Source organism: Acetobacteroides hydrogenigenes, assembly GCF_004340205.1.
Classification (GTDB): domain Bacteria; phylum Bacteroidota; class Bacteroidia; order Bacteroidales; family ZOR0009; genus Acetobacteroides; species Acetobacteroides hydrogenigenes.
Genome location: NZ_SLWB01000021.1, coordinates 1 through 42,849 on the forward strand (window position 1 = coordinate 1; position 42,849 = coordinate 42,849).

The window sequence follows — 42,849 nt, forward strand, 5'->3', positions numbered from 1 at the left end:
TGCTTCGCCGTGAGCCTTCTTTTGGGTTGTTACAAAAGTAGAATAAACAAAAAAAACAGCAAAATAGACTTGGAATTTATCACAGAACCTCTGTGTTTAAGCAAAGCCACATCGGATTCACGTCCACGCTTTGGGCTACCGCAAATGCGTAGCGCATCTTTTATTCCTGCCAGATTTTCACTTTTTTTGGGTAAAAATGAGTACAATCTTGCCTCCTGATGCTCTATGTAGAGGCGGGGTTGCACGATATGGCCGCCTTTAGTAGCTAAAACAAAATATTAAAGAATGATAATCGTAAAGCGCTTACTTGTAGTTTTTCTGATTGCCTTACTAGGTAGGGCTAACGCTCAAGAGGTTGGAGGTCATCCTTGGGGAGTAAGGTGGCAGTGCATAAGCACCGATACGCTCCGGTTGATCTACCCGGTGGGGATGGACTCCCAAGCCTTTAAGGTATCCGATTTGATCCACTACGAGGCAAAACGGAACAGCCGCACCATAGGCGGAAAGGTTCCTCGGCTAAGCCTGATCTTTCAAAATCAGACGGTGGAGCCCAACGGATTTGTAACCCTTATGCCCTTTCGATCGGAGTTTTTTACGACACCACCACAGGATATGCAAATGCTCGGATCGATGGATTGGCTCACCTCTCTGGGTATTCACGAGTATCGGCATTCGCTTCAGTTCTACAACCAGCGCCGAGGTGTTGTACGGCTGCTGTACTGGCTCAACGGCGATGCGGGCTGGGCGGTGGGGGCAAATCTGCTATTCCCGCCTTGGTACTACGAGGGCGATGCCGTATTCACCGAAACAAAGCTGAGCAACGGAGGGCGGGGGCGCATGCCATCCTTTATGGCCCCATTCTGGTCGATGGCCGAGGAGGGCAAGCGGTATCCCTATGTCAAGCTACGCAATGGCTCGTATAAAGATCCGCTACCCAACCACTACGCATACGGCTACCTGATGTGCTCGTACATCAACGATAGGTATGGCGAGGAATCGTTCGTTAACGTTACCAAGCATACAGCCCGTCTTAGAGGGGTGTTCTTCCCATTCTCGGCATCGCTAAAGAAGGTTGTTGGAGCACGGCCAAGCGCTATTTACAATGATGCTTTTGGCGATATGGTCTACGCGTGGAAGCTGCAAAATGCTCAGCGAACAACGGTCGAAGGGGACGCTATCACCAAATCAAAAAAGAAGGAGTTTCGGAGTTACGAATCGCCTTCGCTTGTTGATTCGAACCGGGTGGTCGCCATTCTTTCCCGTTTAAACGAGATAAAAACCGTGGTTGAAGTAAGCACCCAAACCGGTGAAGAAAAGGAGCTCTTTAAGCTGGGGGCAACCTACAACGATCGGCTACATGCCGCCGCCGGTAAAGTCGTTTGGTCGGAGGTGGTGCCCGATATCCGTTGGCAGAATAGGAGCTACTCCGTAATCAAGCTATACCAGCTTAGCAATGGCAAGACAAGGACAATTGGTGGAAGAAGTAGGCTGTTTTCGCCCTCTCTCTCTCCCGACGGATCACGAATTGCAGCGGTGCGCATTTCTACCAACCAGCGGTACGATGTGGTTATCCTTTCGGCTGCCGACGGCAAGGAGCTTGCTGCCCTACCCAATGGTGAAGGGCTAGCCATATTTACTCCGACATGGAGTAGGGGTGGCGATCGTATCGTTTTTGTAGGAAAGAAGGACGGTAAGCTCTCTCTGTTCGATCAGCCTATTGCAGCGGGCGCGCCTCGTCGGTTGATGCCCTATACCTCTCATGTTATTGCCAACCCTACCTGCAGCAACGGCAAGGTTTACTTCGAGGCCAGCTTCGGTGGACAGGATAATATTTACGCCATTGATGCAACGGGTGGAATGCCCGAAAAGCTTACTCAAGCCACTATTGGCGGCTACCAGCCTACAATTTTCGGAAATAAGCTGGTGTATTCGAGCTATAGCATAAACGGAAGTAGGCTTTGCCTGCTCGATAATCCCGCTTCATTGGAAGTTTTGGGAAAGATTGATGAGCCTCGATCGCTTAACATGCCAGGGGCAGGAACCTCCATTAATGCTAGCCCTGTTGCATTAACCGATTCAGTTCCTTCGCGTGATTGGAAAACTAGCCGCTACAGTCCTACTAGGCATCTGATTAATATTCATAGCTGGGGACTAGAGGCAAACGGCAGCTACGTTGGAGCAAAGGTGCTTTCGCAGGATGTACTCTCAAAGCTATCGATTGAGGCATCGTGGATGTATAGCGGTAAAGATCGTAGCAACTATTTTTCCGGCACATTTCTTTGGGGAGGATGGTACCCATATGTAGGTGCTTCATTTTCCAAAATTCTAGATAGAAACCCATTTGGAGGCTTTTTCGACTACTACAAGTACGACGAGCAGGTGGTTAACTCGCTCGTAGCGGTTCCATTTAACCTTTCGAGGGGATGCTACAGCACAAACTTGTTGCTATCGGGTAGCTACAGCTATCACAACATCCAATGGAAGGAGCCTGTTGTCGAAACCCGAGAGCTGCATAGCTATACGGTAGGAGGAAAGTTCAGCAATCTTCGCTACACAGCTCTTCAGCAGATTAACCCCCGTTTTGGGCAGGTAGTTAAGGCAGAGTATAAGAATGCTTTTGCCGGCAGCTTTAGTAAGGAATCGTTTAGGGGTAATGCTAAGCTATTTTTCCCCGGCTTTCGTAAAACACATAGCTTAGAGGTTAGCTCCGGCCTAGGCTGGGAAACGAACACGGCATCCTACTACTTTTACGACACTACGAACCTATCGCGTGGGTACTCGCTTTTCCCTGTTAGCCGTTATTCTAAGGCCTCGCTGGACTACAGCTTGCCAGTCAGCTATCCTGATTGGGGTGTAAATGGTGGGTTCTTCCTTAAAAGAATTAGGCTAACTGGGTTCTACGATTATGCCCGTGCTAAAAATGACTTTGGAACGAAAGGCTGGAGCGATTACGCATCTTTTGGCATCGAAGCAATCTTCGATACTAGGGTCTTTAATCTTGTAGAGATGCCATTGGGCATTCGTCAGTCGATTCTGCTAAATACCGATCCAGGAGATACGAGACGGGCTGTAAACACCGAAATTTTTGTAAAGATAGTATCCTTCTAAAAGTGTCGTATAGGGCATTAGCGTTTTCTCAATAAGCAAAAGCAGCACTCTGTACAAGGTGCTGCTTTTGCTTATAAGGGAATTGTCTGATTGATGCTCTTCAACGCGTGGAGCTAAATCGCTTCTACCTTGATGTCTATTGCTCCTCTAAGAACTGCTAGACCGTTTGGGGTGCAGCATCCCTTTATTAGGTAGTAGAGCATTTTGTTATGCTGCTGGTTGTTTATCGGAGGTAGCTGAAGGTAGCGCTGGTCTTGGAAGGCTGCTTCCATCATGGTAATGTACATTTGACTGGAGGTATCCGTATCAAGGTCATTCTCGAACAGGTCGCTGGCGATGCCCTTCTTAAAAGTAAACTGTATTAGCTCTATGAAGTTGGTGCGATGCTTAAGAACGATCTGCTGCATGGGGGGCACTAGCGCAAGTTCGGTTCGCGAGGTGATGAGTTGGCTACAATCGCGGTGAGTGGCTGCAAAGAGGCCGCCTATTTGCATGAGCACCTCAATGGGGTTGGTGCTTTCGCGTAGGATTTTTCGGATCTCGAGTTCCTTGCTCTTGAGGTATTCGTCAATAATACATTCTATCAGCTGCTGCTTGCTCTCGAAGTGGTTGTAAAGCGTTTTCTTGGTGATACCAATAGATGCGGCTATCTCTTCAACTTTTAAGCGGTTGCCTCCCGATCTCAAAAATAGAGGGGTAAATCGGCTGATATAGTAAAGCTTTCTTGATTTCATTTCATCCTTGTTTTAGTGGTGATAATTTTGGGCAGATGCATCAGCATTTTACATTGCTACAGGAGTCACATCTTCGATGGCCTGTTCCTCTTTCTTTTTTCTTCCGTTTGTTTGATAGCCCCTAATGCTATACCCCTTTACGCGCTTGCGCATAATGACGATTCGGCGATATCGGGTAGAGCCAAAGCGGTGAAGGGCGATGTAAATCAGGATAACGAATCCGGCAATGATGGTGTACCCCAGCAGCTGCTTTACGGCAAGCATGATGGCTTGGAGCTGCGTCGACTTGTAGAGCATGAGGCCACCTCCACGCAGCTGTCCCATAAAATCGGCAGCATCCATGTGAGAGGCTAGGTTGGTAAGGTTCTGAAGCTGCAGCTTGTAGAAAGCCCATGCGAGTATGGAGCCGAACAGCGCCTGTCCCACAAAGGAGCGAACCATCACCAGAATGGCCATTGCCGAGAGCATCTGGTTGTTGGTTAGCCGTTGCGAGCAGTAAATGGCCAGCGAGATGTAGAGCACGCAGAGGCCTATCCCCTTAAGGATGGTAGGTAGTATAAAGAAGCTTACCTGTACCACGGGGGCAATGGTAAAGTATAGGATGATGTGCGCTACCAAGTACGCTCCAAAGCCTATCATAACGAGCTCCTTTAAGTCTAGGTTGCGCCTTAGCCAAAAAAAGCAGATTATGCCTCCAATGATGGCCCCGGGAAACATCGCCAGGTTTATCTGGTTTGTCAGAAGAGAGCTGTAGCCCAGTACGCCCATCATGTAGGTGTTCTGCATGCTTCCGCTGCTTACAAATAGCCCCATCAGCGCGATCATTACTAGCGAATGGATCACGTTTTTTTTGGAAAATCCTCCCATATCCATAAAAGGACGCTTGATGGACAGTTGAAAGGCAACAAAAATTACCAGCATGACAAAGAAGGCGACTGTCCCCCACCAGATAACCTCAGACTGGAACCATCCGTGAAACTTGGTGAAGGTGAGCACGTAGTTAAGCACCATCATCATGGCAAAGAAAAGCAGTAGGCTGGTCCAGTGAAACTGGTAAAAAGGCATTTTCTTCATGCCTCGGCTGTTGTGCATAAACACCAGCGATAGCAAGGCACATGATAGGCAGTAGATGATGGCTACAAGGTTGGTATGCTCCCAAAACATGCGGTAGGCCAACGAACCCATGTAAAACCCTGCGTACTGACCAATGATTATGGCTAGGGGGTAGAAGATGGGGTAGAAGCGTTTCCTGTCCATCTTTGGCGTTATGATAAAGTAGATGGGCAGGATAAACTCAATGGTGCCGAACATCTTAAAAAAGCCCATCAGCAGTGAGGCAAACGCTATTACGTATACATTGTCGGTTGTGGAGGTAACGTAGCAGAGCAGGCTCATAATAACCAACCCTCCAACCACGATCTCTTTGGATCGGAAGTAGGGTTTGGTACGAATAAGCAGCGGCATAGCACCTGCCATACCTATAAACATGGCGTTGCTGGCAAACGAAAAGGCTTCGGAGATTTCCCCCATTCCCGAACTCATGTCGATGATGTTGGATGAATACACGCACGACACAGCCATGAAGGGTAGGAAGGTAACGATGATGAGCAGCAGCTGCAGGAGCTTGGGCACCCAATCGTGGTAAAGACCTTGCTTGTACATTGGTCTACTTGTTGATTCGTATCTCGACATTCATACCGGCACGTAGCAGCTCGGCATCCTCCTTCTTGTTGGCGTTGGTTAGCTCGATGCGTACAGGAAAGCGCTGTTGTACCTTTACAAAGTTTCCGGTTGAGTTATCGACCGGAATGGCCGAGAACTTAGAGCCTGTGGCTCCCGAAATGGCGGTAATAACCCCTTCGTACTCCTTGTCGTCGAGGGCGTCAACCTTGATGGATACCTTTTTTCCTATGGTAACGGCTTTCATTTGCTTTTCGCGGAAGTTGGCAACCACCCACTTCTCGTTGCTCTTTACGATGGTTAGCAGCTGCTGTCCGGGTTGGATGAGCTGTCCCTCTTGGATAAGTCGGCGGCCAGCGATGCAGCTGTAGGGGGCAACAATCTTGGCGTACGAAACGTTAAGTTTGGCCATGTCCAGCGCCGCTTTTGTTCGCATAACTTCGGCATCGTTTTGTCCGATTCTTTTGGTCACCTCTACCACCGAAAGCTGAGCCGATTTTCGCTGGCTGAGGAGCGCCTGATACTGAGCCTTCGAGGCGTCGTACTCGGCTTTTACCTGATCGAACTGCGCCTTGGTTACCGCATCGTCTTTTAGCAGGTTGGCGTAGCGGGTGTAGGTTTGCTCGGTGTTGCTAAGACGTGCCTTAGCAGCGGCAATGTTGGCATCGTTTACGTTGAGGTTGTTGCTAGCCGTGTTAACCGACGATTCGGTGAGCTCCCTTGCGGCAAGGGCATTCTTGTAGGCCGCTTCGGCTTGCGCTTGGGCTATCTTCAGCTCCCTATCGTCGAGTACAACTATTGTGTCTCCCTTGTTGATCTGCTGGTGCTCCACAAAGCGTATCTCCTTAATGTACCCCTGAACCTTGCTGTTTATGGGGTTGATGTACTCTTCCACCTGTGCATCGTTGGTGTAGCAGTCCTCGCCGATGTGGAAGTAGGCTCTTATGGCCCATACTAGGGCTACTGCAACAGCCCCAAGGGCTATCGTATTAATCATGTAAACTCGGTACTTGTTGAGTCCTGCTTTGGGGGCTTTATTTTTCTTATGCGACATATCTCGTTTTTATTTGATGGGGTGTTTGCTATTGTGTACTTCTTTGCTGTTTCTGGCTACAGCTTTCCGGCTGCATTCAGCAGCTTGTAGTAGGTGAATACAATGCCTATTTGGGCGTTGGTTTGCTGCAGCTCGGCATCGAGTTTGGTATTGGTGGCATCGAGCATATCAAGGAGCAGCGCCAGCTGGTTGAGGTACTTCTTTTCCATCGTTTTGTAGTTCTCTTGTGCCAGTTGCATGTTTACCGTAGCTGTTTCCTGCTGCTTTAGCGCATCCAGGTGCTTGAGGTAGGCGGAGTGTACGGCCAGCTCGGTATTTTGCTGCTGCATAACCACGTTTTGCTGTGCCTGTATCAGCTGCAGGCTGCTTAGCTTGATGCTGCGCGGCGCGTTGTAGAGCGAGGCAATGTTGAACGAAAGCGTAGCACCCACCTGCCAGCCGTTGGTGTACATGTCAACAGCAGGAGTCCTCGACGTAATGGGGCGCTGCAGGCTGTTGGCGGCGTAAAGGCTTAGGGTTGGCATCCTATCGGCCTTGGCAATGGCCATACTTTTCTCCGCTATTTGAACGCTCTTCTCCGATAGCTTAATGTCGAATCCTCCAGTTACAGCCTCGCTTTGGTACTTCTCTAAACTTTCCAGATTAGGCTTGTTGGCTAAGATGGTGGTGTCGGGTAGAATAACCGCATCGGCTGGAAGTCCCGTAGCCATGGTTAGCTGGCGGTTGAGGATGTCGATGTTGTTCTGAAGTTGCGAGCAGGCCTGGTTAAGGTTCGAGATGAGCAGTCTGGTTCGGATAACGTCGTTTTGCGTTACCAGCCCCTGCTGGTGCATTTTGTTGATGTTCTTTAAACGAACCTCCGAAAGCTCGATATTCTTTTGGTAGATCAGGTGCTGGTTGCGGAGGCGGAACAGCTCCAGGTAGTAGCTCGCTACCAGCAGCTTTATGTCCTGCTTGTTTTTTTCGAGGCTCAGCGCAGCCAGCTGCTGCTGCAGGTCGGCAACGCCTATGGCGTTTCTAACCGCATTGCCCTTAAAGATGAGCTGGCTGGTCTGCAGCGTAAGGCTGTTGCCAAAGTGGGGCATCGCTACGGTCGTCTTCTTGGAGAGATCGGTATCGTAAATAGTTGCATCGCCTAGGTAGAAAGCGCTGGCCGATGCTGCGAGGCTGGGAAACTGCTGCGTCTTGGCCACCTGCACCCGCTGCTGGCTTACCTCTACCGAAGCTGCCGAAACTTTTAATGCCTGATTATTGCTAATGGCCAATTCCACCAACTCGTCAATGGAGTAGGTGCGCTGTTGGGGTGTTTGGCCCCATGCTCCTATTGCTGCTGTGCTTATGAGCGCAGCAAGCCACATTGTTTTTATGTTCATTTGCGTCTTCTTGTCTATCACTTTCAATTTTGTGATGTTTGAGACAGCAAAGATTGAACAAAGGCAGGGGGCTAAAAATGGGCAAATTTCGGGTGATGATGTTCGAAATTCGGATTAATCTTTTTTTAACGCTCTAATAATGAAATTGAGAGTGGAATCCTTATTGCGCTACATCTTTTCGCGGAAGGCCGATGGCGAGAGGTTGGTTAGCCGCTTGAAGAACTTGCTGAAGGCGTACTGGTCGCTAAAGTTGAGCTCGCGGGCAATGTGGTTAATGGTTAGCTCGGGGGTTGATAGCAGCACCTTGGCCTCGGTGGCTATGGCTTGGTTGATGATTTCTCCTGCCGTAACCCCTGTCGTTTGCTTGATGGTTTCAGAGAGGTGCTTGGGCGATATACCCAGCTTCTGCGCGTAAAAGCTGAGGCTGCGCTCCTTTCGGAAGTTGGCGGTAACTAGCTGGATGTACTCTAGCGTAATCTTGTCGGCCCGGTTGAGCTCGGTGAGGGTTACCTGGTTGTACCGGTTGGTGATATCTGCCAAAATGTAAATGGCCGAAAGAAAGAGATGGTGGACAATCTCCTTCCTCATCCTATCCTTATTGGGTAAAAAGAGCCTGTTCCTAAGTAGCTCCAGCACCTCCCATAGCTCCTGAAACTCTGCATCGGTAAGCTGGTAGTGGCTCTGAAGGGATGAGGAGAAGAAAGATCGGGCATCGAACCGCCGAATCTTAATGGCCGCGATAGATTCAAATCCCGAGTTGATGGCTAAAATGCGTAGCTCGATGTTGGGGTCGAATTCGACGAACTCGTAGATATTATTCGATTGTATTCTAAGAACCGTATTCTGCAGCAGCGTGTAGGCTTTCAGGTTGTAGTTCACCTTTATCCATCCTTTCCGCACAAATATGAGGGCGTTTTGAACTGGATGATAGGGTCTGCCCACCACGATATGCTGGGTCATTACCTCCTCGGTGTAGATCTCTAGGTTGTTTTTGAGCTGCCAAGTCATGGGGTCGATGGTTATAGGTTGCTTACATCGGATCCACATCCACGCTTACCATCATGCCCTTGTACTTAGGCTGGCCCTGCACCTCGTAAATGGCGTTCCACAGCAGCTCTTTTACCTTGGTAACGGGCTTGGTGCGCTCCATCTTAAGGACGAAGCCCAGCAGGTAGCGGTTCTGTATGCGGTTGATGGCTGGCTCCTCGGGTCCAAGAATCCTATCGCCGAAGATGGCGCGGAGGCGGTAGCCCAGCACCTCGGCAATTTCGTGCAGCAGCTTGCGGTCTACGTGCTTTATGGTGATTTTGGTTAGCCGGTAGAAGGGCGGGTAGAGGAACTGGTGGCGCTCCACCAGCTGCCACTCGTAAAGGGCGTTGTAGTCGTTCTGCCTTACCATGCGCAGCACGTCGCTGTCGGGTTGCGAGGTTTGCACGATTACCGAACCCTTCTTCTCCTTACGTCCTGCGCGGCCGCTTACCTGCGATATAAGCTGGTAGCTGCGCTCGTAGGCCCTGAAGTCGGGGAAGCGGAGCATGGTATCGGCATCCAACACACCAACGAGCGACACGTTGTCGAAGTCGAGCCCCTTGGTTACCATCTGGGTTCCCACAAGAATATCGATACGTCGTTCCTCGAAGTCGCCAATGATGCGCTCGTATGCGCTACGGCTGCGGGCGGTATCGAGGTCGAGGCGCTCGATGGAGGCCTCGGGGAAGAAGATCTGCAGCTCCTCCTCAATCTTTTCGGTACCAAATCCCTTGGTGGTCATCGATGGCGATCCGCAGGCCAGGCAGGTGGTGGGCAGGCTCATGGAGTAGCCGCAGTAGTGGCACACCAGCTGGTTGCTGCGCTTGTGGTAGGTGAGGCTCACGTTGCAGTGCTCGCACTCGGGCACCCAGCCGCACTCCTCGCACTCGAGGAAGGGCGCAAAGCCGCGGCGGTTCTGGAAGAGGATGACCTGCTCGTTCCGCTTCAGCGCGGCGCCAACGGCATCGAGCAGGTGCGAGGTGAAGTGCGAGTGCAGCTGCTTCTGCTTGCGGGCGCGGCGCACATCCACGATGGCGATGTCGGGCATGGCCGCATCGTTGTAGCGGTTGGCCAGCTCCACCAAACCGTACTTGCCCGTTTTAGCGTTGAAGTAGGTCTCGATGGCGGGCGTAGCCGTACCCATCAGCACCTTGGCGCTGTGGTGGGCCGCCATTACCACCGATACGTCGCGGGCGTTATAGCGGGGCGCAGGGTCGTACTGCTTGTAGGTGTTCTCGTGCTCCTCATCTACTATAATCAACCCCAAATTTTTAAAGGGTAAGAAGATGGACGAGCGCACGCCGAGTATAATCTGATACTGGTTTTCGTTGGTGTCGTCGAGCAGGTTGAGGTAGGTCTCTACGCGGTGCTCGTTGCTGAACTTGGAGTGGAAGATGCCGATCTTCGAACCGAAGACGCGCTTCAGGCGGTTGATGATTTGCGCCGTAAGGGCGATCTCGGGCAGTAGGTAGAGCACTTGCTTTCCCTCATCGAGCATTTTATTTATTAGATGGATGTACACCTCCGTTTTGCCCGATCCGGTAACACCGTGCAGTAGCACCACATCCTTTGTCTCAAACTCGCTGATGATGGTGTCCATTGCCACCTGCTGCCCTTCGGATAGCGGGTTGATGGCCTTCGAGGGGTCGTCGTCGAAGCCTAAGCGGGTAACCACGCGCTCGTACACATCCAGAATGTTCTTCTCCTTAAGCCCCTTGATGGCCTGCGCGCTCACCTCAGCCTTGTCGATGATGAGCTTGCGCTCCACTTCCTTGGGCTTGGCAAAGTCGATGGGAGTGGCCATCGACAAGTAGGCCAGGAACGCCTTCTGCTGAACCGCCGCACGGTCGAGCTTCGTAAAGGCGGTGTTCACATCATCCTCCGAAATAATGGAGGGGTGAAGCCGTACATAGTACTCGCGCTTGGGCTTGAAGCCTCCGCTTAGCACCTCGTCGAGCGCCACCAGCTTATCGTCGAGTAGCGTTCGGATGGTGGGCAGGATGCGCGAGGCGGGGAGGATCTCCGACAGGTCGGCCAGTGTGGTGCTCTTGCGTGCCGAGATGAAGCCGATGACCGACTTTTCCATCTCGCCGAGCGTCTCCACCTCCAGCTCCTCGTTGGAGGTTAGGGTGATCTTGGTCTCGCTCTCGAGCTTTAACCCAGAGGGTAGCGCCGCTTTCATCACTTCGCCAAGGGTACACATGTAGTAGGTGGATATCCAGCTCCACAGCTCCATCTGCTGCGGCAGGATGATGGGGAACTTGTCGAGCACCATCAGGATATCCTTGGTGTCGTAGCCCTCGGGCTTGTTGGCGTGGAGGCTATGGATGACGGCCGAGTAGATCTTCTTCTTGCCCAGCTGCACGCCTACGCGGGCGCCAACGGCTACCTCGTCGGCCAGCTCGGCTGGAACGGAGTAGGTGAGCAGCCTAGGCAGCGCTAGCGGTAGTACGACATCGGCAAAAAGTTGACCTTCCATGGCGGTACGTTGGTTTGTGTAGCAAAGTTAACCTTTTCGGGGGAAGTTGGGCGGGTGCTGCTGCCTCAAACGTTGCTCCGCAATGAGCTTTCACTGGTGCAGGGTCCTCGCGTATTGCTACGGGATGAACTTTCACGTTTGCGACAGCCCCGCGTATTGCTACGGGAAGAACTTTCACAAGTGCGCGGGCTTCGCGTAGTGCGCAGGAATGAGCTTTCATAAGTGCGAGGACCTCGCGACGAGCGTGGTGATGAACTTTCACGAGTGCGGCAGCCTCACGACGGTGGTGGTGATGAACTTTCATGGTTGCGCGGGCTTCACTACCGGTAGAGGATAAAAAAAAAGGCCGAGAACAATTGCCCCGGCCTTGATATCTTCTAAAAATGAAATTCGATTACTTCGTTCCGTTTCCGTTGTTGAAAACCACCTCGGCAGGGGCGCTGGTGCGGCCATCCTTTAGGAATGTAACTGCGCGGAAGGTGATCTTCTCGCCATTAGGAGCCTTTAGGCTGATAGGACCGGTGTAGGCGTCCGAGTTGGCTGTAGGCATGCTGCCATCGGTGGTGTAACGGATGGTTGCACCCTCGAATGGAGTCGAAAGGGTGATGGTGAACTCGGTTCCCTTCTTATCCATCTGCTCCAAACCGAATGGTTCGGGGATGCGGTAGCTCAGCTTCATGGCTTCAAACTTTTGGAAGTGCTTAGGCATGCGTGCGGTGAAGTCGCTCCAGTTCTTAGCCTCGGCTGGCTCCCATAAAGATTCCGAAAGGGCAAGGATGCGAGGGTAAACCACGTAGTTTACGGCATCGGGGTTGGTGATGTACTCCGTCCAGATGTTGGCCTGTGCGCCTAGGATGTGCTGACGCTTATCGGCAGCAATCTCTTTAGGTATGGGGTTGTAGCTGTACACGCGGTATAGGGTTGCATTACCTTCGCGGCGGCCGATTCCTTTTGGCTCGTATTCTACCTTACCTTGGGCATGGTCGAAGTACATGGCACCGCTTGCTGGCGACATCACTACGTCGTTGCCATGGTTGGCTGCCTCGATGCCTCCCTTTTCGCCGCGCCACGACATAACTGTAGCATTCTCCGAGATGCCTCCTTCGAGGATTTCATCCCAACCAATTAGCTTGCGGTTATGCTGCTTCAGGAAGTCCTCGATGCGGCGGTTAAACCATCCTTGAACCTTTTCAACATCGGTGATGCCTTCGCGCTTCATCAGGTCTTGCACGTATTGGCTTTCCTTCCAAACGGTCTTTGGTGCTTCGTCGCCCCCTATGTGGATGTAGGTGCTGGGGAAGAGCTCGATTACCTCCGATAGCACATCCTCGAAGAACTTAATGGTTTGCTCGGTTGGGCAAACGATATCGTCGAATACGCCCCAGTAGGTGGCAACCTCGTACTTGCCGGGCTTACAGGCCAGCTCGGGGTAGGCTGCTAGTACGCTCACCGAGTGACCGGGCATCTCGATCTCGGGAACAACCGTAATGTATCGCTTAGCGGCGTAAGCTACAACCTCTTTAATCTGCTTTTGGGTGTAGTATCCGCCGTGCTCTAATCCATCAAATTTAAATTCCTTCATGCTGGGGTAGTCGCCGTACCATCCAACCAAGGTTCCCTTTCTTTTAGATGATATTTCGGCCAGCTTGGGGTACTTCTTAATTTCGATGCGCCATCCCTGGTCGTCGGTAAGGTGCCAGTGGAAGGTGTTGATCTTGTACTGCGCAAGCATGTCGATGTAATGCTTCACGAACTCAACGGGCATCATGTGGCGCGATACGTCGAGCATCATACCCCTCCACTTAAAGGCGGGATTGTCTACTATTTGTACGTATGGAACGGATAGCGCTGCCGATTTATCGGCAGGGAATAGCTGCATCAGCGTTTGAGCTCCGTAGAAGAGTCCGGCACCGGCGTTGGCCGTAATGGTAACGCCCGATTGGTTAACAGTAAGGACGTAGCCTTCGTCGCCAAAGCGGCTATCTGCAGTCTTGTTAATGCTAAGGGTGATGGTTGCTCCCTTTTTTGATATTTCTTTGGCCTTTACGCCTTTTCCTTTAAGGATGCTTGCGATAAACGAGCCAACGTTTTTTTCATCTTTAGATGAAGCCGCGATCGTAGCCTTGCCGCCAAGGGCGAAGCTGCCGTCGAGGACCTCGACCTGTGCTGGCATGGGGATCAGGCCCAGCAGCTGGGAGGAAGCCTCCTTCTGAGCCAAGGCCGAGCCGCAGCCTATTGCTCCGAGTAGTGCTGCTACCATAAGTGTTCTCTTCATTGCTTGAGGTTTGAATTTGTAATTAAGCCCCTAAAATAGGCAAAAGATGGGAGATGGGAAACCGTACTGCCATTCGGCATAAGCTTTTGTTGGAGGCGGGGTGCTGATAGGGGAAAATGACAAATCAGTGGGGAAACTTAATGATCGGTCGGGGAAAGTTACATGTCAACGGGGAAAAGCCATTGTTTGGTTAAGACAGATGCTCCTTAGGACTAGTAAACGCAAAAAGCCGGTATCACCGGCTTTTTTATGGTAGTACGATAGAGTATGCGCTAGATCGAAAGAATCTCAGCCAGCTTAAGCAGGTCGAGGTTTACGTTCTTCTTGTTCTTTATGGCCTGGTTAAAGGGCACATGCGATATCTTGTTGTTTTGAATACCAACCATAACCGACTGCTGATCGTCCATAAGCGCTACTACAGCAGCTTCGCCCAGCTGGCTGGCCAGCACGCGGTCGAATGCAGATGGAGCACCACCACGCTGCATATGTCCAAGAACCGATACGCGGATATCGAGTTCGGGGTAGTCTTCGTTAACCCTTTCGGCAAGCTTAAATACGCCACCTTCCTTCATGCCTTCGGCGCCTTCGGCAACGATAACGATAGAGCTGCTCTTGTGGCCCTTGGTCTTATCGTTGAGGAATTGCTTTAGCTTGTCGTATGGGGTTTGAACCTCTGGGATCAGGATTGCCTCGGCACCCGATCCAATTCCGCTGCGGAGTGCAAGGAAACCGGCATCGCGGCCCATCACCTCAACGAAGAATACGCGCTTGTGCGAGGTTGCAGTATCGCGAATCTTGTCAACTGCGCTAACAACGGTATTGAGCGCGGTGTCGTATCCAATGGTCGAGTCGGTTCCAAAAAGGTCGTTGTCGATGGTTCCGGGGATACCCACGGTTGGAATATCGAACTCTTCCGAGAAGAGCTTTGCTCCTTGGAAGCTACCATCGCCACCTATTACCACTAGGGCATCGATGCCTTGTGCTTTTGCGTTTTCGTAAGCTATTGCTCTACCTTCTTTGGTACGGAACTCTTCGCAACGGGCGGTTTTTAGAATGGTACCTCCTTTAGAGATGATGTCGCTCACATCTCTCGATTTCATTGGACGGAAGTCGTTTCTGATCATGCCGGCGTAGCCTTCCATTACTCCAACAACCTCAATCCCGTGATAAATGGCAGTACGAACTACCGCACGGATAGCTACGTTCATCCCTGGGGCATCGCCTCCAGAGGTTAGAACTGCAAGTTTTTTAATTTTTGCCATATCGATAATTTATGCTCTTATGATGTCTCTGATGTACTGGGCAACCCTTTCCATTAGCCATCGGGGGGTGGATGTTGCTCCACAAACGCCCACGCTGTTGACTCCTTCGAACCAGGAGGTTTCGATCTCGCCCTCGTCTTCTACCATAAAGGTACGCTTGTTTTGCGACAAGCAGGTTTCGAATAGTACCTTTCCATTGGAACTCTTCTTACCACTAACAAAGATGATTACATCGTTGTTTCGTGCAAACTCCATTAGTTGAGGCTGGCGGTTGGCTACCTGTCGGCAAATGGTGTCGTAGGCCTCAAACGGTTCAACCTCCCCAACCTTGGCGTTGATGCGCTTTTCGATTTCGGACTTAAGCGCCTTAAACCCTTCGATGCTTTTGGTGGTTTGCGAGTAGAGGCGTATAGGGCGCGAAAAGTCTATTGCATCAAGGTCGTTTATACCTTCCACCACAATTGCGGTGTTGTCGGTTTGGCCCACAAGGCCGTTCACCTCCGCGTGTCCTTTTTTGCCGAAGATTACGATCTGTCCGTTTACGGGCAGCAGCTCCATGTAGCTCTTCTTGATGCGCTGCTGGAGCTTAAGCACCACGGGGCACGAGGCGTCGATAACCTCTAGTCCGTTAGCCTTGGCTATTTCGTAGGTCGATGGGGGCTCGCCGTGGGCGCGGAAGAGCACCTTTCGGTTGCTCAAACCCTTTAAATCTTCGTGGTTGATGGTGGTAAGCCCCTTTGTGGTAAGGCGATTTACCTCCACATCGTTGTGGACAATCTCGCCAAGGCACAGAAGCTGATTTTCGGTGTCTAGAATTTCTTCGGCTTTCCCAATGGCGTTGGTTACCCCGAAGCAAAATCCCGATCTATCGTCTACTGTTACCACCATTTGGTATATTTTTTAGTTGCTCAGAATTCTATTTAAATGTTCCTCCACCCAAATCATCTGCTCTTCTACGGTCATATGGCTGTTGTCGAGGATGAAGGCATCGCTGGCTTTTCGTAGGGGGCTCACCTCACGGTTTTCGTCGATGTGGTCGCGCTGGCGGATATTGGCCTCTACCTCGTTGATGTCAACCTCTTCGCCTTTGGCCTTCAGCTCGTCGTACCGGCGCTGGGCGCGAATGAGCGGGTCGGCAGTCATAAAGATTTTGAACTCGGCATCGGGGAAAACTACCGTTCCTATGTCGCGGCCATCCATCACTATGCCTTTTTCTTTGCCCATTTGCTGTTGTAGGCGTACCATTTGCTCGCGAACTTCGCCGATTTCGGCCACGCGGCTTACCTTATCGGCAACCGCAATGGTGCGGATCTCGTCTTCCACGCACGCTTCGTTGAGGAAGGTTTCGTTGCGCTGCTTTTCGCCGTTAAAGCGGAAGGTAATGCTGATGTGCGGTAGGGCGGCTATCAGCTTTGGCGCATTTAGAACGCCATTGGCATCGAACATGCCGTTCTGTAGTCCGTATAGTGTAGTTGCCCTATACATTGCACCGCTATCGATGTAGGCGTAGCCCAACTTTTTGGCAATTGCCTTTGCAAACGTGCTCTTTCCGCACGATGAGTAACCGTCGACAGCGATTACAACTTTTCTATTGCTCATTTACCCTAAGATTTCAAACAGCAAAATTATAAATAAAATAGGGAAAACCGATTTTGAAGATTTAACGTATGTAAAAGGGAGATGTGGGACACAAGGATCAAGACGCAAGATTTTAGGCGTAGGGCTCCGTAAGGTTCTGCCGAGGAGTTAGAGAAGGGTTTTTATGTGGGAATGATTGTTTATTAATGGTCGCATGTAGTTCGCATGGCGGATTTCCATCTGCTTTCTTTGGTGAAACCTGGATTCAAACTCGTTTCGCTTTGAAATTACTTTGAGTAGAGAGTATCCCCCGCTGGCGGGGGTAGGGGGTGGATAATGCTTCGTTGATGATAAAAGAACTTATCCTAAGATAATTATACGTCTAAATACTTTTGGCAATATGAATACCTCGCCGAAAAATCCACCCCCTTGCCCCCGCCAGCGGGGGACAACCTTCGATATAGGGTTGTAGCATATTTCGGCGTGTTCTCCTTTATTAGATTCAAGACACAAGTATCAAGACTCAAGATTTATGTCATGCAAAATCTTGAGTCTTGTGTCGTGCATCTTGATACTATCCTAAAACTCGTAGCCGGTTTTGTTGCTGGGATAGTCGAGCGAGTAGTGCAGCCCGACGCTTTCGCGCATAGCTTTTGCGTGCTTAATGATAAGGTAGCCAACGGCAACCAGGTTGCGCAGCTCGCAAAGGTTCTGTGTAAGCGTAGATTTCTTGTAGAGCTCCTCGGTTTCCTGATATATAATTCCTAAACGTTTTAGAGCACGCTCCAGGCGCAGGTTCGAGCGTACAATACCCACGTAGTTGCTCATTATCTGCTGCATTTCCTTGTAGCTTTGGGTGATGAGCACCATCTCTTCGGGGTGGGTTGTGCCACCGTGATCCCAGTTGGGGATGTCGCTATTCAGCTGTATGTTGTTAATCTTGCTAAGAGCATTGCGGTAAGCCTTCTCGGCATAAACAATCGCCTCAATTAGCGAGTTAGATGCCAGACGGTTTGCTCCATGAAGTCCCGTGCAGGAGCATTCGCCAACAGCATACAGGTTGTTGATGGTTGTTTCACCGTTCATATCAACCTTAATACCGCCGCAGAGGTAGTGCGCTGCCGGTACTACCGGTATGTAATCCTTTGTGATGTCGATATCTATGGATAAGCACTTCTTGTAGATGTTGGGGAAGTGGTACTTGGTGAGCTCGGAATCTTTATGGGTTACGTCGAGGTAAACAAATTCGTCGCCGCGCTGCTTCATCTCGTTGTCGATGGCGCGCGCAACGATGTCGCGGGGTGCTAGGCTGCCGCGCTTGTCGTACTTCAGCATAAACTCTTTGCCATCGATGGTGCGGAGAATGGCTCCGTAGCCGCGCATCGCCTCGGTGATGAGGTACGAAGGGCGTTCGCCGGGGTTGTAGAGCGAGGTTGGATGGAACTGGATGAACTCCATATTCTCGATTATCCCCTTTGCTCGATGCACCATTGCTATGCCATCGCCGGTTGCAATGGGTGGATTGGTGGTGGTGTGGTAGGCGTTGCCCGTTCCTCCGGTTGCCAGCACGGTAACCTTAGCCAAAAAGGTGTGAACGAGCTGCGTTTTTAGGTCGAGCACGTAGGCGCCGTAGCACTTGGTGCCGTTCATGTTGCGCTTAACCAGCTGTCCGAGGTGGTGCTGGGTGAGGATTTCCACGGCAAAGTGGTTCTCTAGCACCGTGATATTCTTGTGGGCACGAACGGCCGCCGATAGCTTGCGCTGGATTTCAAATCCGGTATTGTCCTTATGGTGAAGAATGCGGTGCTCCGAGTGGCCACCCTCGCGGTTAAGGTCGTATTTCCCCGTATCGTCCTTGTCGAACTTTACGCCCCAGTTGATGAGCTGCCTGATTTGGTTGGGGGCTTCCGCAACAACCATCTCTACCACCTCGCGGTTGCAAATTCCTGCTCCTGCAACCAGCGTATCCTGAATGTGCTTTTCGAAATTATCGGGTTCGTACATTACCGAAGCAATGCCGCCTTGGGCGTAGGTGGTGTTGGTTTCGTCTATAGCTGTTTTGGATATGATTATTACCTTTCCGTGTTCGGCAGCTTTTAGGGCAAAGCTTAATCCTCCTATTCCGGTGCCTATCACGAGAAAGTCCGCTTCTCTATTCATCTTGCGCGAATTTATGGTTAGGCAAATATAGGAAATAGCCCTAATTGCAGAATGTGTCGAATAACAGGGTATTTCGATAGCATCTAGTAAAGAATGCTAAATGTCAGGAGCGCTATGCGGGGAGTGCGTGCCTGACTTACCGAAAAAAGGGAGTAGGAGGGGCTCTCTAAAAAGGGTATAACGTATCACGATATGCGTATCACAACAAGTGTGGTACGTAATACCCTTTATTCGGTCGGTATTCTTCGATTTTATACCTTCAGGAATTCGGCGAAGCTGTGCAGCGCAACCGCTTGCTTGGTTTGGGTTTGAATGGATGAGAGCGCGTTTAGAAACTCGGTCTTGCTGCTCCATATGGTACCAAGGTCGCCGATGTTTAGCCCAACCTCTATCTTGCCCGGAAAGTTGGTGCGCTCCCAGCTGGTACGGTCAACTATGGTGTCAACCGACTTAACCTCGTAGGCCATTAGCGTAAATCCGTTTACGTACCTGCCGGCATCGGTAAACCAGGCGTTGCGATCGGTTTCGGAGGTCCAGCCTATTGCCGTTATGCTGTCGAACCATACGGGAATATCGGCGGTTAGCTGGTTTTCCTTGATGTCGTTGCTCAGCAAATGGTTTTTTATATCGCGATAGGTGTCCTTAAGCAGCATCAGCAGCTCGCGCTTGCGCTGCGCCGTGGCCGTACTCCACTCGTCGAGCTGGTGCGGCTCAATGTCAACGTGCAGCCCTTGCATTTTCGACGAGTCGTCGACCGATTTGTTGAAGGATATGTAGTAGTCGGTGATCTCCTTGAGCATGGCGGCGCGATTTTCGGGGTATATCCACTGCGCATCGCCAATTAGGTAGATGGAAGTGATGCCCTCCTTCTTCATTCGCTTGTTCCAGCTGGCGATTGTGGACTTTAGGTAGCCGGGCATTTTGGCGTAGCCGCCGTAAAGGCGCCTTACGTTGTACTTTTTGTACTGCTCTACCATGCTATTCGTCTTTGCCGGATCGGCAACCACGTTGTTGATGCCGTAGGCGTTGCTCTCGCTTCCCCAGTGCCATACGCTGATTCCTGTTCCCGCGTCTATTCCAGCTGTGCTTTCGTTCCCATTAATGCTCCCGCTGCTTGCAGAATTGCTGCCTGTAGAATTCCCCTCTGGAGCACCAGCCAGCTGCTCCTTGTCGCATCCCCACAATAACAGAATTCCAAGCGCTACGACTTGGATATTTCTCATGTACGATAATGTTTTACGATCGCAAATCTACTTTTCGGAATGATATGTAAAAGCTTACGGGTTGTTAATGCCGCTACTTATAACATAGTTTAGGGCTAATTTTTTAATGAGAAGAAAGCTGTAGCACTAGCGTTGCTGAAACTCGTGAGCCTAAGCTTTGTACTGCCACCGTTGGAATGATGAATTATTGTGGTAGCATAGCGAAAAACTCCCCCAACGCTTTCGCAGCATTAGGGGAGGTATAACTTTAAAACTAAAAAAAACATATATACGAACTAGTCATCATTATCCTTTCGATTTGCTAGTTGTTGAAAACCTCTAGCTTGTCTAGCGATACGCTTATTTTGGTTGTCTCTTTAGGGTTTACGAATAGGGTAACCTCCTGCGAGGTATGTCCATTTTTGGAAATAATGGCCTTATAGGTTCCCGATTTCAGCTTAGTAGTCGAAAACTCGCCCTTAATGTTGCTCAGCTTGCTGACGATTACCTTTTCGGTAGGTACGGTGCTTCCATCTGCTGCTACCTTTCGTGGAGTTTTCTTCTTAGCCTCTACTGTAGAGATTATTGTAATGCTTGCATTGGCAAGCGGTTGTCCGTTACAGGTGATGCTCCCCTCTATGGTCATGTGGCTATTATGGTTTCGGATTTGCTTTACCGAGAAGTACTCGTTGTAGAGCGTTGGCATCAGACCCTTATTTACCATTACCATCGAGTTTAGCATCCTAAACTTACCGTCAATTTCGGTTTCCATTGCTTTGCGCTTGCCGCGTAGCAGTCCAAGCTCTACCACAATGGCGTTTACCTTATCGGAGGTTTGTACCAACTTCTGGATGTTGATGCCCAGCTCGTCTATTTGCTCCTGCTTATAGCCATGGGCAAGCAGCTCGCTGGTTTTTTCCTTAAGAACGCTATCGATAACCTTTGCCTCTTTTAGTAGCGCAGGCAGCTTTTTCTCACTAAAGTTGGTCTTGGTGGCTAAAGCACGAGGGTTTGCTTCGGTTGCTGGCTTTAACGATTCGAGCATAAGCAGCGAGTTTACCGAACTATTTACCGTTAGCGCCTGCCATTTCTTAACGTCCTTTTTGGTTGTTAGGCTTTCTTCGTATTTAAGCTTAACCGATAGGTTGATGTCCTTGTCCGATGCAATATCTTTTAGCAAATCGGCAGCAAGCTTTTGTGCGTCGGCATTACTACTGGCCTCGGCTGACTTAGAAATAATAGTGCAGCGAGCAGCTATTACTCCCATTTTCCCTTTTGATGAATCCATTTTTTAAAAGAATATTGGTTTGTAAATACAATAATAATTAACAATAATTAATTATGCAATATTTGCTTAATTATTTTTGACGTTTTGATTGATTTGTTCGCTACTTCGTGGCTAGTTGCACATGCGATTAGCTGTAATATGCCTTATATGTTTACTGTATAGAGCCTTATTGGGTGTTGCGCAGCATGTAAAATAGGGGTTATAGTTGGTGAAAAATGGCTTTAGGTTGGTGAATATTCGCTTTAAGGACGTGCATTTGCCGCTTAAGCTTGTGCATTTAGGGGTTAAGTTGGTGAAAATACCCTTTGGGTTTTGGTATTTTTGACTTTTTGTTCTGCATTTATGCCTTCAAGCTATGTGAAAAAGGGAATTACCACATGCGAAATGGTACTTTACCATGTGCAAAAGCCAAAAAAATAAAGGTAATGCATACTCGATTTCATACGAAAAACACTTTTACCAGCTGCAATAGCTAGGATTTCGCTTTTATCCCAGCTATGCGCTAAAACGGTACGCGATGTTCGCATATGGATCTAAAACACTGGAATGGGCTTTGTTCAATATTTTACTCGTATCATTTCCTAAAGGCAAAAGTTTAAACCTTAGGGTCACCCCTTCGGGGTTGATTTAACCCTTAGCGATATTCCGTGGGTTTCACCCACGGTTATTCAGGTACCGCTCTTTCAGAGCGGTAAAATGCTACGAAGTCGCTACCCCTTAGTAACCGTGGGCGAAACCCACGGAAAGATGCCCTGCTAAGCAGCAACCCCGAAGGGGTGCCCCTGAATTATGCTTGTTTGCTGGCTAACCTTAATCGAACTTAAGTAGCGTTCTAAGACGCTATTATGTATCAAAGTCAGAAAACCATACGTAAGCGCAGCCACCACCACGGCTGCGCTTTATATTTCTTCTGCATTTGATAATGATGTAGTCTCCAATAATTATCTTTACTCCATCTCCTTCAGCATCATCCATGCTAAATAAACCCCTATCTTTGTTTACCAACGAATTTAAGTAACAATATGAAAGACATTTTACGATCGGATAGCGATGGCCTAGTTGGTAAAACCGCCGAGTACGTGCGCAGCTTGCTCGTTGGCGAAGGCTCGGGGCACGATTGGTGGCACATTTATAGGGTTTGGAAGATGTCGGTTCGTATTGCCAAGGAGGAAAACGCCAACCTGCTGGTGGTGGAGCTTGGCGCTCTGCTGCACGACATCGCCGACTGGAAGTTTAATGACGGCGACGAGGAGGTGGGTCCTGCAAAAGCGCGGGCATGGCTGCAGAGCCTGATGGTGGACGAGGAGGTTATTGCGCAGGTTTGCCAGATAGTGCGGGATATCTCGTATAAGGGGGCTGGTGTTGCCACTCCTATGCCTACCATCGAGGGGCAGGTGGTGCAGGATGCCGATAGGCTGGATGCCATTGGTGCCATTGGCATTGCGCGGACGTTCGCCTACGGTGGAAGTAAGGCGCGCGAGATGTACAATCCCGATCAGAGCCCTGTGCTGCACCAGTCGTTCGAGCAGTATAAGATGGGCAACGGTAGCACCATCAACCACTTTTACGAGAAGCTGCTGCTGCTTAAGGAGCGAATGAATACCGCAACAGCAAAAAGGTTGGCTCAGCACCGTCATAAGGTGATGGAGGAGTTTCTGGATGAGTTCTACCTAGAGTGGGAGGGCGAGAGGTAGCGGGTATATTCTGCAAAATATGCGGCAAATTTCTATTATGCTGCTTTTATTGCCGTTGGCTTCAGCCAACGGATGGCGAAAGATTGGGAGATTGGGCTTTAGCCCAGCTGTATAATGGGCAGCAATGGGGGCTAAAGCCCCTCATTTTATTTAGCCATTAAGTTCCGTCAGCTAAAGCAGACGGCAATTATGAGCTTAAGAGATGCTTTAAGGCATAATCATGGCAGTTTATCCCCTCCTTTGGAGGGGGTAGGGGGTGGGTTTGCTCGTTAAAATCAATATTTTCTCTCTACTTAGCGTTCTTAACCCACCCCTACCCCTCCCGTGGAGGGGATAAGCAGTTTCAATCATGCACTAGTGCTTGATATATATGCTTTCCTTTCAAAAGCATGGCTCTATGCATCCGCTCAGTTCGACGGCTATGCGTCGAAAACCTGAGTTAGCTTGATATCTATAATCCATCATAGCAAGAAAGCAGCCCTTGAAGGCTGCTTTCTGCATTATTTTGGGATAGAGAATAGATCCGCTACCACAACATCAAATCCTGTACGGTTAGGAATGAGTCTAGGTGCTTGCCAATAACACGAATGCGGATGCTCTTCACCTTTTTTCCGATGGTGGCGCTACCGGTTCCGTAGGTAAAGCCCGAAACGTTGGTAAAGTCGGTTCCGTTTTCCGAGATTTCGAGTGCACCATTGTTGAGGCTATAGCGCGAGGTTTGTGGAATACCCGTGCGCACCTCCAGCCTGCTAATAAAAATAGGCTCTTTGAGCTCGAAGGTAATGTAATCGCCATCTTTGGGGGCTTCAACCGAGGTGAAGGTGGTGCTTCTGTTCCAATCGGTAAGGTTGGTAAGCGGACTTTTGCTCTCGTTAACCTTGAGGTTGGTGGTTACGCTGACCTTAGGCTCTGTATATTCGCTTTTGCGGAGGATTAGGCTACCGTAGCTGTCGATGCTATCCTTTGCATGTACCTCCATCCTTAGCTTGTAGGTATCTTGGCTGCTAAAATTGTCGATGGCAAAGTGGTAGTAAGGTCGTCCGTTTTTCCCTCCTGCAGTGGCTAGATGCTCGTCGATGGCCACGATTTCGCTGTTGCGGACGATGGCAGCATTGCGTACCTCTACTGCTTTTGTTCCCTTTGTTGGACGAAGCTCCAGCTGCCAGTAGCCGTTGCTGTAGAGCACATCGGTAAGAGGGTACTCTACGGTCTTCCACTCGGTGCCTATGGTCGATGCATCCCACGATGCAAATGGTTGAGGTTCGGCTCCTGCAACGGTATTGCTCGATAGGGTATCGTTGAAGTAAACCTTTGTGCGAAGCAATTCGGGACTTGGGCATTTAAATGGTTGAGCGTATAGCGTCGAAGTGCTGGTTGGTTCGCTGGCATCGGTAGTGTAGCGAATCGTAGCACCTGTGTAGGGTTCTGCAATGGTTACCTCGCCCTTGCTAAAGGTGGCCGTGGCGGTTGGAACACGGAACTTGATATCCATGTTTGCCAATCGATGGAAGTGGTTGCTGGTAACGCGCTGGTTGAAATCGGCCCATTGGCGCTGCGCTTGTGGTGTCCAACCCACTTCGGCAATGGCGCAGATACGTGGGTACGACTGGTACTCTACGTAACGGGCAGGGCGGTCGAGGTATTCCGACCAAAGGGCTGCCTGAACGCCAAAGATGCGGCTGTTTTCTTCGGCTGATAGCTGCTGGTTGTTGAGCGGGTCGAAGGAGTAAACCCTTTCGAGGCTAACAATGCCTGCCCACCAGTGTCCGCGTTCGCCACGTGCTTGCGACATATCGAAGTAGCAGTACGATCCGGGGAGCATTATCACAGGATGCCCCTTTTGTGCGGCTTCGATTCCGGCATCAACACCCGTCCAAGCCATCACTCCGGTTTCGCTATCGAGCTTTCCGCCCTCCAAAATCTCATTCCAGCCCAGCATCTTCTTTCCTTTTTGGGTGATGATGGTTTGGACGCGCTTGATGAAGTAGTTCTGAATTTGATCAACCGAGGTCATGCCCATCTCCTTCATCAATTGTTGATCTCTTTGGCAGCTGCTCCAGTAGTTTTTGTTAACCTCGTCGCCGCCAATGTGGATATACGCAAATGGGAATAGCTTTGCCACCTCACCAAAGATATCGTCGAGCATCTTAAAGTTCTCCTCGCGTCCGGCACACCAAACATTTTGCTTTTCGCCCTGCACGCTACGGCTAGTATCGCCCGATTGGCAGAGCGTTTCGGGGTACGAGGCGGTAACGGCGCGGCTGTGACCGGGGATATCAACCTCAGGAAGTATGTTAACGTGGCGTTCGGCTGCGTAGCGAACAATCTCCTTGATCTCCTTTTGGGTATAGTAGCCGCCATAGCGGTTATCTCCCGAGCCAAATGAAGGCTGCAGCACCTCGTTCGGGCCACGCCATGCGCCCTTTTGGGTAAGCAACGGGTACTTTTTGATCTCGATTCTCCAACCCTGATCGTCGGTAAGGTGCCAATGGAAGATGTTGATCTTGTGCGCCGACAGCCAGTCGATGTACTGCTTTACAAAATCAGCGCTAAAGAACTGGCGCGAGCAGTCGAGCATCATTCCTCGCCATCCAAAACGGGGATAATCCTTGATGTCGGCTTGATCAACGCTCCATACTATGTTGTTTTGCTTGGAGTTTTGATAAATCTGAGCGGGAAGCAGCTGGCGAAGCGTTTGGCAGCCCCAGTATAGCCCGGCAGCATCGGCTCCGGTGATGGATATTCCCTTGCTATCGGCGTGAAGCTGGTAACCTTCGGCGGGAAGTCCAATCCCCTTGTTGATACTAAGGCGAATGCTGTTGCCCTTATCCTTTGAGGTTAGCTTTAGCGAGTAGCCTGTTGCGGGTTTAAGCATCTTTTGCAGCTTTTTCGCTTCCTCCTTTACCTCTTTTGTGCAGAAGATGGTAGTTTTTTCGTTTATGGTAAACGATTCGGTTCCGTAAGCTGCCGATACTGGCAGGGGAATAAGTGCTTTCTGAGGTTGAGCCTTTACAATCCCTCCTCCGGCAAGAAGCATTATGGCACAAGCGCCTGCAGTAATGCCCCATCGTTTTAGGAAGGAAGAATGATTCCTTTCGATTTTATTCATGATGTTACCAAATGGTGTCAGATTAGCCGGCAATTTAGCAAATGTGGTTCAACAAACTATGCCCAAGCCGGAAAGTTGAAAGTTATGATTGAAGAAAACGCAGCTGCTCGCCCTTGGTCCTAGGATAGCGTTAACGCTATTGCGCTAAACGGCTATTCTCCCTACAGGTTGGGTGATTACGAATATTCAAAAGCTGATGCTACCGGAATAGCGAGTGGTACCCAAAGGTGTACCCTAGTCCGAAGAAAACGCAGTTGGCTTCGTTTTGGGGAGTAAACTGTATGCCAAAGGTGGCGTTTATCCCTTTGTAGACATACGACTTTAGTCCAAGGTTGGTGCGGATAAAGCTGTTGCTGGAGTCGGGAGTAAAGATGTAGCCAATGGCTGCAAGCGCATTTATGTATCCCATGGGAAGTTCGGCTTTGCCAAAGATTCCGGCAGCAAATCTTTCGCGAGATGCCGATGGCTCGTAGCTGTTAACAAACTCTCCTGCGGATTCGTTGAGCGTGCGGGTAGCGGTGACGTTGCTGCTTTCGTCGTAAACAAGATGAAGCCCTGTGCCTATACGTAGGTAGTGGCTTCCCACGTACATTGCATAAAGGTAGAGGTCCATTGCCTTAAACGAGTGGTTTAGTATAACGGTGGAGTTGGTGTTTTCCACCTGCCCAAGGATTTGGCGCGAGGAGCAGGTTATTCCCAAATCGTATTCGATATGAGGCTTGGCTTTGGTTACCGATAGGTAGCTCTTTCCTACTTTGGGGCGCTCGTTAAACGACACGAGAAGATCGGTAAATCCTCCAACGGTATTTAGCCCTGCGTTGGGTAGGCGGTATGCTCCATCGGAAAAGTGGGCGTAGGTGGCGCCAAACCTAGCTTGTAGGTAACGGTTGATCCTATACTTAAAGAAGAAATCGATGCTGGCGTGGTAGTTGTTCTTTGCTCCAATTATTCTATTCGCCTGGTTTGTGGTAGAGTTGTATGGATTCCAGCCAACCGAGGCGCCTAGCTTTGCTTCGGTGCTAAACGAGAGATCGTGGCTAAGCTGGAGTATGCTTAGTCCATAGATGAGGTAAAGGGAGTAGGGATCGCCAAGTAGCTCCTGCATGTGGTAGTAGGGCTTGTAGGCTCCAACACCAAAGTAGGGTTTCCCGTAAAGAGCATCGATGAGCGTGCTACGATTGGCCGAAAACAGGAGGCTGGCCGAGGTGCTTTGGTACGCAGGAAAGCTTATGTTGTACTTTTCTACAGATCTTGGTCGGAATACATGCCCGGCACCTGCACCAACGGACGCTGCAAATGGGGCCCATCGAAGCGTTTGTGTGCTATCGGACGTTTGGGCTTCCGCTGTTTGGGTGGCGGAAAGCATCAAGATCAGAATGGTTAACATTACAACGTTGCGCTTCATCTGGTGCAGAATGGTTTGTAAGGCTATCCGGGCGAGGTTGTGTTTCCTGTCCTAATTATAGCTGATTTTTAGCTGATTTACTTCTTTTTGGTCGCTATTTTTTTTGCATTTCGTGCTATAATGCCCCCCCCGTTTATTTATGAGGATGTTAATATGTCAGATAATCAGTGGCGAAGCGATGTGGCGATGCAAACTATTTCTAAATTTGTCCCCTCGTTATAATTCTGAAATGAGCCAACAACAGATATTTCCTTGGGGCGATAGCCGTAGATTCAACTCCTACTCGAGATACTTTAAAAACCTTTTTGGCGAACGCGTGCAGAAGCTTACCATCGATGCCGGATTCACCTGTCCGAACCGCGACGGCAAGGTTGCCCGTGGCGGGTGCACCTTTTGCCTGAACGACGCCTTTAATCCTTCGTACTGCTCGCCCGAGAAGAGCATTCGCCAGCAGCTGGAGGAGGGAATAGAGTTTCATGTAAAGCGCTACCAGAAGGCTAGCCGCTACCTTGCCTACTTTCAGGCCTACTCCAACACCTATGCGCCACTCGAACGGCTAAAGGAGATCTACAGCCAAGCGCTGGATCTACCCGAGGTGGTGGGTATCGTGGTGGGAACTCGTCCCGACTGTGTGGACGAGGAGAAACTCGACTTCTTTGCCGAGCTATCGGAGAAGAAGTACGTAACCATAGAGTACGGCATAGAGAGCTGCTACAACGATACCCTCGAGCGGGTTAACCGTGGCCATACCTACGAGCAGGCTGTTTGGGCTATCGAGCAAACCGCTAAGAGACACATCAAGGTAGGGGCGCATATGATGTTCGGTTTTCCGGGCGAAACGCGCGCGCGAATGCTTGCACAGTCCGAGATACTATCGAAGCTGCCGCTGAATACCATAAAGTTTCACCAACTGCAGATCTTTAAGGGTACGCACATGGCTAAGGAGTACGAGCAGAACCCCAAGCAGTTCCGTTTCTTTGGCCTACAGGAATATATCGACTTCTTTGTTGAATTTCTGGAGCACTTAAACCCCAGCTTTGTAGTAGAGCGCTTTGCCGGCGAGGTTCCTCCGCGCTATCAGGCAGGTCCGGGATGGGGACTGGTACGTAATGAGCAGCTGGTTTCGATGCTCGACAAGCGCTTGGCCGAACTAGATACCTGGCAGGGACGATTGTTTGGGGCTTCCGAAAGGTAGTCGCCTAAGGGGGTAGGTAGCTTGTTGCAACTGCAAGGTTGAGGGATGCAGTTGCTCGACTATAATTATCCAACGCTTGGCAATAAACCGCAGGAGCTCCACTATAAGCCGCAGTAGCAAGATTGGTCATCTGTTTTCTAGCGTTAACGATTGCTATACTGCGAACATCTAGGCCATCTATTCGTTGTTGGGGTATTTTGGGATTTACACAATCAGTTATATTTGTGGCATTTCCTAAACGGGGGCATCCGAAATCAGAAATTGAGGAGATAGCAGCTCCCCGTAGGTATTTTGGATTTGATCTTGAGAGCAAAGAACCCAATCAGCAGAAATCATAAGAGGAGGTTACATGAAGGCAACGGTACTGTTTAAGGAGTTTTTTAATAGTGAAAAGGTTGGTGGTATGATGCTTATAGGCTGTACCGCCATCTCGTTGATTATCGCTAATACTAGTTGGGGTAGTGGCTACACCAATTTCTGGGAAACCTCCGTTGCTGGGCATTCCATTGGGCACTGGATTAACGATGGGTTAATGGCCATTTTCTTTTTGCTTATCGGGCTGGAGCTCGAGAGGGAAATCTATAAGGGTGAACTTTCGGATATAAAGGATGCCATGCTGCCCATTTTTGCGGCGATTGGCGGAATGCTAGTGCCTGCAGGGCTTTTTCTGATGCTCAACCATGGAACGCTAGGGCAAGATGGCGCTGGAATTCCTATGGCTACGGATATTGCTTTTGCCCTTGGGGTGCTATCGTTGCTTGGTCGAAGGATTCCAACCTCGCTAAAGGTATTCCTTACAGCCCTTGCTGTTATCGACGATCTCGGTGCTATTCTGGTTATAGCATTCTTCTATGCAAAAACGCTGGTGTGGGCAAATCTGCTGACTTCGCTCGGAATATTTGCCGGGCTTATCGTGCTAAATCGGCTGAAGGTGAAAAATCTTATTCCCTATATTGTTGGAGGCGTGGGCATGTGGTACTTTATGCTGCACTCGGGCGTTCATGCTACCATAACTGGGGTTCTGCTGGCGTTTGCCATACCGTTTGGTAGCGGAGGAAAGGAGTCGCCTTCGTACGTTCTTCAGCATATACTACATAAGCCTGTTGCCTTTTTGGTGCTGCCCGTATTTGCGCTGGCCAACACCGCCATTGTGCTAGAGTCTAATATTGTTGAGACGCTATCGCAAAGCTACAGCTTGGGTATTGCGCTGGGGCTTATCGTAGGAAAACCTCTTGGGATATTTGTGCTAACGCTAGCGGTGGTGAAGCTGGGTTGGTCGAAGCTCCCCGGTGATTTGACGTGGAAGTCGATATTTGGGGTAGGCTTGCTTGGTGGTATTGGTTTCACCATGTCAATTTTTATTACGCTGTTGGCCTTCGAGGATGCTGCAATTGTTAACAATGCCAAGCTGGCCATCCTTCTGTCGTCGTTGGGAGCGGGTGTGCTTGGCTACGTTGCGCTTAGCCGCATGTTTAGGACGGTTCAGCCCGAAGAGGATACAGAAGCTATTAGTTCCTCTTTAGAGCGTAGCTCCTATGCCATGCCCGAGAAGACCAAGGATTCTAGAATTCTAAAGAAGGAGGTCTACTCAGAACGATAGGGTGCAATTAAGCTACAGGTTGTATAGAGTCCTGTTCTAGAAAAAACAGTACTGATAGTAAGCATAACGTGCTTCTATAAGCCAATCAGTAAAGATATATCTTAGCTTGATACGCCTACATTTTGCAAAGGACTATCCGATATAAAAAAGAGAGCAGCACCTGTAACTAGGTGCTGCTCTTTAGTATTTTCAGAATAAGGTTTGGGCTTAGAATCCTCTGCCGAATAGGCCCCAGAAGCTACGCTCGAGCTCGGTCCAGCGCTGCATGGCGCTTCTGGAAAAGTCGTTGGAGTAGCGGGTAACCAGCTCGCGGGCCTCCTTGTTCTTTCCCTTCTTTACCAAATCCTTTACCTGCTCCTCAAGGGCTGGCTGTTCGGCGAGCGCCTTGGCTTCGAGAGCGGCAACTTCGGTTTCTATAGTCTTGCGGGTCTTTTGCCACTTTACGGTGGCCAGCTTGTTGGCCTTACGGAAGCTCCAAATTGCGGCATCTTCGCGGTAGCGATGCTGCCCACAGATGCTGTAGCTGTCGGGTAGCGACAGGTTGCCCGAGTAGATGGGCAGGCGGGGGCTTTGTCCAGGGTTGTCGAACGAGAACCAAGCTACGCCGCCAACTTCGTCGGGAAGCCAATCGCGGAGCTGGATAACCTCGGAGTAGGAGCACCAGGCCACCGAAACGGTGCGTTGAAACTCTACCGAACCAGGTTTAAGCGCGTTGTAAATGGCGGCTTCGTCTCGTCCCATCCAGGGGTTGGCGCCCTCGTAGAGTACGGTGTCCACCTTTTCTACCGATCCGTCCTTCTTGTAGGTGGTCTTTACCACCTTAAGGTTTTTGGTCATGTCGTAAAAGGTTCCCTCGTAGGTGGTGCGGTATAGGGCAAATACATCCTGTACTGATACCTTTTTCTCGGGCTTAACGGAGAAGGGGATTTCGTCGGCATCGAACTTGAGGTTGAGCGATGGCGCAAAGCTGCTTAGAACGAAGAAATCGCGTATGGTAAAGTTCTTTTTCGCTTGGCTATACGCTTTCCAAAACTTAAAGGGGGTGGTGCCATCCCAAAGCTTAAGGCGCAGCGCTACTTCCTGTACGTTGTCGGATGCCATAAAGTAGTTTGGGTTGCTTAGGTCGATCTCGCCAATGCGGGCAATGTTCGCCGAAATGCCCACGTGATCGTCGGGGATACGCTGGGCGGCCCAAACGCCACCGATGCGATCGGGACCTTCGCCAAATATTTCGAATTGCCAAACCTCATTTTTATCGGCAATGGTGATGCACTCGCCCCAATCTCCATATCCGTACTGCTTAACCAACTCCCCAATTAGTTTAATGGCTTGACGGGCCGAGGTGCATCGCTGAAGGGCTATGCGTTGGAGCTCCTCTATGTTGAACATCCCCTTTTCGTTTACCAGCTCCTTGCGGCCAACGATAGTAGTTTCACCAATGGCCAGCTGCTTCTCGTTGAGGCAGGGGTAGGCGGTGTTGAGGTAGGCAAAGGTTTGATTGACTTGTGGTATGGAGCCAGCCAGGGTAAGCCCATTATTGTCGGTTACGCTCTCGGTTTTTAGGCTACCCTTATACACAAGGTGCTTAGCGGTGTCGGGGTAGGTTGCGGCAGGCACAACGTTGAGCCAGGTGCGGTAGCTGCCATCGCAGGTGTGGCTGGTGATTACCGACTTGTCGGCCGAGGCCTTTTTGCCTACTAAGATGCTGGTGCAGGTTTCCCCAAAGTAGGGGTCGTCGGGCTGCGCGAAAGCGCCTATTCCGGTTAGTATTCCCAGCGATAAAAGTACTATTCCCTTAAATGATCTTTTCATCGTGATGCTATAGGTTACGTGTAAGTGCGGTTAGCGGTGCAATGCTAGCCATAATCCGCAACATTCGAAAAAGGAAAGCGATGTTTTTGGGCAGAAAGATGTGGGAAGAGAACGCTATTCTGTATTTAATCGGAAGTGGAGCATTGCTTAGCGGGATTAAAGGTTTTACAAACGTATAGAAGAACTTGTTCTCTTTGGATAAGGGAGCAGGGAATGGGAATCTCAGATGGCATGTCATGCACATTTAGCAGCAGCCTTTACATGAAGCACCAACAAATAAAAATAAAAAAAGCATCCTTCTCAGGGTGCTTTTTTTGACTTGGGATATGGTTGGATGCGGTTATTTAACCGCGGAGTAATCTTTTTTGCTGGAGGTAATTGGGCTGGTTGTTGGGCTAGCCCCTGACCAGTCATACTTAAGCTCTATAGTTCTACTTTCACCGTTTGGGTCGCTATAGGTAAGCATGATCTTTCGATTGGTTGCACCCTCTACCTGCAACGATGCAATGTTGAACGATACGATTCCTGACATCTGGTATCGCGCTTCGTCGTTGTAGGCATTCTGGCGGAATTGAAGGTTGGCTGCTTCGGGAGTGCTTAGGAACAAGTCGCTCTTTACCAGATTTACCATATGGCGCTTGTTGTACCCAAAGAATCGAAACTCGATGTTTAGGTAGCCCGAAGCAATCCAGGCGTTGGTAATTATCATCGGATCGTTACCTATGCTGTCGGCATTGGCTTCTGTGAGCGTAACTACCGGCTTCGTTAGTACCTCGTAAACGTCGTATAGCTTAATGTCGTGGTTGTAGTCGTTTGATCCATTTGTTAGAATGGAGTAGCCGGCAATAATACGCTGCCCCTCCTTTGGATTGTAAGTGGGGAAATTTGTTACTGCTGGCCAAACCTTATCGCCATTATCCAACAGTATGAAGAATGGCTGTGCATTGGGAGACACCTTCTGTATGGTTCCCATTTCAACCCAGTAGTTGCTTAACGAGCATTCGTTGTCGTTATCGCAGCTTGCCAACGACATTGCTCCAATTATGGTTAGAAGTAGAAAAATCTTTTTCATATCGGTTCTGATTTGGGACAGAGACATACTTTCAAAAATTGTGCCTAAGACAGGGCAAACGTCGGGAGGGGGATTGCTCTTATAGCTAATGATTCTAATACGACAATAAAAAAGGGGCAGGTTATTATAACCTGCCCCAAGTATGGTTCTAGCATTCCATTATTGCTTACTGTGCGTAAAGCGACGCAATATTAACAATAACTTCTTTTGCTTTTACAATAGATTCTAGAGGAACGTACTCAAATTTTCCGTGGAAGTTGTGCCCGCCTGCAAAGATGTTGGGGCAGGGTAGCCCCATGAACGATAGGCGAGCACCATCGGTACCACCGCGGATTGGCATTACGTGAGGTTTCACATCGGCCATCTCCATTGCCTTTATCGCATTCTCCACGATATGGTAGTGAGGTTCTACCTTTTCGCGCATGTTGTAGTACTGATCCTTTAGCTCTACGGTAACGGTTCCTGCTCCATAGCGCTGGTTCATGAATTCGGCGATGCGCTGCATCTCTATCTTCTTTGCCTCAAACTTGGTTCTGTCGTGGTCGCGGACGATGTACTGGAAGGTGGCATGCTCGACGGTTCCCTCGAACTTGGTGATGTGGAAGAAGCCTTCGTATCCGGTAGTGTACTCTGGGCGTTGGTTTACCGGAAGCATAGCGTTAAACTCCTGTCCGATTAGGATGGCGTTTAGCATCTTATCCTTGGCGTATCCGGGGTGGATGTTGCATCCCTGAATCTTTACGGTAGCACCAGCTGCATTGAAGTTCTCGAACTCCAGCTCGCCAATGGCTCCGCCATCTATGGTATAGCCAAAGTCGGCGTTAAACTTTTCTACGTTGAAGTAGTCTACACCACATCCAATCTCCTCGTCGTGCGAGAAGGCCACGCGGATATCGCCATGCTTAATCTCGGGATGCTCTACAAGGTACTCCATTGCCGACATGATTGCGGCAATACCGGCCTTGTCGTCGGCACCAAGAAGGGTGGTTCCATCTGTGGTGATGATGGTTTGACCAACGTAATTCTTCAGCTCTGGGAAGTCGGCAACCTTTAGGGTAATTCCGGTTTCCTTGTTTAGGATGATATCGTTGCCATCGTAGTTGGCTACAATCTGTGGCTTAATCTCCTTTCCGGGCATGTCTGGACTGGTATCCATGTGCGCCATGAAGAAGATGGTAGGCACCTTCTTGTCGGTGTTTGATGGAAGCGTTGCGGTAACGTAGCCGTGCTCGTCTACATCAACATTGGAAAGGCCAATAGTCTTAAGCTCGTCTTCGAGCATGTATCCCAACACGCGTTGCTTTTCTGTGCTGGGGTATGATTTCGATTCGGGGTCTGCTTCGGTATCTACCGCAACGTACCTCAAAAATTTGTCTAAGATATTTTCTGACATTATCTGGTTGTTTTAGTATTAAGGATAAAACGTCAATCTGATAAACAGGCATCTAGGTAACCTAAATCTGTTGCACCAAATCGACGTAATATTTTAATAAATGTTACTCCTCTTCGGGCTTAGCGCGCAGCGAATCCCAAATAAAGTAGCCGATAATAGCGGCGTACATTACAACTGCAAGGATTTGTGCTCCGTTACTTTCGGCCCATTCGGTAAAGGTTAGGTTGGCACCAAGGAATCGGATGATAGCACTAACAACGCCCATAAGCGCACCACCGGCAATAAAGCCCGATGCAATAAGGGTTCCACGTTCCTTGCGAGCCTTATTCACGCTTGAATTTTTCGAACGGGTTGCTACGATATGGGCAACAATACCACCAATTAGCAATGGGGTATTTAATTCGAGCGGGATAAACATACCCAAGGCAAATGCCAGTGCAGGAACACCAATCATGGTTAGGATAAGCGCTAGCATAGCGCCTGCTCCGTAAAGAATCCATGGTGCTGGCTGACCCGACATCATAGGCTCGATTACTGCTGCCATTGCGTTAGCCTGTGGGGCAACAAGCGCACCTTCGCCCGAGAATCCGTAGGTCTTATTAAGAACCATAATCACGCCGCCAACGGTTGCTGCCGAAACTAGCGTTCCGAGGAACTTAAAGGTCTCCTGCTTGCGGGGAGTCGTTCCAATCCAGTATCCGATCTTTAGGTCGGTGATAAAGCCCCCTGCCATCGATAGCGCCGTACAAACTACACCGCCAATAACCAGCGCAGCAGCCATTCCCTCGGTTCCCTTTAATCCAACCGAAACAAGAATGCCGGATGAGATGATAAGGGTCATAAGGGTCATACCCGATACAGGGTTGGTGCCCACAATGGCAATGGCGTTAGCCGCAACGGTGGTAAATAGGAATGCGATAACCATTACGATGGCTAAGCCAACCAGTGCATAGGTTAGGTTATGTACCACGCCAAACTGGAAGAATATGAATATGAGGATTGCCCCAACTATGGTCCCAAGTGCAATAAACTTCATTGATAGATCGCGCTGGGTGCGGGCAACGTTTTTATCTACAGCATGCTTTCCACCAAGTTCCTTTGCGGCAAGTCCAATGGCATTTTTGATGATGCCCGATGAACGAATTATCCCAATGATACCGGCCATGGCAATGCCGCCAATACCGATATTGCGAACGTATGCGCGGAAGATCTCTTCTGGAGTCATTTGTCCAAGAAGCTTCACGACGTTGGCTCCAACGGCAATGGTTTGCCCATCGGCAAAGTACGAGATCATAGGAATAAGCACGAACCAGGCTACAAACGATCCGGCGCAGATAATGGCGGCATACTTAAGTCCGATGATGTAGCCAAGACCAAGAAGCGCCGAGCCAACGTTCACCTTAAATACCATCTTTGCCTTATCGGCCAGCTCGGCACCAGCAGGGATAATGCGGGTGGTTACCACCTCGCTCCATGCGCCAAAGGTTGCCACTATAAAGTCGTAAAGACCTCCAACTAAGCCGGCAAGAACAAGAACCTTGGCCTGATTGCCACCTTTTGCACCCGACACCAGCACCTCGGTTGTTGCGGTTGCCTCTGGGAAAGGATACTTGCCGTGCTGGTCTGACACAAAGAACTTACGGAAGGGAATCAGGAATAGAATTCCAAGAACACCCCCAAACAGCGACGAAAGGAACACCTGAAAAAAGTGCACCGACAGCTGTGGGTACTTTGCCTGAAGGATGTAAAGCGCAGGTAGCGTAAAGATGGCCCCTGCAACAATTACGCCCGAGCTGGCGCCAATCGACTGGATGATGACGTTCTCGCCCAACGAGTTCTTACGGCCGGTAACGGTTGAGAGACCAACCGCAATAATGGCAATAGGAATGGCGGCCTCAAATACCTGCCCAACTTTTAGGCCTAGGTAGGCTGCTGCTGCCGAAAAGATAACGGCCATAACTAAACCGATAAGTAACGAGTAGGTGGTTACTTCGGGATACGTTTTCTTAGGCGACAAGATCGGCTCATATGCCTCTCCTTCCTTGAGATCGCGATATGCGTTCTCAGGCAAACCAATCGGTTTTTCTTCTGGATTGCTATGCATAGTGTTAAGTTTTTCGAATGATGCGGCAATATAGGGATTTCCTGCTTAGCTAGCCATTATAGTTTTGCTTTTTTTTTGCTGATTTTAGCTTTGTATTGGAGCTTTAGGGAAGAGCATGCTAAGATTGTAGTATGCTGGTTTTAGTTGTTTTGTGCGGTTGTGGTTTTCTAAATCATGAAAAGTAAGACGGGGTAAAGTGAACAATTATTGTAAGTTGTAGGTTCTCTGGTAGAATAGGCATTGTAAGGCTATTGTTGATAGATGCAGTATTTGTCTAAGTGTTGCAACTTCGAATACTTTTACTGTTTGAAAAAATGTCAAAACAAGCGTTAATGCTTTCGAAAACGGAACCCTACCAGTCTTATTGTTGTGTTAAAATTAAGTGGCTTGTGTAGAATTGTATGCTGTAATGCAACGACATGTTGTATTGTTATAGTCTTTAAATACAGGATTGTATGTTTTGTTTGATTTAGTAAATGGCTGTTCTGAAATTATTTTGTGTTAATACAATTAAGGCTTATTTGTAATCGGGTGTTTTTATTAAAATTACTAAATCAATTTTGTCAGTCGTTAAAATCATAATCGAGGTGATTTTCGGTTGTCGATTTGATGATGGCAAGTTTTGAATCTATTAGTCTTATAAAAAAAGTTAACCATGAGTAGAAAAAAGGTGAATGTAAAGCCTAAAGGGCTTGCTGTACCGTATTGTCTGCTGACTTTGGCGATGTTTTTACTGCTAAACCTCACCGCTGTCGCTCAGCAAATCACCGTAACCGGGAAGGTAAAGGATGCAAAAAATGGTGATCCAATTCCTGGAGTCTCAATTCAAGTAAAGGGAACAACTACCGGAACCGCTTCCGACATTGATGGTAATTTTACCATTAAGGCTCCCAACGCTAATTCTGTTGTTATTTTTTCGTTTGTTGGTTATCAAACTGTAGAGGTTCCTTTGAAGGGACAAAAAAGTCTACAGGTTTCACTAGAACCATCGACTCAGAGCATTGAAGAGGTCGTTGTAGTAGGTTATGGACAACAAACTAAGGTTAATCTTACAGGTTCTGTTGCCCAACTTAAGGGTAAGACCCTTCAAGATAGGCCTATTTCCAATGTTTCTCAGGCTATGCAAGGTATGATGCCTGGTGTTACTATCACTTCAGGACAAGGTCGCCCTGGACAAGATGCTGGAACAATCCGTGTTCGTGGAGTTGGAACGCTCAACAATGCAAATCCTTACATTTTAATTGATGGAGTGGAGTCTGGTTCGATGAATCAGCTAGATCCAAACGATATTGAATCAATCTCTGTTCTAAAGGATGCTGCATCTGCGGCAATTTACGGTTCAAAAGCATCTAATGGTGTTATCTTAATTACTACCAAGAGAGGTAAAGAAGGTAAGCCTGTAACAACTTACAATGGTTATGTTGGTTGGCAAACCCCTACCACAATGATTGATAGGTTAAGTTCAGCTGATTATGCGACTCTATACAATCAAGCTCGAATCGCAGAAGGTAAGGCGGCGAGATTTACTGATGCTGAAATTCAAAAGTTCCGCGATGGATCCGATCCAAACTACCCAAATACCGATTGGTATGATCTAGCTTATAGGACAGGATTTCAACAAAACCATAATGCAAGCGTTACCGGCGGTAGCGAAAATGCAAAGTATATGGTTTCTGCTGGATATTTGAACCAGACAGGTATTCTTCCAAACTCTGGGCGTGAGCAGTTTAACGGACGTAGCAACGTTGACATTAAGCTGAACGACAAGTTCTCTGCAAAAATGAATCTTGCTTACATCAAGAATGACTATAAGGATGCGAATAGCACTTATGCTCCTGGTAGCTCCGATCAGATTATTCGTCAGCTAAACCTTATTGCACCTTGGATTGTAAACAAGCGTGCAGACGGTACCTATGGCACTATTGGTGATGGTAACCCTATTGCATGGCTCGATTCTGGTCAGTCTGTGGATAGATACAACCAAAACTTTACAGGAATGGTTGGCTTAGACTACAAGGTGATTGATGGCCTTAAGCTTTCTGCAACTGGATCGTATGTGAGCAACAATCAGGATTATGTAATGTTTGTAAAGGATATTCAGTATAATCCAAATAAGTATCATGGTCCAAATAGCTTAACCGAGGCCACCTATGCTTGGAATCGTTCAAGTTTTGATGGACTTGCAAACTACGACAAGACATTTGGATCGCACGGCGTTAAGGTTATGTTGGGTTACCATGCGGAAAAGTATGACTACAAAGAAAAGACTGCATATCGTTCGAACTTCCCTAACAATGTTTTGACCGATATGAATGCTGGTGCTGAATCTACCATGAAGAATTCAGGATATACCCGCGAACTTTCTATGATGTCGTACTTCGGTCGTTTAAACTACGACTTTAAGGGAAAATATCTGTTTGAGGCAAATTTCCGTGCCGATGGATCTTCTCGCTTTAGCCCAGATAACCGTTGGGGATACTTCCCTTCATTGTCTGCAGGATGGCGTATTTCTGAGGAATCTTTTATGGAAAGCCTACGAGGAACTCTTTCAAATCTTAAGTTCCGTGCATCATGGGGTAAGCTTGGTAACCAAGACGCACTTGGTGATTACTACCCTTGGCAGACAACTTATTCGATTGGAGAAAACTATCCTTTCGATGGAGCACTTGCAACAGGTATTGCACAAACTTCATTTAAGAACTCCGAAATTTCATGGGAAGAGGCTCGTACATACGGTTTTGGTGTTGATGCAGGGCTGTACAACAAGATCAACCTAAGCATTGACTACTACGATCGTAAAACTACCGGAATTATCATGAGCGTTCCAGTTCCCGAAACCTTTGGCTTAGGTGCTTACCAGGCCAATGTTGGGGCAATGCAAAACCGTGGTATAGAAATTTCTGCTAGCTATCAAGACAAGTGGGGGGATGTTACCTTTTCTGCAAATGGAAACATTTCGTACAACAAGAACGAAATTCTTGATCTAGGTGGTGTTACCCGAATGATTGAGGGCAACTCGATTAAGCAAATCGGAAATGCACTAAACTCATACTATGTGTACGAGTCTAATGGCTTGTTCCAATCGCAGGAAGAGGCGGATGCCTTTACTGCTAAGTATGGCAACCCATTTGGAAAGAAGTTTAAGGCCGGCGACCTTCGATATAAGGATGCTAATGGCGATGGTAAGCTCACTGCGGATGACCGCGTGATTGCAAACTCTACCGATCCTAAGTACATCTTTGGTTTGAATCTTTACTCAGAATGGAAGGGTATTGATCTTTCGATGACCTTTGCAGGTGCATCTGGCGTTGCCCGTTTCTACAACAACGAGGTTTTCGGAGAATTCTCTGGTGATGCTCAGCATCCTTCCACCGTATGGCTTGATGCTTGGTCTACAACTAATAAGGGCGGGTCGTATCCTCGTGTAGCAGAGGCTCGTGTTTCTGCAAGCAACCCTTACAATGTTGCCTCTACCTTCTGGATTCAAAATACCAGCTACCTAAGATTGAAGAATGTTCAGGTTGGATACACTATCCCTGCTCAAATGCTTAAGAAAATCGGAATCTCTAGGTTTAGAGTTTACCTATCGGGCGAAAACTTGTTGACTTTCGATTCTTTGGATTTCAATGTTGATCCTGAAGCTCCTGCTGGACGCGGATCGAACTATCCTCTTATCAAGACAACCTCTCTTGGTGTTAACTTAACATTCTAAAAACTCGCAAAATGAAAAAATTACTCTTTATATTTCTGAGCATTGGGATGCTTAGCTCGTGTTCAGAGTTTATGGATACGGTTCCTAGTGATGCTCTCTCTCCTGCTACCTTCTGGAAAACTGAAAAGGATGCCAAGGATGCTGCTATAGGCTGTTATAGCGGTTGGATTAATGGCGATGATGTGTTCTACTGGGATTGCACCTCTGATATTTCATTTAACTATCACACGCACGAAGGGTACCGAAATATTGGAAATGGAACAATAAGCGCGGCAAGTACAGGGCATGGTTTTTACGACTACACCACCATCAGACGTTGTAATACCTTCCTGGAAAATGTTGAATCTATTAAATTTGCTAATGATGCAGATAAGAAAGATTTGATAGCACAGGTTCGTGCAATTCGTGCGTACCAGTACTTCTTGATGAACTTCTGGTATGGTGGTGTACCCATCATCAAAAATTACAGCTCTGCTGCAGAGGCTCAGGTTGCTCGCAACAGCGAGGCTGAGGTCAAGAAGCTTGTTTACGACGAGCTAGACGCGCTTATTCCAGATCTTAAGGCAGCACCATCGCAGGTGGGACGAATCGCCAAAGGAACCGCTTTGGCTATAAAGATGCGTTCTGCGCTATACTGGGGCGACTATCAACGTGCTTTGGATGCAGCTCACGAAATCCAAGCGCTTAAAATGTACGACCTTGAGCAAGGAAAGAATGGCTATTCAAAGCTGTTTACCCTCGAAGGAAAATCGTCGAAGGAAATTATCTACTCTGCCCAGTATGTTGTAAACACATGGTCTAACTGGATTATTGGTGCAATGTACAACAACGGAGACGGAGGATGGTCGTCAATCGTTCCAACTCAAAACCTTGTTGACATGTACGAGATGGCCGATGGCCTTACAAAGGAGGAATCTGCGGCTTACGATCCTACTCATCCATTTGCAGGTCGCGACCCTCGTATGGCTATGACAATTATTTTCCCTGGACAGAATTGGAATGGAGATATTCTTAATACCCTCGACAAAACTGTTGGTGGAAAGTCTAATCCAAACTTCTACGATGCTGCTGATAATGCTTCTAAAACGGGGCTAACCTACGCAAAGTATCTAGCACCATTCTCTCAATACGCTGATATGTGGAATACCGATGCATGTCCAATTGTATTCCGTTATGCAGAAGTGCTGTTGACTATTGCGGAGGCAAAGCTCGAGCTAAATAAGGCGGTTGATGCCGAAATTTACGATGCTCTTGATGCTGTTCGTACCCGTGCCGGAATGCCTGCTGTTGATAGGGCAAAGTACGGTTCTGTTGAAAAGCTTCGCGAGCTTATTCGTCGTGAGCGCTGTATTGAGTTCGCTGGCGAAGGTTTAAGACGTGCCGATATCGTTCGTTGGAAAGATGCTTCGGGCAAAATGGTTGCCGAAACCGTTCTAAACGGCGATCTATACCGTGCGATTGGTACCATCAACACCGCCGAAACAGATCCTTACAAGCGTGCTGTAATTACTTTGCCAACTCCAGATAATGCGTCGTTGCGTAAGGTCGAAACGCGTGCTTTTGCACCTAAGAATAGGTATTTACCATTCTCTCAAAGTGCCTTGGATAAAAATCCTAAGCTTAAGCAGAACGATGGATATTAGAATATTCTAGTAAACAGATATAAGAGGTTGCCCCAAAGGCAGCCTCTTTTTTTTTACCAGAAGGCTGGTGCCCCCATTTATCCAATGCTACCGCTCCCTTTTCAGGATGCTGTACACCTCAAGGTCTGTAAAAACGCCGCCAACCAGCAGCTCGCCATCGCGCTCAACGCCTTCGAGCGTAAACCCGAGCCGTTGAGGGATGCGCTTGCTTCGGATATTACCAGCTGCGCATCTTATTTGGATTCGGTTCATGGCCATATTGTCAAATGCGTAGCTCATCAGCCTCCGTACCGATTCGGTTACAATACCCTTTTTCTGGTACCTTTCCGAGATCCAGTAGCCGATCTCCGTTTTCCGATTCGGCCAATCGGTATCCTTAAAGCCCACCAACCCTACCAGCCGATCGTCGTAGCGGATGGTAAAAACCAAGTCGCGGTGCTCCTGGGGCGCATCGATAACCGATTTGATGTACTGCTCCGAGTCTTCCACCTTTCGGGTGAAATCCACAAATGGCAACCATGTCCTTAGGTAGCCTCTTTGGCCGTCAATCGCCTCAAAGATATCGGAGGCGTCAGCGAGCTCTAGCGGCCTTAGCGCTATAGCATCGTTTACCTTTAGTGCTTGCATCCTGTTTATTTTTATGGTATTCTGATTCTTTTTTTTGGGGGTATCCTGATTTTTCCCCAAGGATGGCTTTAGCCTCCCATAGTTTTTAGCCTTTGCCGGATTCGCAGCTTTAGTCGTTTGCTTTACACCTCTGCTGCTATTCTCGCAGTAGCATCTGTCCTCATAGCCGTCAGATACTATGATTAAATCCAAGGATTACGATCATTTTTTTATCTTTGCAGCAACCAAAAGAAGGCTAAAGCCGATTCGTTAGGCCGAAGT

General features: G+C 48.9%; 26 protein-coding genes. 6 read left to right on the top strand and 20 right to left on the bottom strand.

The genetic code is table 11. The annotated features are described in order from the left end of the window. Positions 1–285: 285 nt before the first annotated feature. Positions 286–3,108, top strand: a complete 2,823-nt coding sequence (locus CLV25_RS15130) for a TolB-like translocation protein (RefSeq protein WP_131840509.1) — start codon at positions 286–288, stop codon at positions 3,106–3,108. Positions 3,109–3,221: 113 nt separating this feature from the next. On the opposite strand, the gene CLV25_RS15135 is transcribed toward CLV25_RS15130, so the two are convergent. The 13 genes from CLV25_RS15135 to CLV25_RS15195 form a co-directional block, all read right to left on the bottom strand. Continuing rightward, complete coding sequence (locus CLV25_RS15135) at positions 3,222–3,842, bottom strand: TetR/AcrR family transcriptional regulator (protein ID WP_131840510.1); 621 nt, start codon at positions 3,840–3,842, stop codon at positions 3,222–3,224. Positions 3,843–3,890: 48 nt separating this feature from the next. Then, the gene (locus CLV25_RS15140) at positions 3,891–5,504 is read right to left on the bottom strand and encodes a hypothetical protein (RefSeq protein WP_131840511.1); all 1,614 of its coding nucleotides are present in this window, start codon (positions 5,502–5,504) and stop codon (positions 3,891–3,893) included. Positions 5,505–5,508: 4 nt separating this feature from the next. Further along, complete coding sequence (locus CLV25_RS15145) at positions 5,509–6,576, bottom strand: HlyD family secretion protein (protein WP_131840512.1); 1,068 nt, start codon at positions 6,574–6,576, stop codon at positions 5,509–5,511. A gap of 56 nt (positions 6,577–6,632) precedes the next feature. After that, positions 6,633–7,970 (bottom strand): TolC family protein, encoded by a 1,338-nt coding sequence (locus tag CLV25_RS15150; protein WP_243649647.1) that lies wholly within the window; start codon positions 7,968–7,970, stop codon positions 6,633–6,635. Between the two features lie 147 nt (positions 7,971–8,117). Next, positions 8,118–8,957, bottom strand: a complete 840-nt coding sequence (locus CLV25_RS15155) for a helix-turn-helix domain-containing protein (protein WP_165877108.1) — start codon at positions 8,955–8,957, stop codon at positions 8,118–8,120. 22 nt (positions 8,958–8,979) lie between these two features. Further along, positions 8,980–11,457, bottom strand: coding sequence for a replication restart helicase PriA (gene priA, locus CLV25_RS15160; RefSeq protein ID WP_131840515.1), 2,478 nt, complete (start codon positions 11,455–11,457; stop codon positions 8,980–8,982). 394 nt (positions 11,458–11,851) lie between these two features. Then, positions 11,852–13,732: a beta-N-acetylhexosaminidase gene (locus CLV25_RS15165; protein ID WP_131840516.1), complete on the bottom strand. Its 1,881-nt coding sequence runs from the start codon at positions 13,730–13,732 to the stop codon at positions 11,852–11,854. A 272-nt stretch (positions 13,733–14,004) separates the two neighbouring features. Continuing rightward, a complete protein-coding gene (gene pfkA, locus CLV25_RS15170) occupies positions 14,005–14,994 on the bottom strand; it encodes a 6-phosphofructokinase (protein WP_131840517.1) in 990 nt (329 codons plus the stop codon). A 9-nt stretch (positions 14,995–15,003) separates the two neighbouring features. Next, complete coding sequence (locus CLV25_RS15175; protein ID WP_131840518.1) at positions 15,004–15,882, bottom strand: 4-hydroxy-3-methylbut-2-enyl diphosphate reductase; 879 nt, start codon at positions 15,880–15,882, stop codon at positions 15,004–15,006. A 12-nt stretch (positions 15,883–15,894) separates the two neighbouring features. Then, positions 15,895–16,593 (bottom strand): (d)CMP kinase, encoded by a 699-nt coding sequence (gene cmk / locus CLV25_RS15180; RefSeq protein WP_131840519.1) that lies wholly within the window; start codon positions 16,591–16,593, stop codon positions 15,895–15,897. Between the two features lie 558 nt (positions 16,594–17,151). After that, positions 17,152–18,732 carry an L-aspartate oxidase gene (gene nadB, locus CLV25_RS15185; protein WP_131840520.1) on the bottom strand — a complete coding sequence of 527 codons (1,581 nt, stop codon included), beginning with the start codon at positions 18,730–18,732 and terminating at the stop codon, positions 17,152–17,154. Positions 18,733–18,983: 251 nt separating this feature from the next. Beyond that, positions 18,984–19,955, bottom strand: coding sequence for a hypothetical protein (locus tag CLV25_RS15190; protein ID WP_131840521.1), 972 nt, complete (start codon positions 19,953–19,955; stop codon positions 18,984–18,986). Between the two features lie 301 nt (positions 19,956–20,256). Continuing rightward, positions 20,257–21,222 carry a carboxypeptidase-like regulatory domain-containing protein gene (locus tag CLV25_RS15195; protein WP_131840522.1) on the bottom strand — a complete coding sequence of 322 codons (966 nt, stop codon included), beginning with the start codon at positions 21,220–21,222 and terminating at the stop codon, positions 20,257–20,259. 1,022 nt (positions 21,223–22,244) lie between these two features. Here CLV25_RS15195 and CLV25_RS15200 point away from each other — a divergent pair. Then, on the top strand, positions 22,245–22,916 hold the full coding sequence (locus CLV25_RS15200) for an HD domain-containing protein (protein ID WP_131840523.1): 672 nt from the start codon (positions 22,245–22,247) through the stop codon (positions 22,914–22,916). Positions 22,917–23,442: 526 nt separating this feature from the next. On the opposite strand, the gene CLV25_RS15205 is transcribed toward CLV25_RS15200, so the two are convergent. Together CLV25_RS15205 and CLV25_RS15210 are read right to left on the bottom strand one after the other, a co-directional pair. After that, on the bottom strand, positions 23,443–26,025 hold the full coding sequence (locus CLV25_RS15205) for a beta-N-acetylhexosaminidase (RefSeq protein ID WP_131840524.1): 2,583 nt from the start codon (positions 26,023–26,025) through the stop codon (positions 23,443–23,445). A 199-nt stretch (positions 26,026–26,224) separates the two neighbouring features. After that, entirely contained in the window at positions 26,225–27,430 is a 1,206-nt protein-coding gene (locus CLV25_RS15210; RefSeq protein ID WP_131840525.1) for an acyloxyacyl hydrolase, read from the bottom strand. Between the two features lie 229 nt (positions 27,431–27,659). Here CLV25_RS15210 and CLV25_RS15215 point away from each other — a divergent pair, with 229 nt between their 5' ends. Both CLV25_RS15215 and nhaA read left to right on the top strand, forming a co-directional pair. After that, positions 27,660–28,625: a TIGR01212 family radical SAM protein gene (locus tag CLV25_RS15215; protein WP_131840526.1), complete on the top strand. Its 966-nt coding sequence runs from the start codon at positions 27,660–27,662 to the stop codon at positions 28,623–28,625. A gap of 349 nt (positions 28,626–28,974) precedes the next feature. After that, positions 28,975–30,225, top strand: coding sequence for a Na+/H+ antiporter NhaA (gene nhaA, locus CLV25_RS15220; protein WP_131840527.1), 1,251 nt, complete (start codon positions 28,975–28,977; stop codon positions 30,223–30,225). Between the two features lie 207 nt (positions 30,226–30,432). Here the strand turns inward: nhaA and CLV25_RS15225 are convergent, their stop codons facing one another. From CLV25_RS15225 to CLV25_RS15240, 4 genes are all read right to left on the bottom strand, one after another. Continuing rightward, positions 30,433–32,037, bottom strand: a complete 1,605-nt coding sequence (locus tag CLV25_RS15225) for a dipeptidase (protein ID WP_131840528.1) — start codon at positions 32,035–32,037, stop codon at positions 30,433–30,435. Between the two features lie 340 nt (positions 32,038–32,377). Beyond that, positions 32,378–33,109: a NigD1/NigD2 family lipoprotein gene (locus CLV25_RS15230; protein ID WP_165877109.1), complete on the bottom strand. Its 732-nt coding sequence runs from the start codon at positions 33,107–33,109 to the stop codon at positions 32,378–32,380. A 166-nt stretch (positions 33,110–33,275) separates the two neighbouring features. Beyond that, entirely contained in the window at positions 33,276–34,502 is a 1,227-nt protein-coding gene (pepT, locus tag CLV25_RS15235; protein WP_131840530.1) for a peptidase T, read from the bottom strand. 103 nt (positions 34,503–34,605) lie between these two features. Beyond that, positions 34,606–36,606 (bottom strand): OPT family oligopeptide transporter, encoded by a 2,001-nt coding sequence (locus CLV25_RS15240; RefSeq protein ID WP_131840531.1) that lies wholly within the window; start codon positions 36,604–36,606, stop codon positions 34,606–34,608. 724 nt (positions 36,607–37,330) lie between these two features. Here CLV25_RS15240 and CLV25_RS15245 point away from each other — a divergent pair. Beyond that, on the top strand, positions 37,331–40,318 hold the full coding sequence (locus tag CLV25_RS15245; RefSeq protein WP_243649648.1) for a SusC/RagA family TonB-linked outer membrane protein: 2,988 nt from the start codon (positions 37,331–37,333) through the stop codon (positions 40,316–40,318). An 11-nt stretch (positions 40,319–40,329) separates the two neighbouring features. Continuing rightward, entirely contained in the window at positions 40,330–41,961 is a 1,632-nt protein-coding gene (locus CLV25_RS15250) for a RagB/SusD family nutrient uptake outer membrane protein (protein ID WP_131840533.1), read from the top strand. Positions 41,962–42,048: 87 nt separating this feature from the next. On the opposite strand, the gene CLV25_RS15255 is transcribed toward CLV25_RS15250, so the two are convergent. Continuing rightward, positions 42,049–42,780, bottom strand: a complete 732-nt coding sequence (locus CLV25_RS15255) for a GNAT family N-acetyltransferase (RefSeq protein ID WP_243649646.1) — start codon at positions 42,778–42,780, stop codon at positions 42,049–42,051. Positions 42,781–42,849: the final 69 nt, after the last annotated feature.

Excerpts from the sequence above, each read along its gene's own strand:
- nadB (WP_131840520.1), bottom strand. The coding sequence starts at position 18,732 with ATGAATAGAGAAGCGGACTTTCTCGTGATAGGCACCGGAATAGGAGGA.
- CLV25_RS15175 (WP_131840518.1), bottom strand. The coding sequence starts at position 15,882 with ATGGTGGTAACAGTAGACGATAGATCGGGATTTTGCTTCGGGGTAACC.
- CLV25_RS15245 (WP_243649648.1), top strand. The coding sequence starts at position 37,331 with ATGTTTTTACTGCTAAACCTCACCGCTGTCGCTCAGCAAATCACCGTA.
- CLV25_RS15205 (WP_131840524.1), bottom strand. The coding sequence starts at position 26,025 with ATGAATAAAATCGAAAGGAATCATTCTTCCTTCCTAAAACGATGGGGC.
- pepT (WP_131840530.1), bottom strand. The coding sequence starts at position 34,502 with ATGTCAGAAAATATCTTAGACAAATTTTTGAGGTACGTTGCGGTAGAT.
- CLV25_RS15225 (WP_131840528.1), bottom strand. The coding sequence starts at position 32,037 with ATGAAAAGATCATTTAAGGGAATAGTACTTTTATCGCTGGGAATACTA.
- CLV25_RS15155 (WP_165877108.1), bottom strand. The coding sequence starts at position 8,957 with ATGACTTGGCAGCTCAAAAACAACCTAGAGATCTACACCGAGGAGGTA.
- CLV25_RS15145 (WP_131840512.1), bottom strand. The coding sequence starts at position 6,576 with ATGTCGCATAAGAAAAATAAAGCCCCCAAAGCAGGACTCAACAAGTAC.
- CLV25_RS15165 (WP_131840516.1), bottom strand. The coding sequence starts at position 13,732 with ATGAAGAGAACACTTATGGTAGCAGCACTACTCGGAGCAATAGGCTGC.
- CLV25_RS15195 (WP_131840522.1), bottom strand. The coding sequence starts at position 21,222 with ATGGATTCATCAAAAGGGAAAATGGGAGTAATAGCTGCTCGCTGCACT.
- CLV25_RS15140 (WP_131840511.1), bottom strand. The coding sequence starts at position 5,504 with ATGTACAAGCAAGGTCTTTACCACGATTGGGTGCCCAAGCTCCTGCAG.
- CLV25_RS15210 (WP_131840525.1), bottom strand. The coding sequence starts at position 27,430 with ATGAAGCGCAACGTTGTAATGTTAACCATTCTGATCTTGATGCTTTCC.
- CLV25_RS15230 (WP_165877109.1), bottom strand. The coding sequence starts at position 33,109 with ATGAAAAAGATTTTTCTACTTCTAACCATAATTGGAGCAATGTCGTTG.
- CLV25_RS15135 (WP_131840510.1), bottom strand. The coding sequence starts at position 3,842 with ATGAAATCAAGAAAGCTTTACTATATCAGCCGATTTACCCCTCTATTT.
- priA (WP_131840515.1), bottom strand. The coding sequence starts at position 11,457 with ATGGAAGGTCAACTTTTTGCCGATGTCGTACTACCGCTAGCGCTGCCT.
- CLV25_RS15215 (WP_131840526.1), top strand. The coding sequence starts at position 27,660 with ATGAGCCAACAACAGATATTTCCTTGGGGCGATAGCCGTAGATTCAAC.
- CLV25_RS15200 (WP_131840523.1), top strand. The coding sequence starts at position 22,245 with ATGAAAGACATTTTACGATCGGATAGCGATGGCCTAGTTGGTAAAACC.
- CLV25_RS15250 (WP_131840533.1), top strand. The coding sequence starts at position 40,330 with ATGAAAAAATTACTCTTTATATTTCTGAGCATTGGGATGCTTAGCTCG.
- cmk (WP_131840519.1), bottom strand. The coding sequence starts at position 16,593 with ATGAGCAATAGAAAAGTTGTAATCGCTGTCGACGGTTACTCATCGTGC.
- pfkA (WP_131840517.1), bottom strand. The coding sequence starts at position 14,994 with ATGGCAAAAATTAAAAAACTTGCAGTTCTAACCTCTGGAGGCGATGCC.
- CLV25_RS15190 (WP_131840521.1), bottom strand. The coding sequence starts at position 19,955 with ATGAGAAATATCCAAGTCGTAGCGCTTGGAATTCTGTTATTGTGGGGA.
- CLV25_RS15240 (WP_131840531.1), bottom strand. The coding sequence starts at position 36,606 with ATGCATAGCAATCCAGAAGAAAAACCGATTGGTTTGCCTGAGAACGCA.
- CLV25_RS15130 (WP_131840509.1), top strand. The coding sequence starts at position 286 with ATGATAATCGTAAAGCGCTTACTTGTAGTTTTTCTGATTGCCTTACTA.
- nhaA (WP_131840527.1), top strand. The coding sequence starts at position 28,975 with ATGAAGGCAACGGTACTGTTTAAGGAGTTTTTTAATAGTGAAAAGGTT.